Below are 57,256 nucleotides of genomic sequence, written 5' to 3'. Positions count from 1 at the left end.
GCATTCTGCTGCTCTGGCTCTCGAGCCTCCAGCTCGACTCGATCGAGCGGCGCACCCTCAACATCGACTACATCATCAACCGCACGCGTGAGCACCTCGGACTCACGATCGTGGCCTCCGCGCTGGTCGCCGTGCTCGCCATCCCGCTCGGGATCGCTCTCAGCCGCACCCGGTCGAAGGTCGTGCGGGGCATCGTTCTGGGCGTCGCGAACGTCGGGCAGGCGACTCCGGCGGTCGGGGTGATCATCCTTCTCGCCATCGTCTGGCAGACCGGCTACACGACCGCGCTCATGGCGCTCGTGATCTACTCCTTCCTGCCGGTTCTGCGCAACACCCTGATCGGGTTGCAGCAGGTGGACGAGAGCGTGCGCGAGTCCGCGCGGGGAATGGGGATGACGCCCAACCAGGTGCTACTGCACGTCGAGCTTCCCCTCGCCGTGCCGGTGATTCTTGCCGGGCTGCGCACCTCGCTCGTCTTCTGCGTCGGCGTCGCGACCATTGCCACCTTCATCAATGCGGGCGGCCTCGGCGACATGATCGTGAATGGCCTCAAGCTGCAGCGCTACCCCGTGCTCATCACCGGAGCGGTCCTCGTCGCCTGCATCGCCCTGCTGATCGACTGGGTCGCCGGCATCGCCGAAGACCTGCTCCGCCCGCGCGGAACCTGATTTCCCGATCTTCACCCGCACAGCACCCACCCATCACCGCACAAGGAGAAACAATGAACAAACGCACCACCACGTCGCTGCTGGCCCTCGCGGCCGTCGGCGTGCTCGCGCTCAGCGCGTGCTCGGGCGCCGGAAGCACGACGAAGTCGTCTGGCAAGGGCACCGAGGTCGCCGGCCTCACCGGCACGATCGGGGCGAAGGACTTCTCCGAGCAGTTCATCCTCGCCTATCTCACGAGCGACCTGCTCAACGCCCACGGCGCCAAGACCACGGCGAACATCAAGGTCGTCGGCTCGGCGAACGTTCGGGCGGCGCTCGAGAGTGACAACTTCATGGGCTACTGGGAGTACACGGGCACATCCTGGATCACGTACAACAAGAACACCGCTCCCGTGAAGGGCGAAGCCGCCCAGTTCGCGGCGACGAAGACCGCCGACGCGAAGAATGGCATCGCCTGGATCGATCCGGCTCCTCTCAACAACACGTACGCGTTCGCGATCCGCTCCGACAAGGCGAAGAAGCTTGGGGTGAAGTCCCTGAGCGACATCGCCAAGCTCCCGGTCAAGGAGCAGACGTTCTGCATCGAGAGCGAGTTCTCGACCCGCGATGACGGATGGCCGGGCCTCAAGAAGGCATACGGCATCGACGTTCCGGATTCCAACGTGGCGCTGCTCGACACCGGGGTGATCTACACCGCCACCCAGAAGGGCACGGACTGCAACTTCGGCGAGGTCTTCCAGACCGACGGCCGCATCAAGGCCCTCGACCTGACGGTGATGAAGGACGACAAGGAGTTCTTCCCTGTATACCAGGGAGCGTTCACGGTCAAGAAGGCCACGCTGGACAAATACCCGGGAATCGCCAAGGTCATCGCGCTGATGGCCCCGAAGCTCACGACCACCGAGATGCAGACGCTCAACGCGCAGGCGGATGTCGACGGCGACGACCCGAAGACGATCGCCCACGACTGGCTCGTGAAGCAGGGACTGATCTAGATGACCCAGGCCCTTCAGATTGGTGAGAGTTTTGACGGGGACGGCGTCAACGCCGCCCATGTCAACACCGTTTTCGGTCACCGCGAGGGGCCGGCGGGGGTGGCGTGGGCCTCGGCCCTCGCCACCCCGAGCCAGGGGCACGTGCCCTTCGTGGCCGTGCTGCGGCCGTCCTTGCCCGTCAAGCCGCTCACCCTCTTCGTGACCAAGGCGGCCCCGGCCGGCGACGGCCACGGGCTCCTGATCTGGGGGCCGGCGCAGGCCGGAATCGCCGCCGGTGTCGCGGACGCGCTCGCGGATGGCGTGATCTCCGTCGACGAGGCGGACAGCCATGTGATCATCGCCGCCGTATGGGTGAACCCTGCAGCGGATGACGCCGAGGCCGTGTTCGCCAACAACCGCCTCTCAGTGCGCACGGCGCTCGAAAACGGCGCCAGGTCACTCCCGAGCACCGAGGAGGTGATCGCGGCGCGTAACTCGCCGTCGAACCCCTTCTTCACACCGCGGGCCTAGTCCACACCGATCAGGAAGTCACGAATGAAGATCACCGCCATCCGGCTCACGCGGCTGAGCCTGCCGCTCGACCCGCCGTTCCACGCGGCGTGGGACCCTGAACCGCGACGCGACTTTCCGGCCACGCTCGTGGAGGTGGAGACCGACAGTGGTCTCGTGGGCGTCGGTTCCGGCGACACGATGGACGGATTCGAGGCGTACGAGCACCTGTTCCTCGGCACCGACCCGATGCAGATCCTCAACCAGGTTCGACGCATCGAGACGATCAACTTCCATGGAGGCCGATACTGGCCGCTCGAGTCGGCTCTCTGGGACATCATCGGCCAGGTGGCCGGTCTGCCCGTGAGCGTTCTGTTCGGCGGGGCGCGGGACAGACTCGTCAGCTACGCGTCGAGCGGTGAGCTCAAGTCGCCGGAGGCTCGGGCGGAGTCCGCCCTCGCGGCCCGGGAGCGTGGCTTCAAGGCGATGAAGATTCGAATCGCGCGGCACAACATCGACGAGGGGATCGCCGCCGTGAGGGCCGCACGAGAGGCTGTCGGGCCGGACTTCGACCTCATGGTCGACCTCAATCAGATGTGGCGGATGAGTGGGGACATCGAGGCCGCGCTGCCGCTCGCGCGGGTTCAGGCGATCGCCGCCCAGCTGATGGAATTGGGCGTGTTGTGGCTCGAGGAACCGCTGCCCCAGGCCGATGTCGTTGGCGCGCGCCGGGTACGTGCCCAGACCGGCATCCAGATCTCCGGAGGCGAGATGGTGCGTAGCATGCCGGAGCTGGCCGCCCTGATCGAGGCGGACGCCTACGACATCTACCAGCCGGATGTCGTGCTCGCCGTCGGCATGTATCGCGCCCGCCAGGTCGCCGAATCGGCCAACCTCAGGCACCGACTGTTCACCCCGCACACCTGGAGCAACGGACTCGGTCTGCTGGCGAACCTGCACGTGGCGGCTGGTGTCGATGCCGGCCCGTATCTCGAGTTTCCGTATGATCCGCCGGGATGGACACCCGAGCGCCGTGACTTCTTCATGGAGCCGCTGGACATCGACGGCGAGGGTAATCTCGTGGTTCCGACGGCACCGGGACTCGGCGCCACCATCGATTGGGATGCAGTGAAGAGGTTCACGATATGACGAACTGGGCTGGCCGCGCGGCGGCGCTCACCCCCGAGAACCGGCTGTTCATCGACGGCGAGTTCCGCCCGTCCATCGACGGCGCGACCTTCGACACGATCTCACCGCGCGACGGTTCGCTCATCACGAGCGTGAGCGCCGCGGGCGAGGCCGACGTGGATGCGGCGGTGCGCGCGGCCGCCAGGGCCTTCGACTCCGGGGTGTGGTCGCGAGCCGACCGTCGGGAGCGTCAGCGCGTGCTCTTGCGGCTCAGCGAACTCATGCTCGAGAACCTCGATGAGCTCGCCCTTCTCGAGGCGATGGACTCGGGGCATCCCATCGGCGACTCGCGACGGGTCGACGTGCCGAACGCCGCCCGCACCGTGCGCTGGTATGCCGAGGCGATCGACAAGATCTACGACGAGGTCGCTCCGGCCCCCCAGAGTGCCCTCGCTCTCGTGACACGGGAGCCGCTCGGCGTGATCGGGGCGGTCGTCCCCTGGAACTACCCATTGATCATCACGGCGTGGAAGGTCGCGCCCGCGCTCGCCGCCGGCAATTCCGTCGTGCTCAAGCCGGCGGAGCTCACGAGCCTCTCGGCCCTCAAACTCGCGGAGCTCGCCGCCGAGGCGGGGATCCCGCCCGGGGTGTTCAACGTGGTTTCCGGCCTCGGCGCGGTCGCCGGCCAGGCACTCGGCCGCCACCACCTGGTGGACAAGATCACATTCACCGGCTCACCGGCTGTCGGCCGCCGTTTCCTCAGCTACGCCGGGGAGTCCAACGGCAAGCAGGTGGCGCTCGAGCTCGGCGGCAAGTCGCCCCAGGTGGTGCTCTCCGATGTGGAGGACATCGCGGCCTGCGCCTCGGCCGTCGCGTGGGGCATCTTTTACAACGCGGGGCAGACCTGCCACGGCGGCAGCCGCCTCATCGTGGACGAGCGGGTACACGATGAGCTGGTGGAGGAGGTGCGCCGGGTGGGTGACTCGCTCGTCCTCGGCGACCCTCTCGACGACGCGACCCAGATCGGCACGATCGCGAGCGCGACCCAGCTCGACCGCGTTCTCGAATACACCGAGGTCGCGCGCTCGGAAGGGGTCACGGTGCACGGCGGGCAGCGCGTGCGACCGGAGGGCCTGACCGAGGGCTTCTACGTGGAGCCAACGGTGTTCGTGGGGGTCGACAACGCGGGCCGCATCGGCCAGGAGGAGATCTTCGGTCCCGCGCTCGCTGTGAGCACGGTGCGCGGCGCGGCCGAGGCGGTGCGCGTGGCCAACCACAGCGCGTATGGCCTCGCGGCGAGTGTCTGGACGGCCAGCCTCACGACGGCCCACGCCGTGGCGCGCGACCTGCGCGCCGGAACCGTGTGGATCAACACCTACGACGTCGCCGACGTCATCACGCCGTTCGGCGGGTTCAAGAGTTCGGGCAGCGGCCGCGATCGGTCGCTGCACGCCTTCGACTCCTACACGGCGCTCAAGACCACCTGGATCAACCTGGGCGATTCGCCCCTGAACAACGATTGAGAACGCACGAACACATGAGTACCAACACTCCGACGCGCGTCGGCTTCATCGGCCTGGGAAACATGGGCTCCGGCATGACCCGAAACCTGCAGAAGGCGGGCTTCGACCTCGTGGTCAACGACATCCGGCGGGAATCGGCCGACGAGCTCGTCGCAGCCGGAGCCCTCTGGGCCGACACCCCGGCGGAGGTGGCGGCCCAGAGCGAGGTCGTCATCACCATGCTGCCGACACCGCGCCACGTGGAGACCGTGGTGTGCGACCCGACGATGGGCATCCTTGCCGGGATCGCCGACAACGGCACCTGGGTGGACATGTCCACCTCGGTGCCGGAACTCGCCCAGCGAGTCCGCTCTGACTACGCGGATCGCAACCTTCACATCCTCGACGCGCCGGTCAGCGGAATGTCGGTCGGGGCGGCGAATGGAATGCTGCAGATCTTCATCGGGGGAGAGTCGGATGACGTGGCCCGCCTGCGCCCGATCTTCGAGGCGATGGGCGACCCGGAGCGCATCCTGCACGTGGGTTCCGCCGGCACCGGCTACGCCGTGAAGCTCATGATCAATCAGCTCTGGTTCTCGCACCTGGTGGCGACGGCGGAGGTGCTCGCCATCGGAGTGCGTGCCGGCGTCGACCTCGGCGTGTTGCGCAATTCGCTCATCGCGAGCCCGGCCAACAGCAACTTCGTGCAGAACGACCTGCTGTCGATCCTCGACAACGGCGACTACGACGAGGGCTTCGCGATCGCTCTCGCGTGCAAGGACCTCGGCCTGTCGATCGATCTCGCCCGGGCCGTGGGGGCGCCGTCCGAACTCAGCGCCCTCGTTGAGCAGATCTACCGCCGGGCGAGAGCCCAGTACGGCGACCGCGCCGGTGAAATGACCCCGGTGAAACTCTACGAGGACCTTCTCGGCATCGAGTTTCGCGTTCAGAAGGAGTTCGCATGAAGACCATCGTCCCCACCGGTCTGGCCCCCCTGCCACGACCCCTCGCCGATATCGAACTTACGATAGACCAGAAGCCGATCGCCCACTTCGGTCGCGGCGCGGTGACGAGGGTGGGCCAGACCACTGCGGCAACCGGCGCGACGAGTGCCTTGGTCGTCACGGATCCGTTCCTCGCCTCATCCCCGATTGTGGCGAGCGTGCGCGAGTCGCTCGAATCGGCCGGACTCGTCGTGACGGTGTACGGGGGCGTGACGCCCAATCCGACCACGACCTGCGTCGACGAGGGAAGCGATCTCGCCGCCGCCGTCGGAGCGCAGGCCATCGTCGCCGTCGGAGGCGGGTCCTCAATGGATGCCGCCAAGGGAATATCCCTCGGCGCGGTCAACCCGGAGCGCGGCGTCGGCCTGGATTACACCACGACCTTCGTCCACCCCGCGCTCCCGATCGTCGCGATCCCCACCACCGCCGGCACCGGGGCGGAGGTGAATGCCTTCGGGGTGATCACCGACGTCGTGAGTCACCGTAAGTTCTACGTCGGACACAATAGCGCCCTTGCCAGGGCCGCCATCCTCGACCCGGACCTCACGGTGGGCCTGCCCGCCGGGGCCACCGCAGCCACCGGCATGGACGCCCTCACCCACTCCCTCGAGTCCTACCTTTCGGTGCGCGCGAACCCGTACAGCGACGGACTCGCCCTCCAGGTGATCTCCACGGTGGCCGAGTACCTCCCGCGGGCCGTCGATGACGGTTCGGACATCGAGGCCCGTGCCGAACTGCTGCTTGCGAGCCACATCGCCGGCGTCGGGTTCTCGCACACGGGTCTCGGGCTCGTGCACGGCATCGCGCATCCCCTGGGCGGCCAGTTCAACATCCCGCACGGGCTCGCCCTGTGCATCGTGATCGAGAGCGTGCTGCGGTTCAACCTGCCGGCGCGGGTGGAGCGCATCGCCCGGGTCGCCTTCGCCCTCGGGGTGGGGGACACCGCTGCTTCCCAGGAGGAGAACGCCGAGTCGGCGATCAGGGCGATCGCCGCGCTCGCGGCTCGTGTGGGCATGACCGGCCCGCTCTCCTCGTTCGGGGTGACTCCCGAGGCTCTTCCGTCTCTCGCCGCCGACACGATCGCCGACTCCGTGACGGTCAACAACCCCATCCAGCCCACCGCCGACGACGTCGTGCGCATCCTCAAGGAGTCATTGTGATCATCACGACGACGATCGAGAAGTCCCTGCTCGCGCGCATTCCGACGGGCCTGTTCATCGGTGGGGCATGGCGCCCGGCCGCCGACGGCGGCACCTTCGAGGTGCACGACCCGTCCACCGGCGAGGTTCTCCTGGCCATTGCCGATGCGACCCCGGCCGACGGTGCCGCGGCTCTCGACGCGGCGGCAGCCGCTCAGCGCGGCTGGGCGAAGACGGCGCCTCGGGTGCGAGCGGAGATCCTGCGCAGGGCCTTCGAACTCCTCACGACGCGCGCCGACGACTTCGCCCTGCTCATGACGCTCGAGATGGGCAAACCGATCGCCGAGGCCCGCGGCGAGGTGGCGTACGGTGCGGAGTTCCTGCGCTGGTTCTCCGAGGAGACCGCGCGCGTCTCCGGTCGGTTCTCGACCTCCCCGGACGGCAACAGCCGCCTGCTCGTCACCAAGCGTCCGGTCGGACCATGCCTGTTCATCACCCCGTGGAACTTTCCCCTGGCCATGGCCACACGCAAGATCGCGCCGGCGATCGCGGCGGGCTGCACCATGGTGTTGAAGCCCGCCGCCCTCACGCCGCTCACCGCCCTCTTCTTCGCTCAGCTTTTGCAAGAGGCCGGCCTCCCGGAGGGCGTGCTCAACGTCGTCCAGACCACACGGGCCGGCGCGGTGACGGCGCCTCTCATCAAGGATCCGCGCCTGCGCAAGCTCTCGTTCACCGGGTCGACCGAGGTGGGGCGGCGCCTCATCGCGGATGCCGCCGACCAGGTTCTTCGAGTCTCGATGGAGCTCGGCGGCAACGCCCCGTTCCTCGTCTTCGACGACGCGGACGTGGACAAGGCCGTCGACGGCGCGATGATCGCCAAGATGCGCAACGGCGGAGAGGCCTGCACCGCGGCCAACCGCATCCTCGTTCACGAGTCGGTGGCCGACGAGTTCACAGCCAGGCTCGTCGAACGGATGCGGGCCCACACCGTCGCCCGCGGCACCGAGCCGGAGTCCAAGATCGGGCCGCTCGTTGACGAGGCAACCCGGGCGAAGGTGCACGAACTCGTCACCGCCTCGGTGGAGGCGGGCGCGACGCTCGCCCTCGGCGGCAGGGCCGTCGACGGGGCCGGGTACTTCTACGAACCGACAGTGCTCACCAACGTTCCGGCGCACGCCAGGATCATGCACGAGGAGGTCTTCGGACCCGTTGCACCGATCACGACTTTCACGACGGAGTCCGACGCCATTCGGCTCGCCAACGACACCGAGTTCGGCCTCGTTGCGTACGCCTACACACGGGATCTCAACCGAACCCTTCGCCTCGCAGAGGAACTCGAGGTGGGCATGCTCGGCATCAACACGGGCATCGTCTCGAATCCGGCCGCGCCGTTCGGCGGCGTCAAGCAGTCCGGGCTCGGCCGCGAGGGAGGCCTTGAGGGAATCGAAGAGTACCTGGAGACGCGATACGTAGGAATCGCGGACCCGTTCGCCGACGCCTGAGCGGTGCCGGTCAGATCGCGGCGTGCCGCCGGCTGAGCTCCACATAGTGTGTGGCGTTGGCGGTGACCCCGATCCGCTCCTCCGCGGTCAGCTCGCGGCGCACCTTCGCCGGTACCCCGGCCACGAGGGACCCCGGCGGCACGATGGTGCCCTCGAGCACGACGGCGCCCGCCGCCACGAGGGAACCGGCGCCGATGACGGCGCCGTTGAGCACCGTCGCGCTCATGCCGATGAGGCAGTCGTCCTCCACGGTGCAGCCGTGCAGCACCGCCGAGTGACCGACGCTCACTCGGGCGCCGACAGTGGTGGGGATGCCCGTGTCGCAGTGCACGGAGACGTTGTCCTGGATGTTGCTGCCCGCGCCGATCGAGATGGTGTCGGTGTCGCCGCGCAGCACCGATCCATAGAAGACGCTCGCGTCGTCGGCGATGGTGACGCGACCGATGAGCGTGGCATTCGGGGCGACCCAGGCGGTGTCGGAAACTGCGGGAGTGTGTCCGTCGAAGTCGAGAATGAGTGACATCCGTTCAGGCTATCGCGGCGAGCATCCGCGCTCACGATCCCTGACTGCCCGACTCCTAATCTCCTGCGTTTTCGGGTGTGGCCGAGGGCCGCTCAGGCGAACAGCGCGCCCACCTGCTCCGCGAGGGCGTCGTCGAAGTCCAGCGCCGCCGCCTCCGTCACGGCGTCCCACTGCGCGGTGCGCCTGGGCGAGACGATCGTCGCCGTGACGAGCGGATGCCGGCGCAGCCAGCCGAGGGCGAGGCCGGCGATGCTCACCTCGCGTTCGCGGGCGAGAGGCTCGAGGGCGGCGACCGCGGCCAGGTTCGGCAGGGTGAACGCGTCGCCGTACATCGCGGGGGCGAGCGCGAGCCGGCTTCCGGCGGCGGGCTCCGGGAGCGTCTCCAGGTCGGCTCCGAGGAACCGGTTCGACAGGATGCCGCCGGCGAGCGGCGAGTACGCCACGAAGCCGAGTCCCTCCTCCGCGAGCAGCGGCAGCAGGTCCCGCTCGACCCCGCGCGACAGCAGGCTGAGGCCGTTCTGCATCCAGCCAGGGCGGGGGAGCCCCGCACGGTCGGCGGCGAGCAGCCAGGCCTCCACCTGGCGCACCGAGAGGTTCGAGCATCCGTAGGCCCGGATCTGCTCGGTGTCGATGGCCGCGGCGAACGCGGTGATGGTCTCCTCGAGCGGCGTTGACGGGTCGACGCCGTGCGTGACGTACAGGTCGACGGTGCCGAGCCTCGAGCGGCTGAGCGCGAGCTGGCGGGCGATGTGGTCGGCGGAGAGCGAGATGGTCTCCTGGCCGCGCTCCACGACGTTTCCGACCTTGGTCGAGACGAGCACGTCGTCCCGCTCGCGTTCCTCCCGCCAGCGGCCGATCACCCGTTCGCTCTCGCCGCCCGCGAAACTGTTGGCCGTGTCGAGCACCCGGATGCCCACCTCGTACGCCTCGTCGAGCCGCTCGAGCGCCTCGTCGGTGGCCATCCCGAGCCCGATCCGCGACGGGGCCGAGCCGATCCCGCCGATCGCGGCGCCGCCGAAGAAGAACTCGGTTACGGCAATCCCGGTCGAGCCGAGGGTAACTGAACGAATCGCGGTGTCGGCCATCCCTGCAGCCTAGGCGCCGAGCCGGGTCGCTGCCGGTTCAGAGGGCCTTGACGGCGCCGAGGATCCTGGTCAGCGATTCCTTGGCGTCGCCGAACAGCAGGGTCGTCTGCGACTCGTAGAGCAACTCGTTCTCGATTCCCGCAAATCCGGGGCGCATCGACCGCTTGAGGAAGACCACCTGCCTGGCCTCGGAGACGTTGAGGATCGGCATCCCGTAGATCGGCGAGCCCGGGCTGGTCTTCGCGGCGGGGTTGACGACGTCGTTGGCGCCGACGACGAGCACGACGTCGGTGGTCTTGAACTGCGGATTCACCTCGTCCATCTCCCGAAGCACTTCGTACGACACGTTCGCCTCGGCGAGAAGAACGTTCATGTGCCCCGGCATGCGACCGGCCACCGGGTGGATGCCGAAGACGACCTCGATGCCCTTTTCCCCGAGCACGGTCGCGAGCTCGGCCATGGTGTGCTGCGCCTGGGCGACCGCGAGCCCGTAGCCGGGCACCACGACCACCCGTTGCGCGTATCCCAGCAGGATCGCGACATCCTCGGCGGACACCGAGCGCACCGGACGCTCGGAGATCATCGTCGACCCGGCGGTCGAGCCGCCCTTGAACGCGCCGAAGATGATCCCGCTGACGCTGCGTCCCATCGCCGCCGCCATGGCCCTGGTCAGGATGGTGCCGCTCGCCCCCACCAGGGTGCCGGCCACGAGCAGCAGCACGTTGCCGAGCACGAGGCCGGATGCCGCGACCGCGAGTCCGGTGAACGCGTTGAGGAGCGAGATCACGATCGGCACATCCGCACCGCCCACGGGAAGCACCAGCAGCAAGCCGCTGAGCAGTCCAAGGCCGAGGAGGAGCAGCGCGGGAAGGAGAGACCCGGTCGCCACCACGAAGCCGCCCGACGTGACGGCGCCGGCGAGCACGAGGATCATGACCCAGCGTTGCCCGGGGAAGATGAGGGGCCTGGTCGAGATGAGTTCCTGGAGCTTGGCGAAGGTGACCGCCGAACCGGCAAAGGAGACCGCGCCGATCAGAATCGTGAAGGCGATCGCCAGGCCCGACCAGGGGGATTCGGCGTGGGCGAGTTCGAGAATCGCCACGATCGCCGCGGCGCCGCCGCCCACGCCGTTGAAGAGGGCCACCAGCTGGGGCATCTGCGTCATCTTCACCCGGCGCGAGACCGGGGCCGCGATCGCGGAGCCGACGAGGATCGCCGCGATGATCCACGGAAGATTGTCGAGACGAACCGAGAGGAACACCGTGGCCACGGCGATCACGGCGCCGGCGGCACCGATCAGGTTGCCGCGCCTGGCCGTTCTGGGCGAACTGAGCCCCTTGAGGGCGAGGATGAAGCAGACCGCGGCGAGCAGGTAGAGTCCGGCGGTCCATTCGGCCGTGAGCGCAGTCACAGGGCGTCCCTCTCGGTGCGGGACGACGGCCGTTTCGGGCCGGACGGCCGTCTCCGAGGGGGGGCCGCGCGTCCGCCGAACATGCTGAGCATCCGGTCCGTCACGACGAATCCGCCGACGAGGTTGATGGTGGCGAGAAGCACGGCGACGAGAGCCGTGACGAGCAGCCAGGGCTCGGAGGCGGAGCCCGCCACGATGATCGCGCCGACGAGGATGATGCCGTGGATGGCGTTCGCCCCGGACATGAGCGGGGTGTGCAGGGTGCTCGACACCTTCGAGACGACCTCGAAGCCGATGAACACCGCCAGCACGAACACGGTCAGGAGGGTGATGGCATTCATCGCAGGAGTCCCGTCTCGAGTGTCCCCGCGCTCGGCGACATCGCCTCGAGCGTCGGCTGGTGGGTCACGATCCCGTCGTGGGTGAGGCAGGCGCCACCCACGACCTCGTCGGTGAAGTCGGGCACGACCTCGCCGTCGACGGTCATCAGGGCGAGGAGGTTCGAGACGTTCTTCGCGTAGAGCCTCGAGGCGTCGTACGGCATCGCGGAGGCGACGTCCTTCATGCCGACGAGCGTGATCGTGCCTCGGTCGCCGTCGAGGGGGATCGGGATGTCGGATCCCGGCACGCTTCCCTCGACGTTTCCGCCGGACTCCGCGGCGAGGTCGATCACGACCGATCCGGAGCGCATGCCCCGCAGCATGTCGGAGCCGACGAGCCGCGGCGCCGGCTTGCCGGGGATCGCCGCCGTGGTGATCACGACATCCGCGGCCTCGATGTGGGGCCGGAGGAGCTCGCGCTGGCGGGCGGCCCGGTCCTCGGCGAGCTCGGTCGCGTAGCCGCCTGCGCCGTCGGCGGTGTCCACGTCGAGACTGATGAAGGTCGCGCCCATCGACGCGACCTCGTCGGCGGATGCCGCGCGCACGTCGTACGCGGACACGCGGGCACCGAGGCGTTTCGCCGTGGCGATCGCCTGGAGGCCGGCGACTCCGGCGCCGAGCACGAGCACCCTGGCCGGCGGGATCGTCCCGGCCGCCGTCATGTAGAGGGGGAAGAAGCGGGGCAGCCGCATCGCCGCCTCGAGCACGCAGCGGTAGCCGGCCACGAGGGCCTGCGAGGTGAGGGCGTCCATGGACTGGGCCCGGGAGAGCCGCGGCACCAGCTCCAGCGCGAACGACGTGATCCCGGCATCCCTCAGGGCCGCGACGACGGGGAGGTTCGCCGCGGGGGCGGCGAGGCCGACCGTGATCGTGCCCGGGGCGAGCCGGGCGACGGTGCCCGCATCGAGCGGTCGAACGTGGGTGAGAACGTCGCAGCGCTCAATATCGAGGGTGTCGACGAGCCGGGCGCCGGCCTTCGCGTACTCGCCGTCCGGGTAGCCCGCCGCGGCACCAGCTCCCCGCTCGACCGATACGTCGAGGCCCGTGGCGACGAGTTGGACCACGGATTCGGGAGTGGCCGCGACCCGGCGTTCCCCTGGCTCGATCTCGCGCCGAACACCGATGTTCATCTGACTCCCTGTGGGCCCTCGCGAGCGACCTCTGTCAACGTATCGCCAACGTATCGCTTCCAAGCGGAAAATCCCGGTTACACCGCCGCGGATCGTCAGCGGAGGGAGTCGAGCCGGCCGGCCACCTCTTCGAGCACCGAGACCGATCCGGCATAGATGCCGTCGCGCCGCGGCCAGTGCGAGATGACGTCGGTGAAGCCCAGCCCGGCCGCCCGCCCGACGAGATCCTCGAACGCGCCCACGCTCTCCAGAGAGAACCGCCCGCCGGAGTCGAGCGAGAGGTGCCTGTCGATGGTTGCCGGGTCGCGTCCGGCGGTCGCCGCCGCGTCGTCGAGGCGGGTGACGAGCGACTGGACGGAGGCCCACCACTCCTCGCCGGTGGCGCCCTCCTTGCCGGTGCTCACCCAGCCCTGCCCGTAGCGGGCGACGACCCCGAGGCCGCGGGGCCCGTTCGCGGCGATCACGAACGGCACGCGGGGCTGCTGGGCGGGCACCCCCACCATGCGCGCCTCGTGGGCGGTGAACCACTCGCCGGCGAAGGAGATCGGCCCATGCTGCTCGAAGCGCAGCAGCCCGTCGAGCTGCTGCACGAATTCGGCGAACCGCTCGTGTCGCTCCCGGGCCGAGAGCTCCGGCTGGCCGAGCACGAAGGCGTCGAAGCCCGTGCCTCCCGAGCCGATCCCGAGAAGGAACCGGCCGCCGGAGACGTCGTCGACCGTCGCGACATCCTTGGCGAACGTGACCGGATGCCGGAAGTTGGGGGACGAGACGAAGGTGCCCAGGCGGATCCGGGTCGTCACCGTCGCCGCCGCGGTGAGGGTGGGGATGGTCGCGCCCCACGGCTGGTCGGCGAGGGTGCGCCAGGACAGGTGGTCGTAGGTCCAGGCGTGGTCGAATCCCAGGTTCTCCGCCGCCGCCCAGGTGTAGCGGGCCTTCGCCCACGGTTCCTGGGGCAGGATCACGATTCCGAAGCGCATGGGCCCAGCCTAGGAGCGCGAACTGCGCGGGGCGAGGCGCACCGGATGACACGCACGGCGAGAGCGGTCGCGGTCGGGTTAAACTGGGGGCACCATGGCCACCTTTGGAAATCTCACCGATCGACTCGTCGACACCTTCAAGAACCTTCGCGGCAAGGGCAAGCTCAGCGCGGCGGATGTGGACGGCACCGTCCGCGAGATCCGCCGGGCGCTGCTCGACGCCGACGTCGCCCTCGAGGTGGTGAAGGACTTCACTGCCCGAGTGCGCGAACGGGCGATGGGCGACGAGGTCTCCAAGGCGCTCAATCCCGCCCAGCAGGTGGTGCAGATCGTCAACGACGAGCTCGTGACGATCCTCGGCGGCGAGGCCCGCCGCATCCAGTTCGCCAAGAATCCGCCGACCGTGATCATGCTCGCCGGCCTCCAGGGCGCGGGAAAGACAACCCTCGCCGGCAAGCTCGCGAAGTGGCTCGCCGCTCAGAACCACACCCCGCTGCTGGTCGCCGCCGACCTCCAGCGCCCCAACGCGGTCACCCAGCTGAAGGTCGTCGGCGAGCAGGCCGGCGTCGCCGTGTTCGCGCCGGAACCCGGAAACGTCGGCGCGGAGGATGCCGCCCCCAAGTCGTTCTTCGGCGGAGGCGGCGGCAACCCGGTGAAGGTGGCCAAGGACGGGATCAAGTTCGCCAGGGACAAGCAGTACGACATCGTGATCGTGGACACCGCCGGCCGACTCGGCGTCGACGCCGAGCTGATGAAGCAGGCGTCGGACATCCGCAAGGCGATCGACCCGGACGAGGTGCTCTTCGTCATCGACGCCATGATCGGCCAGGACGCCGTCGCCACGGCGAAGGCGTTCCAGGAGGGTGTGGACTTCACCGGCGTCGTGCTCACCAAGCTCGACGGCGACGCCCGCGGTGGAGCGGCGCTGTCCGTGGCGTCCGTCACCGGCCGACCCATCATCTTCGCGTCCACCGGCGAGGGCCTCGACGACTTCGAGCCGTTCTATCCCGACCGCATGGCGAGCCGCATCCTCGACCTCGGCGACATCCTCACCCTCATCGAGCAGGCGCAGAAGAACTTCGACGAGGAGGAGTCGCGCAAGGTCGCGGAGAAGTTCCTCACCGACACTTTCACGCTCGAGGACTTCCTCGGCCAGATGCAGCAGCTCAAGAACATGGGCTCGATCAAGAGCATGCTCGGCATGCTGCCCGGGGCGAAGGGCATGCGCGAGCAGCTCGACAACTTCGACGAGTCGGAGATCACGCGCACCGAGGCGATCATCCAGTCCATGACGATCGCCGAGCGTCGCCAGCCGAAGGTGCTCAACGGTTCGAGGCGGGTGCGCATCGCGCGCGGCTCCGGCACGACCGTCACCGAGGTCAACGCGCTCGTCAACCGATTCGAGCAGGCCGCGAAGATGATGAAGACGGTGGCGAAGGGTGGGGTGCCCCAGGTGCCAGGCATGGGGCCGATCCCGGGCGCCAAGTTCGGCGGCGCGAAGAAGGTGCAGCAGAAGAAGGGCTCAAAGTCGGGCAACCCGGCCAAGCGCGCGGCGGAGAACGCCGCCCTCGCGGCCGGTGCCAAGCCGGCGACGGCCGCCGCGGGCTCCGGATTCGGCCTCGGCGGTGCCGGCAAGGCTGGCCCATCTGAGGAAGAGCTCGCGAGCCTGCAGAAGCTGCTCGGCCGCGGCTAGAGCTTCAGCTTCGCGCTGCGCACGGCACCGGCGATCGCCTTCGCGAGCTCCCGCTGGCCCTTCGCGGTGGGGTGCACGTCGTCGCTCTGCAGCCACGCGCGGTGGCCGGCGAGCGGCTGCCCGATGTCGAGGTACACGCCGCCCACTCCCTTCAGGGCCTGGCGCACCTGCTCATTGATGTCGTCCATCTGGTCGGGTGCTGCTGTGTCGTTCCAGACGGTGCTGATTCCGACGATCGTCGTCGTGGGGAGGGCGGCACGCAGCGCCGTCACGACCTGAATCGTCTGCTCCTGCAATTGGCTGTTGCTGATGCCCAGGTCGTTGCTGCTGCCCGAGATCAGGATGAGGGACGGTTTGGCAGCCACCGCCTCGGCGACCAGGCCGGAGAAATCGCCTCCGCAATCATCCGCGTCTCCCGCCTTCACGAAACCGGCGCCGTCGCAGGCGAGGTTGTCGAGTGACCACGCGTTGGTCTTGGCGAGCAGCGCCGGCCACGACTGGGCCGGAGTAAGTCCGTGGCCCTTCATGATCGAGTCCCCGATCGCCACGACGACGGGACTCGAATGGGCGGAGGTCGCTGCGCTGGTCGTGTTCGTGTCGAGGTCATCCGACGCGCATCCGCCCAGGGCGAGGGCAGCGACGAGTATCGCGGCAAGCGCGACGAATCGTGGCTGGCGCAGGGGCATGGTCGATAGGTTACGTCCCAGACCCTATGAGAACACCCCGAATGAGAACACTCGGAGTCGATCCGAGTCGGAGAAAGGCACCGGGCTCCCGGTCGTTCTAGGCTCGAGTCATGACCTCAGCACACAACCGTCCGGTGCGCCTCGGCGTGCAGATCGCCCCCCAACACGCCACGTACGAGAAGATCCGCGAGACCGCGGCCGAGCTTGAAGACCTCGGCGTCGACATCCTCTTCAATTGGGACCACTTCTACCCGCTGTCCGGCGACCCGGACGGCCTGCACTTCGAGTCCTGGACGATGCTCGCCGCCCTGGCCGAGCAGACCTCGCGGGTGCCCACATCAGCGCAAAGGGCACCGGAACCGGCCGGTTCATCTTCGGCACCGGGTCCGGCTGGTTCGAGAAGGACTACCTGGAATACGGCTACGAGTTCGGCACGGTCGGCAAGCGGCTCGATGCACTCGCGGAGGCCCTGCCGGTGATCGAGGCGCGGTGGGCGAAGCTCAACCCGGCGCCGACCCGGCACATCCCCGTGCTGATCGGCGGAGGCGGCGAGAAGAAGACCCTGCGGATCGTGGCGAAGCACGCGGACATCTGGCACTCGTTCAGCGACCCGGAGACTCTGGAGCGCAAGCTCGGCATCCTCGCGGAGCACGGATCGGAGGTGGGTCGCGACGTCTCGCAGATCGAGATCTCGACCGAGCTGCGCGGCCGCAACCACGATCAGGCCGACGAGCTTCACGCGCTCGGCACCAGCCTCTTCACCATCGGACTCTCCGGCCCCGCCTACGATCTCGCCCCGGTTCGCGACTGGCTGGCCTGGCGCGACGCGAAGAACGCCGGCTGACGGGAGCAGCGCCGCCGGCGCCCACGCGAGCAGCGCCCGCCGGCGCCCACGCGTTTCTCCGGAGGTTTGCGCCAGAATCGGGCTCTGAGTCCCGGTGCTGGGTTCCAGAAGGCGGTTTGTAGACAAACCTCCGGAGAAGCGCCGGCCTGCCGGAGGCTAAGCCCCGCAGCGACGAGGCGGCACCAGCCATCGGCGGCACGCGTTTCTCCGGAGGTTTCTCCGGAATCGCGCCCTGAGCACCAGTTTTTGGGTTCCAGATGGCGGATTGCGGACAAACCTCCGGAGAAGCGCTGGCCGACGGGAGACTCGGTTGGACGGGTGGTGCGCCGGGAGATGCGGATGCCGCGGCGGCGCTTAAGGGACAACCTTCGGGCAGAAACAGTCAGGTCCGTATTCCGCGAGAAGAATGGCGGTGGCGACGGTTAGCGTGGGCACATGACCACAACATCGGACCGTGTCAGCACTGCCGGCAGGCTCTCGACCCCGGTGTTCGCCGCGATCGTCGTGACCGTTCTCGCCTGGGCGAGCGCTTTCGTGGTGATCCGGGGCGTGGCGCCGCACTTCGGCGGGGGAGCGCTCGCGCTTCTGCGGCTGACCGTGGGCTCCATCCTGCTCTCTTCCCTGGTGATCGGGCGCCGCTGGGTCGCGCCGACACGACGCGAGTGGGTGCTCGTGATCGTCTTCGGCGTCGCGTGGTTCGGCGCCTACAACGTGGCGCTCAACATCGCCGAGCACAGCCTCGACGCGGGCACGACCGCGATGATCGTGAACATCGGCCCCATCCTCATCGCGCTCGGGGCGGGGATCTTCCTCGGCGAGGGCATCCCCAAGTGGCTCGCCATCGGAGCGGGGGTGGCGTTCTTCGGCGTCGTGCTGATCGGCCTCGGCACGGGAATCTCCGGCTTCGGCGACGGCACCGGAGTGCTCTGGTCCCTGCTCGCCGCCCTGACCTATGCCACCGGCGTGCTCTGTCAGAAGCCGCTGCTGCGCCGCATCCCCGCCCGCCAGACGACCTTCATGGGCTGCGTCATCGGCATGGTCGCCTGCACACCGTTCCTCGGCGAGCTCGTTCACGACCTCGGGCGCGCGCCGGTGGCGAGCATCCTCGGCGCCGTCTATCTCGGAGCGGTGCCCACGGCGCTCGCCTTCAGCACCTGGGCGTTCGCCCTGTCGAAGATGCCGGCCGGGCAGCTCGGCGTCACGACCTATGTCGTGCCGGCCATCGCTGTTTTGCTCGGCCTCGCGTTCTTCGGGGAGATCCCGGCGCCTCTCGCCATCGTCGGCGGCGTCATCTGCCTGGTCGGCGTGGCGCTCTCTCGCCGGAGGCCCCGCAGGGCGGCCCGCACGGGTTCTCGGGCGGCGGTTTCGCAGACTGGTTCCTGAACCGCTCGAAATCTGCAAGAATGATTAGTCGAGTCTTTGGCCGTCCGACCCTCTAATCAGTCGGCACCGACTCCCATCAGAGCTTTTCTGCCGAGTGTGCACCCCACGCTCACGGCAAGCAGTTCGCCCCAACACATTAACTACGGAGAATTGTGGCTGTAAAGATTCGTTTGAAGCGCATGGGCAAGATCCGCGCTCCTTTCTACCGAATCGTCGTTGTCGACGCACGCACGAAGCGTGATGGTCGTTCCATCGAGGAGATCGGCAAGTACCACCCCACCGAGGAGCCTTCGTTCATCGAGGTCGACTCGGAGCGTGCCCAGTACTGGCTCAGCGTCGGCGCCCAGCCGACCGAGCAGGTTGAAGCCCTCCTGAAGCTCACGGGCGACTGGGGAATCTTCAAGGGTGACAAGAACGCAGTCAGCACCGTGAAGACCAAGGAATCCAAGGTCGAGTACGTCGCCGACGAGAAGAAGAAGCCCGTGCTGAAGCCCAAGGCCGAGGCGCCTGCCGCCAAGGTCGAGGCCCCGGCCAAGGCCGAAGCCGCCGAGGCCCCAGAGGCCGACGCCGAGATCGCACCCGCGGTCGAGGACATCGCCCCGGCCGACGCCGCGGTGGTCGAAGCCACGTCTGACGAGGCGGAGGCCAAGGCCGACGTCACCGAAGAGGCCGAGGCAGAAGACGCCAAAGCCGACAAGGCGTAGGGAATGCTCGCAGCCGCGCTCGAACATCTCGTCAAGGGGATCGTCGACAACCCGGACGACGTCCAGGTTGTGGCGAAGACCTCGCCGCGAGGCGACGTGCTCGAGGTGCGCGTGCACCCCGAGGACCTCGGTCGCGTGATCGGTCGCGCGGGTCGCACCGCCAAGGCGCTTCGCACCCTCGTGTCGGCGCTTGCCGACGGCCGCAAGGTGCGCGTTGACGTGGTTGATACCGATTTCTAGAGAGACACAGCCCCACGACCAGCTCAGGGTCGGTCGACTCACCAAGGCTCACGGCCTCAAGGGAGCGATCAAAGTTGAGATGTACACGGATGCCCCGGAACGTCGTTTCGTTCCGGGCGCCGTGTTCACCCTTCAGGTGCCGACCAGTTCCGACTGGCACGGCAAGACCCTCGAGCTGACCGAGCTCAAGTGGTACAACGCGCAGCCTGTCGCGTTCTTCAAGGATGTGCCGGACCGCAGCGTCGCCGAGACCCTGGTCAAGGCCATTCTCTGGGTGGACCAGGACCTGAGCGAGCCCTCCGACGAGGAAGACGCCTGGTACGACCACCAGCTCGTCGGACTCGCCGTGATGCGCGACGGCGTGCGGGTGGGCACCGTCAGCCTGGTGGATCACCTGCCGGCCCAAGACCTCATCCACGTCACGACCGAGACCGGCGAGGTGCTCGTTCCGTTCGTGAAGGCGATCGTTCCGACGGTCGACATCGCCGCCGGCACCCTCACCGTGACTCCGCCCGCCGGACTGTTCGAGGAACTCCCAGACGAGCCAGACGAGCCGGGCGAACCGATCGAGCCAGGCAAGCCAGACGAGCCGACCGACGCTGCCGTCGGGCCAGAAACCGTCACCGACTAAGGAGTCCGTCGATGCGCATCGACATCGTGACGATCTTTCCGGAGTTCTTCTCCGTGCTGGATGTGTCACTGCTCGGCAAGGCGCGGCAGAACGGACTCATCGATCTCGCCGTGCACGACCTGCGGGACTACACCTACGACAGGCACCGCACGGTGGACGACACCCCGTACGGCGGGGGAGCCGGCATGGTCATGCGCCCGGAGCCCTGGGGCGACGCGCTGGACAGCATCCTGTACGCCAGCGAGGCGCAGCATGCCGCGCCGCCCGTGATCATCTTCCCTTCTCCGGCCGGCGAGCTGTTCAGCCAGTCCATGGCGCGCGAGCTCGCGGTGGAGCGGCAGCTCGTGTTCGGCTGCGGCCGGTACGAGGGGATCGACCAGAGAGTCGTCGACTACGCCTCGACGCGCGCGACGGTTCGGCTCGTGAGCCTCGGCGACTACGTGCTCAACGGCGGCGAGGTGGCCACGATGGCGATGATCGAGGCGATCGGCCGGCTCATCCCCGGCGTCGTGGGCAACCCCGAGAGTCTCGTGGAGGAGTCCCATTCGGATGGCCTGCTCGAGTATCCGAGCTACACCAAGCCGGCCGAGTGGCGGGGCTTCGAGGTGCCGCCGGTGTTGCTGAGCGGAAACCACGGTGCGATCGCCGCGTGGCGGCACGAGCAGCAGCTCGAGCGCACCCGGCGGGTGCGGCCCGACCTGCTCGCCGAGTAGCGCGCGACGATCCCGCGGTGTATTCGCGGCCCGACCTGAAAAGCCAGGACTTTCGGTACGGGAACGTTTCCTGGAGCGCTGTTCCTGCGATTCGGCGGCGAATCTCCTGCATTTTCGGCCTGCCCATGGAATGGATGCGGGGCGCCGCCCTCAGCGGGCGGTGAGAACGAGCGGGCCCTCCTCGGTGATCGCGATCGTGTGCTCGGAATGGGCGGCCCGAGACCCGTCGAGGCTTCGCAGGGTCCACCCGTCGGGGTCGGTGAAGATCCGGTCAGTCGACTGCATGAGCCAGGGTTCGATCGCGAAGACGAGTCCGGCGCGTAGCGGAATCCCGCGCCCCGGCCGCCCGTCGTTGGGCACGTGGGGGTCACCGTGCATCGTGTGCCCGACCCCGTGCCCGCCGAAGTCCGTGTTCACCCCGAAGCCGGCCGCCCGGCAGACCGCACCGATCGCGGCCGAGACGTCGCCCATCCGGCCGCCCGGCTGCGCGGCGGCGATCCCGGCGGCGAGGGCGCGCTCGGTGGTCTCGATGAGGCGAAGATCCTCGTCGCGGGCGGAGCCGACGACGATCGTGACGGCGGAGTCTGCCACCCAGCCGCCGAGGGATGCCGCGAAGTCGAGGCTCACCACATCGCCGTCGGCGAGGCGGTAGTCGAACGGAAGGCCGTGCAGGGCCGCGTCGTTGACCGACGTGCAGAGCACCTTGCCGAACGGCATCGCGCCGAACGACGGGTGGTAGTCGACGTAGCAGCTCTCCGCTCCGGCCTTCTGGATCAGGGACTGGGCGATCGAATCGAGCTTCAGCAGATTGACGCCCACCGCCGAGGCGGCGACGAGTTCCTCCAGCACGCTCGCGACAAAACGGCCGGCGGGCCTCATTTCGTCGATTTCCGCGGGTGTTCTCAACTCGATCATGCGTCTCCTCGTCTCGTACGACTTATTCTCCCGCGCGGCGAGCGTAAGCTTTTACCCATGTGGTATCGCCGGGCTGTGTTCAATACGCAGTTCGCCGCAACCATCGTGCTGCCCCTGTGGCTGCTGATCGGGCGGGTCTTCTTCGGCGTGATCCTTGGCTGGCACTACGCCATCGGCCTCTTCCTGGCTCCGTTGCTCTTCGTGTTCCTCGCGGTGGTGACCACCATCACCTGGGCGCGCAAACGTGTCAGGCAATCCGGCGCCGTGTCGAGAACCGACGCGTGGCTGCTCTCTGCCTGGTACGTCGCCGTGCTGTCCTACGGCTTCTTCGTCGTCGATTCGGTGCACAGCTACGAGCAGGGCACCTCGATCGCCACGCACCTCTTCGGGCAGTCGTTCCGGGATGCGTCGTTCACGATCGCGGACATCTCGGGCGGGGTGATCATCATCCTCGCCTTCACCACACTCTGGGTCGTGCTCATCGAGTACCTCGTGGAGTCTCGCCAAGGGGTGGTGACCCGCCTCACCGGCCTCGACTACGACGAGCTGCGGGCGGCGGTCAACCAGGCCGAGCGACCCCGCGCGGGGGACTCGCCGGATGCCGCCGCCGCCGGGACGCGCTGACCCGTCGCCCGGCGAGTGGCACAGACCCGGCCGATGTGGCAGAATTACCCCTTGTGCCTTCAGCACGGCTCTGCCACAGGGGAGCCGTCACAGACCGGGCACCACTTCCTTCTGAGATTCACCTATATCGTGATCGACCTGTGGCGGTTGCAGAGAGCGAACCACCATGCACATTCTTGACGCCGTAGATGCGGCCTCACTCCGCTCGGACATCCCGGACTTCCGTGCCGGCGACAACGTGAAGGTCCACGTAAACATCGTCGAGGGCACCCGCTCCCGCATCCAGGTCTTCCAGGGCGTCGTCATCGGCCGCTCCGGCGAGGGCGTGCGCGAGACGTTCTGCGTTCGCAAGGTCAGCTTCCAGGTCGGCGTCGAGCGCACCTTCCCCGTGCACTCCCCGGTCATCGACCACATCGAGGTCGTCACCCGCGGCGACGTGCGCCGCGCGAAGCTCTACTACCTCCGCAACCTCCGCGGCAAGAAGGCCAAGATCAAGGAAAAGCGCGACGCGCACTAGAGAATAATCTTCACAAAGCCGGGACGCGCGACACGCGCGTCCCGGCTTTTGTGATTTTCTGGCGCCGAGTTCCCCTCCGAGGGCCGCCTCACCCCGGGAGGGTGCGGCCGCCCTTCACGGTCGAAACGTCGTTATTCTTTGCAATTAGCAAATTAAACCCGAAGAAATTGGCGCCATTTTCCCAATTTTGTGGTCCGAATGTCACAGCGCGTCACGAAAATGCCGACTCCCTTGACTTCTTTACTTCCGTACTGCAATTATGTCTTCTGACAAGGACGTTAGGAGGCCCACCATGGCGGTGACCGCCCGCAAGGGATCGCAGTTCAGGGCAGCGGTGCTGTTCCTCATCCCGGCCAGCATCGGATTCGTGGTCTTCTTCGCCTGGCCGGCGGTCAGGGGCCTCTTCCTCAGCTTCACCGACTACAACCTGCTCCGACCGCCGGTCTTCGTCGGCTTCGAGAACTACATCAAGATCTGGTCAGACCCGGTGTTCTGGAATTCGCTGCGGGTGACGCTCGAATACGTGGTGATCAACGTCGGGGTGCAGACGGCCGCCGCCCTGGTGCTCGCCGTGCTCATGCAGCGCTTCACCCGAACGATGGTCGTTCGCGGGGTCATCATGCTTCCGTACCTCATCGCCAACGTGATCGTGGCGCTGGTCTGGTACTGGCTGGCCGACTACAACCTCGGAATCATCAACGCGGCGCTCGACTTCTTCGGGATCCACAAGATCGGATTCTTCGGCAACCAGAACATCGCCATGGTGACCATCGCCATGGTCAACGTCTGGCGCCACCTCGGCTACACCTCGCTCCTGCTCTTCGCCGGCCTCCAGGCCATACCGAGGGACGTCTACGAGGCCGCCGAGGTCGACGGCGCCGGCGAGTGGCGAGTGTTCCGCAGCGTGACGCTTCCCCTGCTGCGCCCCGTGTTGGCCTTCGTGCTCGTCGTGACGGTCGTCGGCTCCTTCCAGGTCTTCGACACCATCGCCGTGACGACCAAGGGCGGGCCGGTCGACGCCACCCGGGCCATCAACTACTACATCTACCAACGCGCGTTCGAGCGGCTGGACTTCGGATACGCGTCGGCGCTCGCGGTGATCCTCATGATCATCCTCGCTGGAGTCGCGCTCCTGCAGAACAAGCTCCTTCGCGCCAACGAATCAGACCTGGAGAGGTAGCACCATGGCAATCCTCGCTCTCAAGACAACCCGCCGGGCGCGCAGCACCTCGCTCGAAAGCGACCCGGCGCTTGCGAAGTCGAAGGTCTCGATCTTCTTCGGCCGTCTCGCGCTCCTCATCGTGATCCTCATCACGCTCTTTCCGATCTACTGGATGTTCCGCACGGCCTTCAGCAACAACCGCGCGATGTTCGGGGAGCCGCTCAACCTGCTCCCGGTCGACTTCACGTTCGGCCCGCTGCGCCGGGTGCTCGGGCTGTCCACCACCGCGGAGGCACTCGCGGAGGGCGGGTCGGGGGCGTCCATCAATTTCGCCCAGTACATGCTCAACTCGATAATGACCTGCACGCTCATCACCGTGCTGCAGGTGACGTTCAGCGCCATGGCGGCCTACGCATTCGCCCTCCTCAACTGGAGGGGGCGCGACAAGGTCTTCAGCGTCTTCCTCATCGCGCTCATGGTGCCGGGAATCTTCACCCTGCTGCCCAATTTCATCCTCGTGAAGGATGCCGGGCTGCTCAACACGATCGTGGGCATCGCCCTCCCCTCGATGTTCATGACGCCGTTCGCCATCTTCTTCCTCCGCCAGTTCTTCCTGGGGGTGAACCGCAGCATCATCGAGGCGGCGGTCATCGACGGGGCGAACCTGTGGCGCATCTTCCGAACCATCGTCGTGCCGCTCGCCTGGCCGCAGATCATCACGCTGGCCATCCTGCAGTTCATCCAGTACTGGAACGACTACCTCTGGCCCTTCCTCATCGGCCAGACCGAACAGTCCAAACTGCTCACGGTCGGTCTCGGGATCTTCAAGTCGCAGACACCGCAGGGCAACCCGGACTGGGCGGGCCTCATGGCCGGAGCGCTCGTGTCCGCAGTGCCGATCTTCATCCTGCTGCTCGTGTTCGGCCGCCGAATCGTCGGATCCATCCAATCGTCCGGGGTCAAGTAGCCCGGCACTCCCAGAGTTTCGCTCACCGTAGAGCGAATGACGACGCCGGACGGCGTCGTCTGCACCCAAGAGATAGTCACGGAAGAAAGAGAACCCATGAAGAAGAATCGAGTGGCGATCGCCCTCATCGCCGCTGTGCCCCTACTGCTGGCCGGGTGTGCGGCAACCGCACCGGCCGCCTCGACCAGCACGGCGACCACGCTGAGCTACGGACTCTGGGACGCCAACCAGGCGCCCGCCTACACGCAATGCGCCGCCGACTTCCACAAGGCGAACCCCAAGATCACCGTGAAGGTCGAGCAGCTCGGCTGGGACGACTACTGGAGCAAGATCACCACCGGGTTCGTCTCGGGCTCCAACTACGACGTGTTCACGAGCCACCTCTCGCAGTTCCCGCAGTTCATGCTCAACAAGCAGATCCTCCCGCTCGACAGCTACATCAAGGCCGATGGAGTCGATCTCAAGGCCTACCAGCCCGGCCTCGCCGAACTCTGGAAGGGCAGTGACGGCAAGCAGTACGGCCTGCCGAAGGACTTCGACACGATCGCACTGTTCTACAACAAGCAGCTCACCGACGCCGCCGGGCTCTCCGCCGACCAGCTCGCCAACCTCAAGTGGAACCCCGACAACGGCGGAACTTACGAGGCGGCCATCGCGCACCTCACGGTGGACAAGAACGGTCACCGCGGCGACGAGGCCGGCTTCGACAAGAACAACGTGGCGACTTATGGAATCTGGATGGAGAACTCGGGCGGCGGCGACGGCCAGACCCAGTGGAGCTTCCTCGCCGCAACGACGGGCTGGAAGTCCACCAACGGGGTGTGGGGCAACAAGTACAACTACAACGACCCGAAGTTCCAGAAGACCATCGACTGGTGGCAGTCTCTGGTCGGAAAGGGCTACATGCCGTCGTTCGAGGCGCAGACGGGCATCGGCTGGTCCGACCAGCTCGCCGCCGGAAAGGTGGCCATCGCCAGCAACGGCTCGTGGATGACCGGAGCCGTGTTCGGGGCGAAGAGCGCCACCTTCACCCCGGCCCTCGCCCCGACTCCCACCGGACCGAACGGCAAGCGCGCGTCGATGTTCAATGGGCTCGCGGACAACATCTGGGCGGGAACGAAGCACCCCGCCGAGGCCTGGAAGTGGGTCAAGTACCTCGGCTCGCTCGCCTGCCAGTCGGTGGTGGCCAAGGCCGGCGTCGTCTTCCCCGCCATCCCGGCCGCGACCGACGCCGCCGTGGCGTCCTTCAAGGCGAAGGGCATCGACGTGAGCCCCTTCACCATCCAGGTCAAGGACAAGACGACGTTCCTGTATCCGATCACCGACCACCGCTCGGACGTCAACGCCCTCATCACCCCGGCGATGGAGGCCGTGATGTCCGGCAAGGCCAAGGCGAGCTCGCTCTCCGCGGTGAACACGCAGATCAACGCCCTCTTCAAATAGCCGCCATCAAGTAATCGCCGGTCGGTCTGGCCCGGAGCGTGAAGGCGCACCGGGCCAGACCCATGGGCAGCACAGCCGACAATCGAGGAAAACCACCGTGACGCAGCTCGACACCGCCACCCAGAAGAACACCCTGATCACCCTCGTCGCCGACGGGGTCTCTTTTCAGGTGGACGTGTCGTCGGGAACCCCGGCCGTCGTGCACTGGGGGAGGGACCTCGGCGCCTCGCGCGGGGAGGATCTGGCCTCGATGACGGCCGAGGGAGTGCCGCAGAGCAATATCGACGCCCCGCTGGTCCCCGGAATCTGGCGCGAGAATGCCCGCGGGTTCCTCGGTCGCCCGGCCATACTGGGCCATCGTCGCGGACAAGACTGGTCGCAGCTCTTCACCGTGACGAGCCTCGAGTCGTCACCCACCTCCCTCGTCGTCGAGTCCGTCGACGAGGCGGCCGGGCTCAGGGTCTCTGTCTCTTTCCGGATGCAGCCGGCCGGTGTCGTCCTCATCTCCCAGACCGTGACCAACGTCGGCGCCGACGCCTTCGATCTGGCCGAACTGACCACCTGGCTGCCCCTGCCAGACCACGCCGTCGAGACCCTGGACTTCACGGGCCGGTGGGTGAAGGAACGCCAGCCGCAGAGTCGGCCGATCCAGTCCGGCACCTGGGCCCGCGAGGTGCGCGAGGGTCGCACGAGCCACGACTACACCGTGGTGCAGCTCGCGCTGACGGCGGGCGCCGGCTACCAGGACGGATCGGTGTGGAGCACCGGCCTGCTCTGGAGCGGCAACACCAGGCACCTTGTCGAACGGCTGCCGTCCGGGCACACGTCGATGGGCGCCGGGGAGCTCCTGCTGCCGGGCGAGGGCATCCTGCAGGCCGGGGAGACCTACGAGGCGCCCACCGTCGCTGCCACGTTCTCCTCGACCGGCATCGACGGCATGACCGACCGGCTCTATCGCTGGCTCCGGGCCAGGCCCGAGCATCCGACCACCGCCAGGCCACTCACCCTCAACGTGTGGGAGGCCGTGTACTTCGACCACGACCTTGCCAAGCTCACGGAGCTGGTGGATGCCGCGAGCGAGATCGGCGTCGAGCGGTTCGTCCTCGACGACGGCTGGTTCCTCGGCCGTCGCCACGACTTCGCGGGCCTCGGCGACTGGGTCGTGGACCCTGCCGTCTGGCCGGACGGCCTCGATCCGCTCATCGACCGCGTGACCTCGGCGGGAATGCAGTTCGGGCTCTGGTTCGAGGGCGAGATGGTGAACGCGGACTCCGACCTCTACCGCGCGCATCCCGAGTGGATCTTCCAGGCCGGCGGACGCATTCCCCCGGAGGGCCGGCACCAGCAGGTGCTCGACCTCGGGCATCGGGGGGCATACGAGCACGTTCTGGGCCAGGTGGACGCGCTCCTCACCGTCTATGACATCTCCTACATCAAGTGGGATCACAATCGGGTGCTCACCGAGGCGGCGCACCTCGGTGCCGCCGGTGTCCGGCGTCAGACCCAGGCGATCTACCGGCTGTTCGACGAGTTGAAGCTGCGCCACCCTGGACTGGAAATCGAGTCCTGTGCGTCGGGCGGGGGCCGCGTCGACCTGGGCATGGCGGGCCACGTCGACAGATTCTGGACCTCGGACTGCAACGACGCGCTCGAACGCCAGTACATCCAGCGCTACACGCAGTTCGCGATCCCGCCGGAGCTTCTCGGGAGCCACGTCGGGCCGACCCACTCGCACACCACCGGCCGGGTGCACAGTCTCGCATTCCGGGCGACGACGGCCCTCTTCGGGCACGCCGGAATCGAATGGGACATCACCGAGGCCACCCTCGAGGAGCGACTGGCCCTCGCCTCCTGGTCCGGGTACTACAAACGCAAGCGCGGCCTGCTCCATTCGGGGCAGGTGGTTCGCGTGCAGCAGCCGGACGACACCTCGTTCGTGCACGGCGTGGTCGCGCACGACCGCTCGGAGGCGATCTTCGCCTACGTGCAACTCTCGGCCGCCCGGGGCAGTTCTCCTGCGCGGTTCCTGATCCCCGGTCTCGACCCGGAATCCCGGTACCGGGTTCGCCTGGTCGAGCCGGCGGGAGCGGCGCTCTCCGTGCAGGCGCAGACCCCGCCGTGGCTGGCCGGAATCGAGGCGAGCGGACTGGCGTTGGCCGAAATCGGGCTCCGTCCGCCGATCCTGCTGCCGGAGAACGCTATCCTGATCGAACTAGACCGCCTCTAGACAGGAGCACGACCACGATGCCTCCCGCTGAGGCCTACGAGCCCCGATTTCGCGCTCCATCGAGCGAGCTGGCGAGGGAGGTGCTCATCCACGGGCCGATTCTGCGCAGTGACCTGGCCCAGCGACTCGGCCTGTCACTCGCCACGGTCACGCGGCTGAGCCGCCCGCTGCTCGATCGCGGCCTGCTCGTCGAGATGGCCGAGCAGTCGGATGGCGCGATGGGGCGGCCGGCGCGACCGCTTGACGTGCGCGCGGGTGCTCGACAGTTCATGGGGGTCAAGCTCACGGGCGACGAGGCGGTCGCCGTCACGACCGACCTCCGCGCCACCGAGGGGCGACGCGCCGAACGGCCGCTTGCCAACCACGAACTCGCCACGGTCGTCGACGTGATCGCCGAGCTGGCCGCGGATCTCGCGAACGGCCAGGAGATCTCGGCCGTCGGGATCAGCCTCGGCGGCAACGTGTCGAACCACCGGGTCGTCGACCGTGCCCCCTTCCTGGGCTGGCGCTCGACCCATCTCGCGGAGGCCGTCGAGGCGAGGCTCGGGGTGTCCGTGACCGTGGAGAACGACGTGGTGTCGCTCACGGCCGCCGAGCACTGGTTCGGGCTCGGCCGGGGGCTCTCCAATTTCGCCGTGATCACCATCGGGGCCGGGGTCGGCTACGGGCTGGTGATGCACGACCAGGTGGTGAGCACCGCAGACACCGGACTGGGGCTGGCCGGCCACTTCCCTCTCGACGCGACCGGGCCGTTGTGTTTTCTCGGCCACCGCGGGTGTTCCACCGCCATGCTCACCATCCCGAGCATCCGGGCCCAGGTCGAGGTGGGCATCGGCGCACCGGTCACCTATGCCGAGGTGCTGCAGATGGCTCGGGAGAACCACCCGGTCGCGCGCCAGGTCGTGGAGTCGGCGGGCAGGTCCCTCGGTCGCCTGATCGCCGCGGTCGCCAACCTGGCGATGGTCGAGCACGTGGTGTTGGCCGGCGAGGGCCTGGGCATCCTCTCCGTCGCCGACGAGGCGATGAGGGTGGCGATCAGTGCGGACCGTGACCCTGAGGCCTCCCCGATCGACCTTCGAGTCGACGAGGACGGCTTCGTGTCGTGGGCCCGCGGCGCGGCGGCCATCGCCATCCAGCGGACGCTGGACACGCTGGCGACGGCTCCGTAGTCCGCTCGATGTCGCCCGGCTGAACGGCACCGACCAGCTGTACTGCCCAAGGGACGTTGGTTAACCAGCTGATGGGTGGGCGGGCTCCGATTGCGGTGTGGGGCCTGTGTCCCCGCCACGGTGCGGCACTCCCTTGCCTCTGGCGCGCGTTGTGCAGGACGGCGCCGCCGTCCACGGGTGCCCGCTCCGCAGGCTCCAGTTGTGCAGGACGCGTTGTGCAGGACGCCTCGGGCGGATGGCGAGGACGATAGGTGCAGAATCGACGGGAGCGTCCTGCGGACCGGGACTGTTCGGATCGCCACACCCCTACCGTGTCCTGCACAAGCTGTCCTGCATAACCAGAGTCTGCGGGGCAGACACCCTCCACCGGTGCCCGTCCCACACCACCGGGGCCCGTCCTGCAGAACACGGCCCGACCGACGCGGGCGGCACCGCCAGAGGGCCGAGGTCCACGATCGCGACATCCGTAACGTCGCCGACGGCCACACGCGAACGTCCGTAACGGTGTTTGGAGTCACAACCAACCTGCCTGGGCAGTCCAACTAGACGCGCCGTTCCACCGCAGTTTTCGCCGAGCTCCCCAGCACCTAAAATGAGGGGGAGCTCAGGGGTTTAATGACACACATCGATCCAGCCACGTCGACCGACGACGTGCGGGACCAGAGGCGCGGCCGGTCGAAGGGCGTCAGGCTCTTCATCCGGGACATCGTGCTGATCTTCCTTGCCGCCATCATCATCTCCGTGGGCATCAAGGCGTTCCTCATCCGCTCGTTCTACATCCCCTCGGAGTCCATGCAGGACACCCTCGAGGTCAACGACCGCATCATCGTGAACGAGTTGGTGCCGAAGCTCGTGCCCGTGCAGCGCGGCGACGTCGTCGTCTTCAAGGATCCGGGCGGATGGCTGCCGGCTGCCCCGCCCGTGCACCAGAACGGCTTCGTTGCCGGTGTCGACTGGGTGCTCTCCATCGTGGGCCTGAGCGCCCCGGACAGCAACGACCACCTCATCAAGCGGGTGATCGGACTCCCCGGCGACAAGGTCGCATGCTGCAACGCGTTCGGTCAGATGACGGTCAACGGCGTGCCGCTCGACGAGAAGCAGTACCTCAAGCTTCCCGCCGGAGTCACCAAGGTGGCCGGCAACGACTTTTCGGTCACCGTGCCGAAGAACTCGCTCTGGGTGATGGGCGACAACCGATACAACTCCGCGGATTCGCGGTTGAACACCGACACCCCGAGCAAGGGGTTTGTGCCGATGGACGACGTGGTAGGCCGGGCGTTCGTGATCACCTGGCCGGCGAGCCACTGGACCTGGCTCGACAACTATCCGAACGTGTTCGGCGGCGTGGGCGCCGCCCACTAGATGGCTGTCGCCGAGCCGACTCTCGAGATCGAGGCCCTCCTGCACGACGGGGGAGCCCGATTCGTCATCGGCTGCGACGAGGTGGGGCGCGGGGCGATCGCCGGACCCGTGGCGGTCGGGCTGTGCGTCGTGGATGCGCGGATCGGCGTCATGCCAACTGGCCTGCGCGACTCGAAGCTCCTCTCCGAGAAGCGGCGCGAGGAACTCGCGCCGCTCGCCGTCGAGTGGGCGCTGTATTCCGCCGTGGGCCTCGCGACGGCGACCGAGATCGACAGCGTGGGCATCATCGCCGCTCTCGGTCTCGCGGGCAAGCGCGCTCTCGCGAAACTGCACGTCGACGGGGCGGCCGTGCGGCAGTCGGTGATCCTGCTCGATGGAAGCCACGACTGGCTCTCGCCGGCCCTCACGACGAAGCTCGCGGTGAAGACCAGGGCGAAGGCCGATCGCGACTGCGCATCGGTGGCCGCGGCCTCCGTGGTGGCGAAGGTGCACCGCGACCGGCTCATGATCTCGGCGCACGATCGCACCCCCGGCTACGGCTGGGCTTCGAACAAGGGGTACGGCAGCGCCGACCATTTCGCCGCGATCGCCGAGCTCGGAGCCACGGACTTTCACCGTCGCACCTGGCTGCACGGCGACGTCGAGCTCTCCGACGACTGACCGATCCTGCGGCCGGGGCGGGCAGCACAAGGGTCCGCAAAAGCGAACTAGGATTGTCGGAGCATGGAAGAAGACGAGTTCGAAGACTACGACCGAGAGGTCGAGCTGGCGTTGTACCGGGAGTACCGGGATGTCGTGTCCCAGTTCCGCTACGTCGTCGAGACCGAGCGACGGTTCTACCTCGCGAACGAGGTCGAACTCGTTCGCCAGGACACGGAGCACGACTTCTATTTCGAGCTCACCATGAACGACGTCTGGGTGTGGGACGTCTACCGCTCTGACCGTTTCGTCAAATCGGTGCGGGTGCTCACCTTCAAGGACGTGAACGTGGAGGAGCTCTCCGCGAAGGAACTCGAACTGCCCAAGGAACTCGCGCTCGACGAGTAGCCCGTCTGCTCCGCCTAGGCTCGGAGCATGAGCGCCGACCAGCACGACGAGAACCTCTGGCTCGAAGATATCCACGGCGAGGCGCCGCTGGCCTGGGCCGCCGAGCAGAGCGCGCAGACGCTCGCCAGGTTCGCCTCGCCGCAGTTCGACGCCCTCACCGCGAGGCTGCTCGAGGTGATCGATTCGGACGACCGCATCCCGGTCGTCAGCCACCGTGGCGGCCACTACTACAACTTCTGGCGGGACCGCGAACACCCGCGCGGCCTCTGGCGGCGCACGACGCTCGAGAGCTACCGGTCGGCGGACACCGAGTGGGACGTGTTGCTCGACGTGGACGAGCTCGGCCGCGCCGAGGGGCGCGAATGGGTCTTTTCGGGTGCCCGCCTGCTGCCCAACGACTACGGCCGCGCCCTCGTTGCACTCTCTCCCGACGGCGGCGACGCGGCGGCGGTGCGCGAGTTCGACCTCGAGACGCGGGCGTTCGTCGCCGACGGCTTCACCATCCCGACGGCGAAGAGTTCGTACTCCTGGATCGACCGCGACACCATCTTCCTCGGCACCGACTTCGGGCCGGGGAGCATGACCGACTCGAGCTATCCCCGCACGGTGCGGCGGCTGCGCCGCGGCCAGCCCGTCGCCGCGGCGGAACTCGTGCACGAGGTGACGACCGACGACCTGTCGGTCAGCGGCATCCACCAGCACACGCCGGGCTTCGAGCGCGACCTCGTGATCGAACACCTCGACTTCTACCGCTCGCGCACGTTGCTGCTCGTGGACGGCGTCCTCGTGCACATCGACGTTCCGGATGACGCGGACGTCACGTTGCGCCGCGAGTGGCTGCTCGTGCATGTCCGATCGGACTGGGCCGTCGGCGGGGTGGTCCATCCCACCGGAGCGCTGCTCGCCATCCGCCTCGAGGCCTTCCTCACGGGCGACCGCGCGTTCGACGTTCTCTTCGTGCCGGACGAGCACACCGCGCTCGAGAGCTGGGACTTTACCGAGAGCCGGCTGATCCTCACGCTGCTCGTCGATGTCGCCTCCAGCCTCGTGGTGCTGGATCCGGGGGCCGGCTGGTCGCGGTCGCCCCTGGCCGGGGTTCCCTCCCTCAGCACCGTTCGGGTGATCGACACCGACCCGGACGAGTCCGACGAGTTCTGGCTGCACTCGACCGGTTTCACCACTCCGTCGCGCGTTCTCCGCGGGGTGATCGGCTCCGTCGCGCCCGAGCTGATCCGGTCGTCCCCCGCCTTCTTCGACGCCGAGGGACTCGAGGTTCGGCAGCACTGGGCGGTGTCGGATGACGGCACCAGGGTGCCGTACTTCCAGGTCGCGGCCGCGGGGCTCGCGCTCGACGGTTCGCATCCCACCCTGCTGTCCGGCTACGGCGGCTTCCAGGTCTCGCGGCTCCCGGAGTACGGCGGCATCGTGGGCCGCGCGTGGCTCGAGCGCGGCGGGGTGTTCGTGCTCGCGAACATCCGCGGCGGCGGCGAGTTCGGGCCGGGCTGGCACACCGCGGCCCTCAAGGCGAACCGGCCTCGCGCCTTCGAGGACTTCGCCGCGATCGCCCGCGACCTCGTCTCCCGCGGCGTCACCACGCCGTCGCGCCTCGGTTGCGAAGGGCGTTCGAACGGCGGCCTGCTCGTGGGCAACATGCTCACCGGCTACCCGGAGCTCTTCGGGGCGGTGGTCTGCGGTGTGCCGCTCCTCGACATGAAGCGGTACACCCACCTCTCGGCCGGCGCGTCCTGGATCGCCGAATACGGCGACCCGGACGACGCGGCCGAGTGGGACTACATCCGCACCTTCTCGCCGTACCAACTTGTGCGCGAGGACGGCCACTACCCGCCGGTGCTGTTCTACGCGGCGACCAGCGACGACCGCGTGGGCCCGGTGCAGGCGCGCAAGATGGCCGCGCGCATGCAGGGGATGGGAATCCCCGAGGTGTTCTACTTCGAGAATTCGGACGGCGGTCACGGCGGCGCCGTCGACAACGCGCACACCGCACGGCTGAATGCGCTCATCTACGAGTTCCTGTGGAGTCGGCTGGCCGGCTGAGGCGACTCGTCCACTCCCTCCTGGTGTCACGTCGCGAGCGTTATTCGACCGCTCTCCGCGCGGGGCACCGCCGACCCGCCGCCGGCGCCATCCTCGATGTCGGAGGTGGCCATGGCCGCGAAGGATGTGCTCGGAGCGCTCGGTGAGGAGATTGCGGCGACGGCGCTTGCCGAGTCCGGGTACCGCATAGTCGACCGCAACTGGCGGTGTGCGCAGGGCGAGATCGATATCGTGGCGATCGACGGCGACGAAACCGTGTTCGTCGAGGTCAAGACCCGTTCGAGCGTCGCGTTCGGGCATCCGCTCGAGGCGATCACCGCGCAGAAGCTTGCGAGGCTCCGCCGCCTCGCCGCGGCCTGGTGCGAGGACCACCCGGGCAACCACAGCCGCATCCGCATCGATGCCATCGCGATCCTCGCGCCGGCGGGGGCGAGCCCGCAGGTCGAGCACCTCCGGCGGGTGTTCTGATGCCCCTGGGTCGCACCAGCTCGGTGGCGCTGCTCGGGCTCACCGGCGCCCTCGTCGACGTCGAGGCCGACATCTCGAGCAACCTCCCCGCGTTCGTGCTCATCGGGCTTCCGGATGCCGCGCTCAACGAGGCGAAGGACAGGGTGCGGGCGGCGGCGACGAACTCGGGGTGTGGTCTGCCCAACCGCAAGATCACCGTCAACCTCTCCCCGGCGGCGCTGCCCAAGCACGGATCGGGTTTCGACCTCGCCATTGCGCTGGCGACTCTCGCGGCGGCGGGAATCGTCGGAGTGGAGTCGGTGGGCAACGTCGTGCATCTCGGCGAGCTCGGGCTGGACGGTCGCCTTCGACCCATCCCCGGCATCCTCCCGGCCGTGCTCGCGGCGGCGCGCGGGGGTGCGGCGACCGTCATGGTCCCGACCGGAAACGCCGAGGAGGCGAGCCTCGTCCCCGGCGTGCGGGTCGTTGGAGTCGCCTCTCTTCGAGACGCCGCGATCTGGCACGGCGGTGAGTTCGAGCCCGTCGTGGTGGAGCCCATCCTGGCCTCTGCCGCCACTCTCGACCCGGTCGAACAGCTCGATGTCTCGGACATCGTCGGCAACGAGGACGCCATTGAGGCGATGGTCATCGCGGCCGCCGGCGGTCACCACATGTTCCTGCTCGGGCCGCCGGGGGCCGGCAAGACGATGCTCGCCGCTCGCCTTCCCGGGCTGCTTCCCGACCTCGATGCGGCGGCGGCCCTCGAGGTCAGCTGCATCCGCTCGCTCTCCGGACTGCCGGTCGGGGCGACGCTCGTGACTCGTCCGCCGCTGGAGGCTCCCCACCACACGGCGACCGCGGCCTCCCTCGTTGGTGGTGGGTCCGGGGTCATCAGGCCGGGCGCCGCGGCTCGTGCGTCGCACGGCGTGCTCTTTCTCGACGAGTTGGGTGATGGAAAGCACACCTCCTGATCAAAGGAGGCGCAGATGGTTGTCGAGCAAGGAGCGATTGGGGCTAATGCTCGCCCCGGTCGCACGGGCCGGACAGTGATATATCCGGCGTTCGCAAGAACAGGTCCTCAGGAGCCGGCAAGAGGAACGAAGCCCGTTTACCTGTATTTGAGGCTGTCAAAGTATCATCGCGACGGGGCCGACGCGATCGAGCGGCAGCGAATCGATCTTCACCGTAAGCTTCTCGCAGATGGTGGGTGGACCGTCATGGGGGAGTACATCGATAACGACTCTGCGAGTTCATCGGCAGTTCGGAGTCGCAAGGCGTGGCGTCAACTGAACAATGACATTCGGTCAGGATTAGTCAAAGCCGTAGCGTTCTGGAAACTTGATCGCACTAACCGTGTCGCTTCTCGGTGCATCGAGTGGATCGGAGAGTGTCAGCGGTCGGGTGTCTATCTGGTGTCGCATCAGGATTCAGCAGAGGAATTGAATACGGCAACCGCGGGCGCGAAGCTCGTTATGGGGATCAAGGCGCTTCTGGCTGAGGTCGAAACTGATTCGATGAGCGAGAGACAGCTCGCTGCAAAACGACATTTGGCCGAGGCTGGTTTCCATCACGGCGGGACCTCGCCGTTCGGATGGAAGCCGGGCCCCCGCGTAACTGATCACTTGGGACGTTCAGGCGTACGGCTGGTGCCGCACCCGATTGAGTTTCCCGCATTGCGGGATGCTGTGACGATGGTGCTGGCGGGGAAGAGCCTGTCTGCAATCGGGAAATATTGGAAAGACCGCTACGAGATAACGACAGCCTCAGGGGGCTTCGTGTACGAAGCCTCGATCTATCGCTCGTTGGTTTCGCCACGAATGGTCGGATATCGAATGCGGCAGGTTCCGGAGCATCAGCGCGGCATCAAGATCGACCTGCTGAACCACATCGCTCTTGACGCGACCGGCAACCCCGTCGTGTCACAGGAGCCGGTATGTGATCTGGTGACCTGGATGCGAGTTCGGCACTTGCTCGAGCAAGCGAGAACCTCGAACGTGCGCAAGCCTTGGGGATCACATGAATGGCTGCTCACGGGTCTCGCGTTTTGTCAGTGCGGGAATCGACTTTATGGACACAACAAGTCTAGGAGAAACAATCATGGCGAGAGAATTCAGGCATACGCCTACCGATGCATGGCGAATCGGAACCGAGGGCCAGGAAACTGCCCCGGCTCGTGCACGGTGGACGCGGAGAAGGCCGAAGCATTCGTCCTGGGTTGGTTCTTCGCACAGGTAACCGATGAGTCGCTGGCAAATGCCCGCGCACGGCGGCGCGTAGGACGCACGGGATCTGAGGCGGCGACCATACTCGCCGAGTTGGAACAGACAAAGCAGGAACGACAAGCCCTCATCCGTAAGCAGGGATCGGCCGACTATCGCGGGTCGATGGTCACGGTCTTACTCCAGCTGATCGAGGACACGCAGCTCCGAATCGAGGACCTCCAAAGACGACTGGACGTTCTCGCGTTGGAGGAATTTCCAATCAGAGATGGCTCTGGCTTGGTAGCGGCATGGCCCGGCCTGACCATCGGGGAGAAGCGGGGGTATCTGCGTCGACTCATTCACCGCATCGATGCGCTCCCCGGTAATGCGCCGTCGCAAGATCGGCTGACGATCACTCCGGTTGGGTGAGCATCGTGGATTGGTTGGTTGCTTCGATCACGAGCACAATTTCATCGAGAACGTCTTCCGCAACGGGACTGACCGTCTGGCGTGTGAAGCCTGCTGTCCATCCGGAGTTGAATGCGCCACGAGCGCGTGTGCCAATGAACGAAGGCAACGGCTCCGCAGATTCGGGCCCGGCCGACATTATCGACTCCCCGAGTCGTCGGCAATGCCGCGATAGAACTCTTCCTCGGCCTTTCGACGGCGTTCCGCGTCCGCAGCGACGAACTGGACGAAGTCCTCATCTCGGTCGGAAATGTTGCTCTCACCGGTGTCTGGCGGCGTTTCTTCGCCGGGCCAGATGGTTTGCCGGGTCGGGCGGTCGCGGTCGAGTTTGGAGCCGGACGCCGCGACCCAATCGCGGAGGCGTTCGCGGGCTGCGGCGAAGTCGGCATGCCAGCCGATCGGCGCGGATCCGTTCTGTTCGGGGTCGTATGCGCCGAGCCAATGCAGGTGCAGGGCGCTCAGTTCCCAGAGGAGCTCGGGGTGTCGGTGCCAGTACGGCGGGATGATTGCTGCCGGTAGTCCGTAGGTTCGGCGGAGCCAGTTGACCCATCCGTTCAGTTCCAACCATTCGGCTTCCGCGTCTTCTGAGCTCAGAACTCTCCAGTTGATGGGATGGGGCGGCTCGGGCAGGAGGAGCGAGTCTGTCGGGTCGCCGACTTCATTGTCGAGGGATTCTGGTTCGTCCGAGTCGGGGGATTCAAAGAGCGGAACCGAGTCTTCGTCCATGGGGTGCTCCTTCGCGATGGTGTGCGGCGCTGGTGGCGGTCGTCATCGGGTCGAGGGACGATGCGACCGCCACCAGCCGTCGGAATTGCGGTTAGAAGGGAACGTCGACCGAGGCTGCGGGGGTCGGGCTGCTGCTGGTTGAGCCTGTCCCGATGTTGGCGAGTTGGCTTCGTCGAGGCTTCGCCTGGTTGCTGCGATGTGGGGACGGTGCCGGATCCGCTGAGCCCGTGCCGGCGGCCTGCGGCGACGCGCTCACGGCATCGGCTCCGTGCCCCGCTGATCCCTCCACGGTCGGGGTCTTGCGGTTGACGGTGTAGGTGTGGCGGGCGGTGTCGTGGCCGATCTTCTTGGCGACGAATTCTTCGCCGCGCCGGGACTGTCCGTCGACGTCGTAGTCGTATTCGCGGACGTAGCCTTCGGCGACGAAGTTGTCGCCCTTCTGGAATCGTTCGAAGGTGCGTTCGGCGGCTTTCCTGTATTGGACGAGGTCGTGGAAGGTCGACTCCAGCTGGGTGAATGAGCCGTCCTCGTTGCGTTGAAAGTGCTCCTGCCCGATTCGGGCGTGGAATCGGGAGTCACCGTTGCTGGTGGTGGTCAGTTCCGGATCGCCGACGATGAACCCGGAAAGGGACTGTTGTGTGCGGATAGCCATGGGACTTCTCCTTCATGTGAGTGGGCGGCATCGGATCGATGACGTCACTGAGAAGGAGCGACCGCCGCACCGCGGTCAGCCGGCTCGAAGTTGTCCCTCAACCTCGGATCTGTCCGTCTGCAACTGGTGCGCGTCGGGTCGGGCGGTCCAGGGGCGCAGATCGACGACGATGGGCCTGGAGGTGCGGAGCATGACAACGCTGGTGCCGAACGGGAGGGTGCGAAGGATGTCCGGTGGCATCACGGGGACTCGGCGCAGTGAGCGTTGGGACGAGTAGCCACCGTATTGGTCGGTGGACACGGAGTCGGTTTGCTCGTCACGTTCACCGATGAGGGTCGAGAGGTCTTGGAGGTCACGGCTGTTGGAGGCGCCGCCGAGGATGATTTTGACGATGCTGGCGTCCCAGAGGGCGTTGGCGTTGTTGTCGCCCCATTTCTCCCGCGCCTGGGCGAGGGATTGAAGGACCGGCATGGTCGTGATCCCGGTGCCGCCGCCCTCTGCCATCAGAGTCGGCAACGATGGCAGCGGTGCAAGGTTGCCAATTTCGTCAAGCGCCATCAGGACCGGCGGGTCGAGTCGTGCGCCGGGGGAGCGGGCGGCGAGTTTCCGGGCGACTTCGACGAGGTCCTCGATGAACGCGGCGACGAGTGCCGCGGATGCGCCGGCCCCGGCGCCGGTGGCGAGGAGGTAGAGGGTGCCGTGGTGTTGGAGGAAGTCGGTGGGGTCGAATTCCTCGCCGGGGCGTGGGGTGACGGCATCGAGGACACGGGGGTCGGCGAGAGCTTGGAAAGCCAGGCCGACGCCCTGCCAGATGGAGTCGCGGGTCCTCGGGTCGGATTGAATCATCGAGTCGAGGGAGTCCGCCCACCCGTCCGCCGCACTGGGGTGGGTTTGCAGGATGCGGACGGCATCGGATGCTGCTGTGGGGTTCAGCGCCCACTGGTAAAGGGTGCGGGCGTCTCTCCCGTCGAGAGCTGCGGCGTGCAGGAGGGATTGAATCGCTGCCCTCGTTTTGCCTTCCCAAAACGATCCGTTGTCGACCCCGCCGCCACCGAGTCCTGTAGATGCGGCGAGGCCGGTCGCGCGGATCATCGCAGTGAGCGGGTCTTCGCAGCCGCGCACCGGTGACCACCGCAACCCCACCGGGAGTCCTGGGGCGAGCTGTTGCGGGTCGAACACCGCGACCGGTCCCGACCGTGCCCGGGCGTGGAGGGTGGCGGCGAGGTTGTCGGGTCTGGTGCTGGTGGTGATGACGGCGCCGGCGGCGTCGAGGATGGCATTGATGACGATGTGGAGTCCCTTGCCGCTGCGTGGTGGCCCGATGAGGAGGATGGAGTCCTCGACCGTTGCCCATACCTGCCTGCCCCGGGCTGTCCCGAGAAGGTATCCGACTTCTGCCGCCGTGGGGTGCTCGAGGGACGGGCGGAGCGTTCGCGCTCGTTTCACCAGCAGCTTCGGCGATGCGACCTGCGCAACCTCGGCGCTGCTGGCGGTGCCGTCGAGTTTTCGCGGGTCGACTTGCCGCCGGTGGGCGCGGATCTTCGTCACCGCCCAGATCGTCGGCACCAGGATGACGGCCAGGGTCACCGCAACGACACCCCAGTACAGGACCCAGTTCAGGCCCTGCGCGCCGAGCGGAGTCCCGGGGCTCAACGGGTGGGTGAACACTCCGAGGCCGGAACCGATCCCGCCCGTCGGCGCCGGAAGCCCGGTCAGCCAGGCGGTGACAGTGCCCGCCCCGCGGAGAACGAGGGCGAACGCGAAGCCGGCGGCCATTACCCCGATCCCCAGGTTCAACAGATGGTCGTTTGTTGGTCTGACCTGCTGTCCGCTCACGAGTCGTGGTCGCCTCGGACGACGGTGCCGGAGATCATCCCGAACAAGATCATGTCCGTGATCCCCCCTGGAGCTTCGGTGCGGTCGACGACACCGCGCGCTCGACCGTCCACCCGGGCGGAATTCTGACGGAGGATCACTGCAACGCCGACATCCTCGCCGGGGATGAATCCTTCGCCGACCACCTCGAGCAGTTCTGGTGCCGGCGCGACGTCGGGCAGGCTGAGCGGCCGCCCGGGCTGGGGGCGAGCGGGTGAGGCTGGGCGTGGTGGGGAGACGATGTCGGTGTGGCTGGTGCCGTCGACTTCGCGGATGTCGACGTGGATGGGTCCGCCGTGTTGTTCGGCGATGGAGCCGATGACGTGTCCGATCAGGTCGCGGTCGATGGGGCCGGAGAGGAACATCTCGCCGTCCATGGTGGCCGTGATGGTGTTGTCGTCCCCGATGCTGATGATCACCTGCGGGAGCTGGTCAGGGTGCGGGGCCTCGAGCATCGGTCAGCCCACCATTCGTGCGGTGGTATCGAAGGCGGCGAGTTCGTCGGGGTGCAGTTGGTGTTGCACGACGAAGGATCTCTCTTTGATCCGCCACAGCCCTTGCCCGACCCCGAGCCCGGGGAGGAGGTTTCGTTCCGTGCGGGTGAGGTTCAAGGTTTTCGCGGTACTGCCGAGTTGGTCGGCTTCTTGCCGGTAGATGATCCGTGTCTCCGCGTTCGCCAGCAGACTGTTCGCAAGTCCTCGCATGGCAGTACCCGAATCGCCGACGTTGTCGAGGTCGGTGAGTTTGTGGAAGATCAGCATGTTCGCGATCCCCAGATGCCGGGCCAACCGCCACTGGGCGTCCATCCGGCGCAGCAGGGCCGGGAATTGCATCAGCCGCCAGGCCTCGTCGTAGATCACCCACCGCTGCCCACCGGCCGGGTCCAACAGCGCGGATTCCATCCACGCCGAGGAACAGGTCATCAGGACTGAGATCAGGGCTGAGTTCTCGGCGACCCGGGAGAGGTCGAGGGAGATCATCGGCAACGAGGGGTCGAAGGTGACGGTGGAGGGGCCGTCGAACAGTCCGGCGAGATCTCCGGAGACGAGTCGACGCAGTCCGTGTCCGAGCAGGCGCCCGTCTTCGGCGAGCCGGCCATCCTGGTCCTTGTCGGGGCTAAGGATCCGGTCGACGACAATGGGCAGCGCGGGGACTGTGGTGGAGGCGACGGTGGCCAGGAGGGCGATGTCGATTGCGGTGTGCTCCAGCGGTGTCAGTGCCCGTCCGAGGATCGTTTCGGCGAGGGCGCCGATCAGGTCCCGGCGGCGGGAGGCGACTTGGCTGGCCCATTCCTGATCGGAGACGTTGGAGGGACGGTGGCCTTCGTCGAGCGGGTTGAGGCGGTTCATCATTCCGTGGCCGAGGACGATGGCTTTGCCGCCAACGGCTTCGGCGATGGCGGTGTGTTCGCCCTTCGGGTCGCCGGGAACATAGACACGGCGTCCGAACGGGATTGATCGGGTGTAGAGGCTTTTGGCGAGGGACGACTTCCCGGCCCCGACAATCCCTGCCAACACAATGTTCGGGGCGGTGATGACCCCTTGCCGGTATAGCTCCCACGGGTCGTAGACGAACGATCCGGACGAGTAGAGGTCTTGGCCGACGAACACCCCGGCGGAGCCCATGCCGCCTTCGGCCAGGAACGGGTATGCCCCGGCCAGCGCGGCTGAGGTGTCCTGGTGGGTCGGCACCCGGAGCCGGCGGTAAGACCTCAATGCTGCGGGGCCGCTCTCGCCTCCAGCCGGGAGGTAGGTGGTTGCTTGTGCTTCGGCCCGTTCAGCGTCGTATCGTTCCCGCGCCTCAGCCTTGTGGAGGGTGTGGGCGTCGGTGCGGATCTTCTCTGTCGCGCGGGTGCGCGCATTCCTGTCTCGTCGTGTCTCCTTGGCTGGGGTTACCAAGGAGCTGGCGTGCAAGACGGTGGGCTGTTTTGCCACGAATCGTTCCTTCCTCGTCCAGGGCGCGCGGAACCGCGCGCCCTATACGGAAGGTGCGTCAGATGCCCCGCCCGAGCGGCAGGGCTGCCGCGGTGAAGGCTTGCGCCTGTTGTCCGACGAGCCGCCGGGTCTCGCAGGAGGCCTGAATCGCGGCCTGTTCAATCGCTGACACCGCTGCCTCGAGCTCGTTCTCGGACGCAGCCGAGATAGCGATGAGACCGGTGTATCGGAGGAGTCCGTGGCCGGCGGTCAGGTCTGCTTCCTGCTGGAGGACGTCGTCGTATTCGGCGCTTTGGCCGAGGTCTTCGATCTGGCCGATCTTCGCTCGTTGGTGCGCGTCGGAGACGTATCCGGTGCGCTTCTTTCGGATGTCGCGGGCGGCGATGTCGGCACGGATCGGGTCGCAGATCAACGAGAACGACCTCCTGATCCCGCTCGACAACAGAACGGGGGCAAGGAACCCGGGGTAGACGAGGCTGCGAGGCCATTCGCTGATCCACAGCACCGTATGGAACGCTGAGTCTGACCGCAACTGATCCCACGACTCCTCGACCGCGACGGGTCCGGCATCGGCGAGGGCCCGGCCGACATTCTCGGTACGGTCCAGGGTGCTGGCGATGGCGGGGTCGTATGCGCAGCGCAGGACCGACGCGAGCTGATCGGGTGTGTACCAGTCGGTGGGTTTCAAATCCGCTGTGCGAAGGGCGGTGCTGAGCGTGGTCATGTCTTGTCGGAGCACCTGCGCGGCACCTTTCACCCCACCACCGGCTGAGCGGATCGCGCGGGCGGCGGCCCGCATGTCCAGGGACAGGCTGATGGTCGAGACATGTCGTTCTCCTGCGGGTCCAGCCCGTTCGATGAGTTCCCGGTACGTGGTCGCCACCCAGGATCCGTCGTCGTGACCGTGTTCCGCCCACCATTGGGCAAGGCCGGTCCCGGAGTCGGGGAGGGTGCGCTCGAGGATCTGGAGGCGGGCGATGCGTCCGGAACGGCATGTGGTGGACAGCACTCGTCCCCAGGCGCTCACGCGGCGTTCCTGCTCGGTCGGGTCCAACAGAATGAACGACGGATGCCCGACCTCAAGCAGTGCGGTGAGGGTTTGCGTGTGCGGGTCATGGACCATCACCGCCCCGGTCTCCGGGTCCTCGAACTGGCGCAGGGACGCCGCATCCCCGGGCAGTGCGAGGGTCCCGGCAGGGCGAGGTTTCACGATCCGTCTCCGGTACGAGGTCTGCTTCGCTGCGGTTCGGATGCGCCAGTGACCGGCGATGGGAACCCATTCGATCGCCTTCCGCCCGGCCACCGGCAACCAGGTCGCGGCGACCGCGATCACCCAGATCGGAGACACCCAGAGCAGACCCACGCTACCGGCGAAGTACAGGGCGCCGATGATGGTCACCGCCGCGATCGCCGCGGTGATGAGCTGGGGGAGGGACAAGCCGAGGAGAGTCCCGCGGTGGGCGAGACGGGAGAACTTCACCGGACGCAACTCGAACTCAGGGCTCATGTCGGCCATCAGTTCGCGCCCCCGGTCGGCTTTGCCGACGGTGGCGGTGCCGTCGGCCGGGCAGCGCTAGAGCTGGACGCTGTTCCGGTTGTGGCCGGTGGAGAGCTGGGCTGTTGACTGGCAGTGAGGTGCTGGTCGGCGGCGCCGCCGAGTGCGGCGCCGGCTTTCGGGCCTGCGGTCGCGGCGGCCTTGACCACCTGCGCGCCGATCACGACGGCGGCCGCGGGACCGGCCGCGGCAGCCCCAGCTCCCGCTGCGGCAGCCCCCGAACCGCTCGCACCAGCGGCGCCCGCCCCAGCGCCGCTCGCTCCAGCGCCGGTGGCCGCGCCAGCTTCTCCTGCTCCCGCCCCGGTCGCCGTGCCGCCAGACGCAGCCGTGGGCGGGGGAGCGTTCCCGGCTCCTGCGCTGCTGGTGTTTCCGCCTCCGCTGTCGAGCACCGATTTCGCGGCGCCCCCTGCCTGCTTGCCGGGCACGGGGACGGGCCGGTTGAGGGCTTGTTTGGCTTCCTGCTCTGTGGACATCGCATGGTAGATGTCGAAGCCCATGAAGGACACGAACTTGTAGGCCATGTAGGGGGCGAACGCGGCAACGAACATCAGGACGATGCCAGCGATGGGGTCAGAAATCGAGGCGAGGTCGAAGTTGATCGGCGCGTTCAGCTGGTTGATGGCGACGAGGAACACGACCACGATGACCAGTTTGGAGACGATCAGCGCGACGACGAACGCCGCCCATTTTCCTACCCACCCTTTCGTGGCATCCCACACGGACCCGGATAGGGCGATCGGGGCGAGGACAATGCCGACGAGGAGGAGTGCCTTGCGGACGAGGAGGGAGAACCAGACGATCGCGGCGGCGGCGATGGCGAGGAACGACAGGAAGATGGTGATGATCGCCCCGACCCCGGGGCTGGCGATGTTGATTGTGGTCAGTCCGATGGCGAGAGCTCCGATCTTCGCCCCCATCTCATCCAGTGTTGTCCCGGTTGCCTGGACGATGCCGACGCAGAGCTGGTCGACGACCTGCAGCAGCGTCGCGGTGAGGGTGATGACCAGGAAAGAGCCGAGCACCGATTTCGCCAGCCCGAGGGCAGCGCGGGTCAGGGCGCTGGGGTCTCGGCGGATGAGGCCGGTGATCAGTTGCAGGCAGAAGAAGATCAGCATGATGAAGATCGCGATGCCGAAGAGGACGTTGTAGACCTTCAGGTAGTTGTCGCTGGTGACGTCCACCAGCGTGGTGGTGTCGAACACTGACCACACGCCTTGGAACATCCATTGGGCTGCGTTCCCGGCGGCTTGGGCGAGCCAGTCGAAGGGTGCCTCGACCAGGGTGCCGGCGGCCTGCCCGGCGGTCTGGCAGACGGTCGCGATGACGGGGATGTCACAGACTCCACTCACAACATGCTCCTATTCCGATGGGGGCTAGACGCCCTGGCCGACGTTCCAGAAGAAGTTGATGAAGGTTACCGCCCCGCCGCACAGCGCCGCGGCGCCGCAGGCGACGAGGACGCCGGTCTTGCCGCGGCCGGCAAGGTGCGGGTTGGAGGAGTGTGCGCCGAACCCCCACACGATCGCCGCGACAAGGAGCGCGAGGACGGAGAGGATGAGGCCGACGGTCATGATCGCGCCGACGATTGTGCGCAGCGCCTCGATTCCGGGAAGGCCGGTGTCGTTCGGGGGAACGCTGATGTCCGCAGGGAGGACACCGATGATCGTGGCCGTGGTGTGGATGAGGTCGATGACAGGCATGGTCGCTGGCTCCCAGATGTGCGTGCCCGCGCGGAAAGGGGTGGCGGGGTTCACTGCGAGGTGCGCGAGCGCGCCCGCGGGGCCGAAGGAGCGGGTTAGAGGGTGCTGCCGATGTGGAGGAGGAAGTTCATCCACGCCACCCCGGCCCCGGCCAGGGCTGCTGCGCCGACGGCGACCAGAACACCGGTGCGGGCTTTGGCGACAGTGTTGTAGTTGCCGTGTGCTGCTGCGATCGCCCAGGCGACCGCCGAGATGATGAGCATCAGGCATGCCACGATCAGGGTGATTGTCAGCAGCGCGCCGATGATCGTAATGAGGGTCGACTGACCGCCCACGGCTCCAATGTTTGGATACACGCCGGCTGTCGCCATTGATGGGTTTCCTTCACGGGTGGCATGAGGCATGTTCGTGAGGTGCGAGTGCCAGACCTCTCAGGGGGAAAGGGGGGCGGTGCCGGCGCTGCGGATGTCGATGTGCTGGTGGTTGCAGGTGTCGGGGAACTGGCCGATGTGGTCGAGCTGCACGGCGTCGCCGGCAGAGGTGCGGCACTCCGACTGTCCGGCCCAGGACCCGTCCGGCAGAATCGTGTCCAGATAGTGCAGCAGCGCAACGTCCGCCGAGTTCGATCCGTTCAGGGCCTGCCCGCCGACGCTGGTGAAGTCCACCGCGAGATCCGGTGTGCTGCAGTGCGGGGACGAGGGACAGTCGAGGGTGCTGCCGACGCAGGGTCTTCCCAGGTCGCTGATTCCGACGGAGCCGAACTTGTTCAACGTCAGCACGATCATCTGAAGCACCCGGGTGTCGATCCGACATTTGGTGGTCACCGTGCCGTTGGCGGTCGGCTCGATCTCCTGGGTGAACATCTCCGGTGCGAGGGTTTTGAAGGTGCCGTTCGCGTGAGCGTCCACCAGGGTCTGCGCCAGTTGCTGGGCGTCGCCCGACACCGAACACCCGCCGCCCGATGCCGCGTCCGTCGCGTCCGTCGCGGCTGTCGCGGTTGTCCCGGTGAGGGCCGCGAGGATGGTTCTGGCGACCGGTTCGTAGGATGCGTACCGGTCGGGGAACGCCGAAACTTCGACCGCCTGAGCCGCCGCACCCAACGAGAGGGACTTCCAGTTCGGGACGTCGAGCAGCCCGCGTGGGGAACCGTGGTTGGGACCGGTGGGGCCGCCGTAGAACGCGGCCGCCTGATAGGTAGCGTCCATCAGTTGCGCGACTGACCCCCACCCCGCGGCGGGACGCATCTGGAACAAACCCAACGAATCGTGATCGGATCCGTCACCGTCATGTGGATAGTCGGCGGATTCGGGGTAGGCGGTGGTGTTGGCAAGCATCCGCAGGTTCGACTCGGTGAGAGCGGCCATCAAGGCGATCAACAGGCCGGTGGTCCCCACGCCCGAGGTGTGGCTGCCGACGGTGATGATCGTCGCGGCCCGGTCGAGCTGAGTCTGATCGAGCGTCATAGCAGCCCCGCCAGTCGTGGTCGCAGTCAGGCTCGCGGGGATGCTGCCGCTGAGCGTGATAGTCGATGTGGCACAGAGCTCCGTGTTGACAAGTGCCGGGTTCACCAGAACCCCGACCCCGATCATCGTCAACGCCGGTCCGAAGAGAACGGCCGTCGCCGTGATGATCCCGAGGACCACCTTCATCATCGCAAGTACCCCTACTTCAGCGGGGTGTTCAGCCCGGAAAGCCGCAAGATGTGGCAGCGCGGGAACGTCGGCTGGCAGGCGACAAACACGGTGAACGACACGGCGTCCGCCGTGGTTGCGGGTGACCCGTACCAGCTCCCGCTGCGGTGACGGACAGCCTCGATGGTTACTGCGGTGGTTCCCGGCCGGATCGTAGAGGGTTCCGCGGAGGCCACCTCGTTCGCCCAGGCGGCGGGAATGTAGGAGCGGGTGATCGTCAGCCTCTCGGCGGTCTTGTACAGGCGAAGCTGTTGCCACTGCGTGGTGGTCGGCAGATACACCGCCAGATCGTTGACCAGCCCTGAGGTCTCGATGCCTGCGGGGTCGGCGTCTTCGCTGACGATCGACTGATAGTCGTCCGGGGTGAACCCCGACAGGGTGTCCCACACGAACAAGGCGCGCGCGACCGCGTCAGAGTACGCGAGGGGATCGTCGGTGTGCGGCAGCGGCGGCAGAGTCGGCGCGGACGTCGATGGGTCGGCGGATGCGGCCCCGGTTGCCGGCGATTGACTCGATTTCGAGATGGCGGGTCCGCGGGAGAATCCGTACAGGCCGACCGTCGCCACAGCGGCAACGATCAGACCCGTGGCGATGAGAGCGACGAGTAGGCGGCGACGGATCGGTTTCACTGGAACTCCCGGCAGTTGGCGGACGACGTTGACCACAGGTGTGTCGTCTCAACCGAACCGGGAGGACTCCACGGTTAGGCGCTGTCTTTCGCCGTGGAGGCGGCCGTATCACGGAACGCTTGTGCTTGGTCGACCCAGTCGTTGAACTGTTCCCATTGCGCTGGCGTGAGCGCGGCACCGATCTCTGCCGGGTCGTAGTGCAACCACCAATAGTCCGTCTCGGAGATGGTCATCACGAACGCCCGTACCCCGTACGGGCGAACATCCACCGGTACCTGACGCCCCTCAGGGGTCGTCGGCGAGGATGGCGGCTTCTTCGACCGTGCCGCTTTGGCCCGGGCGAGTGCTTCCCTCGCCGCCGATGCCAGCTCGGCGGGTTTCTCGACCGCGTGCAAATGACGTAGCGCCCTGCCCGCCTCCTGACGCACGTCGCGGGACTCTGTCGCATCGGCGGCCAGATGGCCAAGTTCTGTCGTGGCTACCGCTGCTTCCACCGTGAGGAAATGGCCGTGGACCTTCCCTTCGGTGTCCATCGCCGCCAGCTCACGAACCGCCACCCCTCGGAGTTCCAACGGTGTGGCAGGGTCGTCCGCGAGTCTTTGCACTCCGGCAACATGTTCAAGAGTGCGATACGAACCCGCACCAATCGCTCGGGCCGCCTGGACGCGTGATTCGCCGTGCGGTCCCGGAAAATTTCCGGAACCAGCAAACTCGCCATCTTTCCCTCCAGAAGCGAACTGGGTGATCTGTTTCCGTCGTGCCGCATCCTCTTGGTAGAGATGCTTGAGTTCCGTGTAAAGCCGGGCGGCTTCTGTGGGCGTGAAGGGCTTCCGCATGGTGTTCTCGTGCTGTTCGGCCAGGGCACGTTCCAGGTCGGTGGAGATCCCGGACCGCACCCACACGTTGATCGTCTTCCACCCGAGCTTGCGAACAGCGGCGTAGCGGCGTGCGCCGCAGATCAGTGTCCCGTCCGGACTGATCGTGATCGGCTGCAGCAGTCCGAGCCGCCCAATGGATTCGCATAGTTCATCTAGGTCGCCGAAATCACGACGGAACCGCAGCCCGACCCGGATGGAATCGACGGCGCGGGCAAGTTCTATATGTCCGTCGCTCATTCCAACCACCCGCTTCCGGTGGCTTCCACAACGTCCAACACGAGCGCATCGTCGGTGAGGAGAACCTCTGCCGTTTCACCCGAGACGACGCGCAGAAGGATGCCGCGTTGGGACGGAACCCCGGGACGGGTCTTCCCGCCAAGGAGGAGCCGCACCAGCTTCGTCCACGAGGACCGCGGAATGTCCAGTTGCGCCGGGATCGAGGCATCCCTCCGCAGCGACTCGAACGCGGTATCCCGGTTCCCGGCGCTGGCGAGCCGGTCAGTGACATATTCGACCCCGGCTTGCGCCACATCCGCAGGCCACCCCAGGGCGCTGAGGAACCGCACCGCTTCTGCGATTCCCGATTCGTCCGGATGTTCGCCAGCTTCTTCGGATACGGGCGCGGCGCGGAGGATGTCGAAGACGAACTCTTCGTGTTCTCCCGCGCGCACTGGCGGCTCCTTGGCAAGTTTCTGCGGGTGCCGGGCCCGTTCGGTGGAGATCATGTGGCGGTCGGCGCGGGTTTCCGCCTTCAACGTTCGACTGACGGCGGTCGTGACGATCGCCCACGGATCATCCGCGCGGCGGGTGTTAGAGGCGATCATTGCCAAGAACGCAGCATGGGCCGCGTCGGCTTCGTCCCGATGCCATTTCAACGCCAGCCGTCGATACTTTTGCACGGCGAAGAGCAGCAGTTCTCTGGCTTCCGGATCGTTCCGCCATGCGCCCGGTCCTGCTTCGTGCAGCCGGTTCAGGACAGCACGAAGTCCCTCCGCACTAGCGAAGCTCGGCACGGACGGATGTTCTGCGTTGGATGTGGATCCCATAACAGTTCGACCTCCTTCGATAACGAGGGAGGAGCGCACCCCGCACCACGGGTCAAGCAGGGTACGTAAGAACGGTTGAAGCTAGCGACCCACCGCGTCAGGTGACGCCGCAGAGTGAGCACCACGACCGAACGCGGACACCGGCGCCAGCCTGCCGACGCGATCTGAGACCGTCGGGTTCGAGTCGCAGAACTGCGCACGGGTCCATGCATGGGCGCGCCCATGCAGATCAAGGCCTTGCGCGACCACCGATGTGCTGACTCGGTGGGCGAGCTCCGTTGGACGCACCCACTCGATACCCCGCCGCCCACCGTTCAAGATGCCAGCCTCGGCAAGCGAGGGGTCGCGATGGTGCGCCAACTCCCACCGCGGCTTCGTGTGCGCGGTAGAGTCCGATCCGGTTTGTTGACCCAGATACTTCGCCGGGTCGTATCGAACGTCATAAGCGGCCATGACAAGTCCTCCTTTGATTCGTGTTAGTCCTGCCCGATCGGACTCCCGCCTTCTCGGGCAACCTTTTCCCCAAGGGCGGGGACAAGCTCATTGACGGTCGTGCTTCCGAGCGGAGCGGAAGGGCTGTTTACCCACCGTCCGACCGTGGACGGATGCACTCCCAGATGTTTTGCGATGCGCCGGTTCGACCAACCCTCGCCCTGCAACCGTGCTGCTTCCGCAGGTCCGGGCGCGGGACCGGACATCTTCGATAACGTCGCGTGGCCGCGACGCATGGCGGTTGCCTTACGCGGTTCACCCGACACATCGGGGGGACTGGCCTCGACCCGGACCGGCGGGTCGTCCTTAACCGGGTTGCGGGACCAGCGAATCAACTCGACCGTCAGATGCGTCGTTGCCAACAACACCAACGGAGGTACCGCGGCAACGCACGCGGCGACGATCGGAGGGACGGAGGAGTCTGCCGTGACCAGCGCATGGGTCGCGTTTGCTGTCACCGACACTCCTGTCGCAGCAAGCAATAGCAGCCATGGATACCGGGTTGCTACAAGTCCGTGCTGATGTAACGCGACCACGGCGACCGTCGCGACGACGATCACGCCGTCGACGATCAACGGCCAAACCCATGCCTCGCTTGCGTCAAGGCCGGCACGATGCGCAAGGTCCGCGAGAGCTGCAAAACTCAGCCGGAATGCACCAGCTGCGATGAACACGTTGCCGACCACCCCAACCCCGACAACCTTCCGACTCGACCGCGAATCCGGGTTGGCCGTCGCTACGGGGACGGGAGTCGAATTCTCTGCGGGCATGGTTACATCCCCACAGAGATTTCGACCGCCGCCCCAGCACGCGGACTTCGGAAGTCACGGACCTCTGCACCCACGGCTGGACGAGGATCCACTCGCATGACGGTCTCGACTCTGGTCGCAATCGTTCGTTCGAGGCCCGGTGGTGTCCCATCGCCCAACAATGGTTCGGGAAGCTGGTCGAGAATCACCAGCGCCGTCCTCCGTACCCTTTCTCCGGTCGCGCGGACCACGGCCGACGGCTCCATTCCCGCGACCGACGAAGACCACGACGCCACGTACGGGACCGAGTACCCGTCCGTGTCCATCCCGAACGACGCGGCGACCATCAGAGCGACGGACTCGGGCTCAACGTCCCCGATACCCCGGTGCGAGGGCCGGCCGGTATCGTCGGGAGTGTGCATCAGCACGTGGCCCAACTCGTGTGCCAGAGTCTTCACCATCTCGGCATCGTCCATATCGGCTCGAACCGCGACAATGCGGGTGCAAAAATTGGTGACGCCGTTCGCGCCGCCGACCATCCCAGCATCCGACACAGTGGACACCGCGAAGCCCGCCGCCTCAACAAGCACTGCCAGCCGATACCAGAGCCCGGCTGGCGCCTGCCCTGTCAATAGCTGCGGACGGGGGCGTTCAGGAATCGGCTCACCCTTAGTCTGGGAGACGTCCCACACATACGCTGGCTTGACACCAATCAGCCTTGACCGCACAACTTCACCAGCGCGTGGCTTCTCAGAGCGTGCCAGCGTCTGCCACGAACCGGCCTCTGACGGGGTTGCGGACGCGAACCGCGCCGTCACCGGAGCCGGGATCATGTATCCGGCTTGGCCTTTCGTCACCGCATGATCGAGTTGCTTCCACCGGTGGAATCCCGCGACGTACGTTGGGAATGGCTCGGGCACCCGACCGTTCTCGAACGCCTTTAGATGCTGAGCCTGGATCAGGAGCGTGTTTCCAAAGGATCTCGACCGAAAACGTGCAGCGAAGGTCATCGTGTGTATCCAATCCGACCCTGTAACAAGGCCATCAACCGCATCAGCAAGATTTGCCTGCATCGCGACCAGGCTGCCTGCCCTAGTGGTGTAGACGCCACCTGCCCTGCTTCCTGACATCGCGCAACGTTCTCCCCGGCCCGACCCTTTTGGCGACCAGTTCCCGATCACAAGGTGAATCCGCCGTTCCCAGAAATGTGCGAGCACAACAACACTCGCCCTTTCGGGAATCTACGAAAATCTCCGGGCCGATATCCGGTCTCCAGCGAATCCGCCTGCGGCCGCGCCTCGTCGTGCCGACCTCCCCAGGGGCTTGAGGTGCGGACCAACTGACGTTTCATTTTTCCCCTTGCTGTTGTCGTAGAAAGATCCCGCGACGGTTCCTCCCGTGGGCGCTGAGCGACGCGCCCGCGGGAGGCGTCGTCGGTCATGGTGGCGGTGGACTTGAGGTCAGCCTCCTTTTTCAAGGGTGCATTTGTACCGGCGCGCTCCAATACGAAGACCACAGCGCTCAGGCCGAACAGATCATGCCGGCCCCTATCCCCGCACGCTCATTCGTTTTGAACCGCCGATTGTTCGGTGTGGATCCCGTTGTGATGGACGAGGTCAAGCTCGTACGACGAGCGGCCGCTGTTTAGAATCCAGACCCGAACCCCAGTCTGACGGACGTCAACGGCAATTAGTCGGCGCATCAAATGTTGCGCGGGGCGGGGCCGACACTCGCGCGAAGTATGAGCTTTGCTTCAAACGGAGGCGAACCTGATGAGTGATGGGTCGGTGCTATCTGGCCCATAGCGAGCTGCGCAGCTCGGCGACCCATGTCATAGTCAGGCTGCGCTACGACCGTAAGCGGGGGCACGGTGAATCTTGCCCAAGATAGATTGTCGAACATCGCCAGAGACACATCACCCGGCACTCTTAGCCCTCGCTCTCGAACAACCTCGAGCATCGTCTCCGCGACTTGACTATCTGACGCCACGAGAGCGGTCGGCGGATCCGTGTGGTCCAGCACCTCTGCGAATGCCTTCGCGATGTGTTCGGATGTTCGATTTGGGAAGCGGACAAGGTCAACAGGCGCCGCGACATTGGCCTCGTCGAAGGCGTCGAAAAGACCTTCAATCTTGTCGGAGATGATCGAGGCGGGCAGGGCCAAGTTGCGTTCATAATGCGTCGTTGGCTGAGCAAGCGTCGACACAAAAGCGACTCGACGATGGCCGCGCTTTAGGAGTTCTCGTGCGAGTTCCGCGCTAGCGCTACGCATGTCGGCTTCCACAACGGGAGCGTCGAGACCGGGTACTCGCCGCTCCCAGAGAACCAAAGGCACTCCATGTTCGCGGGCTCGGCGCAGATGTCTTGCGTCTTGGTTATCCGCCGCAGACACGATGAGACCGTCAACCTGTTTGCCAAGGAAGAGGTCGATTGCTGAGCGTTCTTCCGCTACGTCGAATCCCGACCCGGCGAACAGCACAGTCTTGCCGCTCTCGCGGGCGGCATCAACGATGCCTTGGAACGCCACCGACCAGACGGGGTTGGTGATACCGCGGGCCACAATCCCAAGAGATCCCGATTTGCCTGTATTCATTGTTTGGGCTGCGGCGTTTGGGCGATAGCCCAACTCATCGGCCGCGGCGAGTACTCGCTGCTTTGTTTTCTGGCTGATGCGGCCGTAGTCGCCCAGCGCTCGGGTCGCCGTCGCCTTCGACACTCCCGCATGGAGCGCAACATCGGCTGCCGTAGGCGGCCTTCCGGGCACGGTATCGGTCACGTCAGCTCCAAGAATCCGAGGCATTAACTTGCGCTGGGCGCACTCGAACTATACAGTCGAACCCAGTTGCGAGTCCGGACTCACACTCTATTGCGAGTCCGGACCCATACTGTCCCACATGCACCGCCAAACCACACCCATCTCATCGCCGAGTTTGAAAGAAGACGACACATGCGGTCACGTTTCATCACAATCCCCCTTGCTCTAGTCGTAACTGGAGCATTCGCTCTGACTGGCTGTAGCGCACAGCCCTCCAAGTCTTCCTCGAGCGGTTCGCAGACCGGTGCGCCAACGCCAGCAGCACTCACTGACATTCCCACGAAGGTCATCTCGACGAAGATCGACCCTAAGCTGGCCGCGAAGCTTCCCTCGGGCTTCGGAGACACACTCACCGTCGCCATCGACCTGAGCAGCCCACCGGCTCGACTCGTCGACAAGGACGGGAAGCCGGCCGGATTCGACGCTGACTTCACAAACCTGCTGGCCGAGAAGCTCGGCCTGAAGGCCAAGATCGTTAACGTGCCGCTGGCGCAGATCGTCCCGGGGCTTGCGGCTAAGCGATACGACTTGTCGATCAACAATCTGTCGCGCAATCCAGAGCGAGAGGCGCAGCTCGACATGGTCGAGTACATGCAAGGTAGCGCCGGCATCGCAATACCCGCCGCCAACCCGAAGAAGGTGAACGGGAAGCCAGAGAGCCTGTGCGGATTGAAACTGGCAGTGCTCTCGGGCTCCTATCAGGAGACAACTCAAATCCCGCAGATCAACACCGCGTGTGCGGCAGCAGGCAAGCCCGCTGCAACCCCGACGGCGTATGGAACCAACAACGAAGCGATCTTGGCGCTCGGATCCAAACGGCAAGATGCCTGGATCGGCAACGGGACTGTTTCCGCCTACGCCGCGGCTCAGAACCCTCAGGTGTTCAAGTCGCTCACTCTCACCGACTCGTGGAGCCATGACAACATCGGACTGCCCAAGGGATCCGCGCTGACCGACGTGGTCGCTGAGGCATTTCAGTCACTAATGGACGACGGTTCCTACGAGCAGGTGCTGGAGAAGTGGGGCATCCCGAAGTACGCGCTCGACAAGACCAGCCTCACCCAGACGACCGTCGTGCAGCAGGACTAGCTCATGCCGTCCTCCACAAAGGAACGCCCCGTGAGTACCCTCTTTTCGCACGGGTCGACCAAGTCGTTCGTGCCGCGACAGCAGTACGTCTTCTATGTACTCGTCACCATTGTTGCGATCCTGCTGATTCTCAGCCTGGTCACGAATGCGAACTACCAGTGGGCCACTGTCGCCCAGTACCTGTTGGCTCCGTCGATTTTGCAGGGCCTGCTCGTTACCCTCTGGATCACGTTGGTCTGTATGGTCATCGCGGTCGTACTCGGTCTGATCTTGGCCTTCATGGGCCTCGCTCAGAGCGCGTACGTCCGCGGTGCGGCTGAGGTGTACATCGTGTTCTTCCGAGGCACGCCCCTCCTGGTGCAGCTGATCTTCTGGTACAACATTTCCGCCCTCTACCCGAACTTCGGCATCGGCATCCCGTTCGGACCGCAATTCCTTGATATCGACCTGAACCAGGTCATCACCCCGATTGGCGCGGCGATCATGGGTCTCGCGTTGAACGAAGCCGCCTACATGGCTGAGATCTTCCGAGGGGGCCTGAACGGGCTGCCGAAAGGTCAAATCGAAGCGGCCGATGCACTCGGACTCAGCGGGTGGACGAAGGTGCGGCGGGTTGTTCTCCCGCAACTTCTTCCGGTGGTCGTCCCACCGACGTGGAACCAGATGATCGGCATGCTCAAGAACACCTCGCTGATCAGCGTCATTGGTGCAAGCGAACTGCTCTACAGCGCCCAGGCGATCTACGCCCGCACTTATCAAACCATCCCTCTGCTGATCGTTGTGAGCCTGTGGTATCTAGCAATCTCGATCATATTGACGATCGTGCAGAGGAGAATCGAGAAGGCGGTCAAGCGATGACGCAGCCGAATGACGGAACCGTATCCCTTGACAAGGTCGTGAAACGCTTCGGCACTAACACGGTCCTGGATGGTGTCAGCCTGGACATCACGAAGGGCGAAGTCGTCGCGATCATCGGCCCCAGCGGCTCGGGGAAATCGACTCTCCTGCGCTGCATAAACGGTCTCGAAAAGATCGACGGCGGATCAATCCTCGTCAATGGCGAGGAGATCGGACGCCGACCCACCCCAAACGGCCGGCACCCCTACGCGGAACTGAAACCCCAGGAGCTCGCCCGCCAGCGTGCACACATCGGCATGGTGTTCCAATCATTCAACCTGTTCCCCTCCATGACCGTCCTGGAGAACGTCACTCTCGCGCCGCGCACCGTTCTAGGTCTCTCGGCTGAGAAGGCCCGAGCAAGCGCGCTGGAACACCTAGGCGCAGTCGCTATGGCGGACTTCGCTGACCGATACCCGAGGACGCTATCTGGTGGGCAGCAACAACGTGTCGCGATCGCTCGGGCTCTCGCGATGGAGCCGAGCGTCATGCTCTTCGACGAACCGACCAGCGCACTAGATCCTGAGCTCGTGGGTGAAGTGATTCGGGTGCTGAAAGACCTCGCGACCCGAGGGTTCACGATGATCGTCGTCACTCACGAGATGGGCTTCGCTCGAGATGTCTGCGACCGCGTCATCTTCATGGAAGGTGGCGAGATCGTCGAGTCCGGCGCCGCTCGGGGCGTTTTCACCTCACCAATCAACGTCCGCACCCAGCAGTTCCTGCAGAGAGTTCTTGAGCGATGAAGTCCGTTGATTGGGTCGTCATCGGCCTCGGCAGTGTCGGCTCCCAGATCATCCGGCACCTAGCGGAAAAGAACGCCGGAACTGTTCTTGGCATCGAGCAGTTCAGCCCGGCCTACACCCGCACTGCAGTGGGGGGTGACACCCGCCTGTTCCGCTACGCCCTACCTGAGGGGCCGCAGTACCACCGGATCATCTCTGAGTCGCTCGATCAGTGGAACGCACTGAACGAGCGAACGGGACGCGCAATCTACGAGCAAACCGGATGCCTTTACATCGGCAGCGAAGAGAACTCCTACATACAAGGCCTCCTCAGCAGCACCACAAAGACCGGTGCAGCCGCCGAACGCCTCAG

General features: G+C 66.4%; 54 protein-coding genes and 3 pseudogenes (2 of these 57 cut by a window edge). 33 read left to right on the top strand and 24 right to left on the bottom strand.

What is annotated here, in order from left to right; genetic code table 11:
• The 8 genes in view from FVP33_RS11955 to FVP33_RS11920 are tightly spaced (at most 53 nt apart) and all read left to right on the top strand, a layout consistent with a single transcriptional unit that may run on beyond the window.
• Positions 1–668 carry the 3' portion of an ABC transporter permease gene (locus FVP33_RS11955; RefSeq protein WP_147783893.1) on the top strand. It extends 118 nt beyond the left edge of the window, so 668 of the gene's 786 nt are visible here — the last part of the coding sequence; its start codon lies beyond the left edge, outside the window; it ends in the stop codon at positions 666–668.
• A 53-nt stretch (positions 669–721) separates the two neighbouring features.
• Positions 722–1,663 carry a glycine betaine ABC transporter substrate-binding protein gene (locus FVP33_RS11950; protein WP_147783892.1) on the top strand — a complete coding sequence of 314 codons (942 nt, stop codon included), beginning with the start codon at positions 722–724 and terminating at the stop codon, positions 1,661–1,663.
• Complete coding sequence (gene fae / locus FVP33_RS11945; protein ID WP_147783891.1) at positions 1,664–2,173, top strand: formaldehyde-activating enzyme; 510 nt, start codon at positions 1,664–1,666, stop codon at positions 2,171–2,173.
• Between the two features lie 24 nt (positions 2,174–2,197).
• The gene (locus tag FVP33_RS11940) at positions 2,198–3,301 is read left to right on the top strand and encodes a mandelate racemase/muconate lactonizing enzyme family protein (protein WP_147783890.1); all 1,104 of its coding nucleotides are present in this window, start codon (positions 2,198–2,200) and stop codon (positions 3,299–3,301) included.
• Entirely contained in the window at positions 3,298–4,803 is a 1,506-nt protein-coding gene (locus FVP33_RS11935) for an aldehyde dehydrogenase (protein WP_147783889.1), read from the top strand. The genes FVP33_RS11940 and FVP33_RS11935 overlap by 4 nt, the downstream gene beginning before the upstream one ends.
• Positions 4,800–5,747, top strand: a complete 948-nt coding sequence (locus tag FVP33_RS11930) for an NAD(P)-dependent oxidoreductase (protein WP_342779867.1) — start codon at positions 4,800–4,802, stop codon at positions 5,745–5,747. The genes FVP33_RS11935 and FVP33_RS11930 overlap by 4 nt, the downstream gene beginning before the upstream one ends.
• Positions 5,744–6,946: an iron-containing alcohol dehydrogenase family protein gene (locus tag FVP33_RS11925; protein WP_147783887.1), complete on the top strand. Its 1,203-nt coding sequence runs from the start codon at positions 5,744–5,746 to the stop codon at positions 6,944–6,946. The genes FVP33_RS11930 and FVP33_RS11925 overlap by 4 nt, the downstream gene beginning before the upstream one ends.
• Positions 6,943–8,427 (top strand): NAD-dependent succinate-semialdehyde dehydrogenase, encoded by a 1,485-nt coding sequence (locus tag FVP33_RS11920; protein WP_147783886.1) that lies wholly within the window; start codon positions 6,943–6,945, stop codon positions 8,425–8,427. Before FVP33_RS11925 ends, FVP33_RS11920 begins: the two co-directional genes overlap by 4 nt.
• Before the next feature lie 10 nt (positions 8,428–8,437).
• On the opposite strand, the gene FVP33_RS11915 is transcribed toward FVP33_RS11920, so the two are convergent.
• From FVP33_RS11915 to FVP33_RS11890, 6 genes are all read right to left on the bottom strand, one after another.
• Positions 8,438–8,950, bottom strand: coding sequence for a gamma carbonic anhydrase family protein (locus FVP33_RS11915; protein WP_147783885.1), 513 nt, complete (start codon positions 8,948–8,950; stop codon positions 8,438–8,440).
• A 92-nt stretch (positions 8,951–9,042) separates the two neighbouring features.
• Positions 9,043–10,035 carry an aldo/keto reductase gene (locus FVP33_RS11910; protein WP_147783884.1) on the bottom strand — a complete coding sequence of 331 codons (993 nt, stop codon included), beginning with the start codon at positions 10,033–10,035 and terminating at the stop codon, positions 9,043–9,045.
• A gap of 37 nt (positions 10,036–10,072) precedes the next feature.
• Positions 10,073–11,446, bottom strand: a complete 1,374-nt coding sequence (locus tag FVP33_RS11905; protein WP_147783883.1) for an NAD(P)(+) transhydrogenase (Re/Si-specific) subunit beta — start codon at positions 11,444–11,446, stop codon at positions 10,073–10,075.
• Complete coding sequence (locus tag FVP33_RS11900; RefSeq protein ID WP_147783882.1) at positions 11,443–11,787, bottom strand: NAD(P) transhydrogenase subunit alpha part 2; 345 nt, start codon at positions 11,785–11,787, stop codon at positions 11,443–11,445. Before FVP33_RS11900 ends, FVP33_RS11905 begins: the two co-directional genes overlap by 4 nt.
• Entirely contained in the window at positions 11,784–12,956 is a 1,173-nt protein-coding gene (locus tag FVP33_RS11895) for a Re/Si-specific NAD(P)(+) transhydrogenase subunit alpha (protein ID WP_147783881.1), read from the bottom strand. The genes FVP33_RS11900 and FVP33_RS11895 overlap by 4 nt, the downstream gene beginning before the upstream one ends.
• A 95-nt stretch (positions 12,957–13,051) precedes the next feature.
• Positions 13,052–13,933: an LLM class flavin-dependent oxidoreductase gene (locus tag FVP33_RS11890; RefSeq protein WP_147783880.1), complete on the bottom strand. Its 882-nt coding sequence runs from the start codon at positions 13,931–13,933 to the stop codon at positions 13,052–13,054.
• A gap of 94 nt (positions 13,934–14,027) precedes the next feature.
• Between FVP33_RS11890 and ffh the strand changes: the two genes are divergently transcribed.
• Positions 14,028–15,626: a signal recognition particle protein gene (gene ffh, locus FVP33_RS11885; RefSeq protein WP_147783879.1), complete on the top strand. Its 1,599-nt coding sequence runs from the start codon at positions 14,028–14,030 to the stop codon at positions 15,624–15,626.
• Here the strand turns inward: ffh and FVP33_RS11880 are convergent.
• The gene (locus tag FVP33_RS11880; protein ID WP_147783878.1) at positions 15,623–16,312 is read right to left on the bottom strand and encodes an SGNH/GDSL hydrolase family protein; all 690 of its coding nucleotides are present in this window, start codon (positions 16,310–16,312) and stop codon (positions 15,623–15,625) included. The two genes, ffh and FVP33_RS11880, sit on opposite strands and share 4 nt — an antisense overlap.
• Before the next feature lie 110 nt (positions 16,313–16,422).
• Here FVP33_RS11880 and FVP33_RS11875 point away from each other — a divergent pair.
• From FVP33_RS11875 to trmD, 6 genes and pseudogenes are all read left to right on the top strand, one after another.
• A pseudogene (locus tag FVP33_RS11875) lies at positions 16,423–17,156 on the top strand (LLM class flavin-dependent oxidoreductase).
• Between the two features lie 435 nt (positions 17,157–17,591).
• Positions 17,592–18,539: a DMT family transporter gene (locus tag FVP33_RS11870; protein WP_147783877.1), complete on the top strand. Its 948-nt coding sequence runs from the start codon at positions 17,592–17,594 to the stop codon at positions 18,537–18,539.
• A gap of 152 nt (positions 18,540–18,691) precedes the next feature.
• Positions 18,692–19,090 (top strand): annotated as a pseudogene (gene rpsP / locus FVP33_RS11865) (30S ribosomal protein S16); the annotation flags it as partial.
• A 156-nt stretch (positions 19,091–19,246) separates the two neighbouring features.
• A complete protein-coding gene (locus tag FVP33_RS11860; RefSeq protein WP_147783875.1) occupies positions 19,247–19,483 on the top strand; it encodes an RNA-binding protein in 237 nt (78 codons plus the stop codon).
• Positions 19,458–20,114, top strand: coding sequence for a ribosome maturation factor RimM (rimM, locus tag FVP33_RS11855; protein ID WP_425460947.1), 657 nt, complete (start codon positions 19,458–19,460; stop codon positions 20,112–20,114). Before FVP33_RS11860 ends, rimM begins: the two co-directional genes overlap by 26 nt.
• A gap of 11 nt (positions 20,115–20,125) precedes the next feature.
• The gene (gene trmD / locus FVP33_RS11850) at positions 20,126–20,827 is read left to right on the top strand and encodes a tRNA (guanosine(37)-N1)-methyltransferase TrmD (protein ID WP_147783874.1); all 702 of its coding nucleotides are present in this window, start codon (positions 20,126–20,128) and stop codon (positions 20,825–20,827) included.
• Positions 20,828–20,977: 150 nt separating this feature from the next.
• Here the strand turns inward: trmD and map are convergent, their stop codons facing one another.
• Positions 20,978–21,742: a type I methionyl aminopeptidase gene (gene map / locus FVP33_RS11845; RefSeq protein WP_147783873.1), complete on the bottom strand. Its 765-nt coding sequence runs from the start codon at positions 21,740–21,742 to the stop codon at positions 20,978–20,980.
• 75 nt (positions 21,743–21,817) lie between these two features.
• Between map and FVP33_RS11840 the strand changes: the two genes are divergently transcribed.
• The 14 genes and pseudogenes from FVP33_RS11840 (at position 21,818) to FVP33_RS11775 (ending at position 37,392) form a co-directional block, all read left to right on the top strand.
• On the top strand, positions 21,818–22,366 hold the full coding sequence (locus tag FVP33_RS11840) for a hypothetical protein (protein ID WP_147783872.1): 549 nt from the start codon (positions 21,818–21,820) through the stop codon (positions 22,364–22,366).
• A 166-nt stretch (positions 22,367–22,532) separates the two neighbouring features.
• A complete protein-coding gene (rplS, locus tag FVP33_RS11835; RefSeq protein WP_147783871.1) occupies positions 22,533–22,883 on the top strand; it encodes a 50S ribosomal protein L19 in 351 nt (116 codons plus the stop codon).
• Between the two features lie 292 nt (positions 22,884–23,175).
• Positions 23,176–24,063: a carbohydrate ABC transporter permease gene (locus FVP33_RS11830; protein ID WP_147783870.1), complete on the top strand. Its 888-nt coding sequence runs from the start codon at positions 23,176–23,178 to the stop codon at positions 24,061–24,063.
• Positions 24,064–24,067: 4 nt separating this feature from the next.
• Complete coding sequence (locus tag FVP33_RS11825; RefSeq protein ID WP_147783869.1) at positions 24,068–25,012, top strand: carbohydrate ABC transporter permease; 945 nt, start codon at positions 24,068–24,070, stop codon at positions 25,010–25,012.
• 96 nt (positions 25,013–25,108) lie between these two features.
• Complete coding sequence (locus tag FVP33_RS11820) at positions 25,109–26,455, top strand: ABC transporter substrate-binding protein (RefSeq protein WP_147783868.1); 1,347 nt, start codon at positions 25,109–25,111, stop codon at positions 26,453–26,455.
• A 97-nt stretch (positions 26,456–26,552) separates the two neighbouring features.
• Entirely contained in the window at positions 26,553–28,682 is a 2,130-nt protein-coding gene (locus FVP33_RS11815; RefSeq protein ID WP_147783867.1) for an alpha-galactosidase, read from the top strand.
• 17 nt (positions 28,683–28,699) lie between these two features.
• The gene (locus FVP33_RS11810) at positions 28,700–29,851 is read left to right on the top strand and encodes an ROK family transcriptional regulator (protein ID WP_147783866.1); all 1,152 of its coding nucleotides are present in this window, start codon (positions 28,700–28,702) and stop codon (positions 29,849–29,851) included.
• 615 nt (positions 29,852–30,466) lie between these two features.
• Positions 30,467–31,213, top strand: a complete 747-nt coding sequence (gene lepB, locus FVP33_RS11805) for a signal peptidase I (RefSeq protein ID WP_147783865.1) — start codon at positions 30,467–30,469, stop codon at positions 31,211–31,213.
• Positions 31,214–31,873, top strand: a complete 660-nt coding sequence (locus tag FVP33_RS11800) for a ribonuclease HII (protein ID WP_147783864.1) — start codon at positions 31,214–31,216, stop codon at positions 31,871–31,873.
• Positions 31,874–31,936: 63 nt separating this feature from the next.
• Positions 31,937–32,260 carry a DUF2469 family protein gene (locus FVP33_RS11795; RefSeq protein WP_147783863.1) on the top strand — a complete coding sequence of 108 codons (324 nt, stop codon included), beginning with the start codon at positions 31,937–31,939 and terminating at the stop codon, positions 32,258–32,260.
• Between the two features lie 27 nt (positions 32,261–32,287).
• Positions 32,288–34,315, top strand: coding sequence for a prolyl oligopeptidase family serine peptidase (locus FVP33_RS11790; protein WP_147783862.1), 2,028 nt, complete (start codon positions 32,288–32,290; stop codon positions 34,313–34,315).
• A 111-nt stretch (positions 34,316–34,426) separates the two neighbouring features.
• Positions 34,427–34,783, top strand: a complete 357-nt coding sequence (locus tag FVP33_RS11785; RefSeq protein ID WP_147783861.1) for a YraN family protein — start codon at positions 34,427–34,429, stop codon at positions 34,781–34,783.
• Positions 34,783–35,706, top strand: a pseudogene (locus FVP33_RS11780) (YifB family Mg chelatase-like AAA ATPase); the annotation flags it as partial. The gene FVP33_RS11785 and the pseudogene FVP33_RS11780, both read left to right, overlap by 1 nt.
• A 42-nt stretch (positions 35,707–35,748) precedes the next feature.
• Positions 35,749–37,392 carry a recombinase family protein gene (locus FVP33_RS11775; RefSeq protein WP_147783859.1) on the top strand — a complete coding sequence of 548 codons (1,644 nt, stop codon included), beginning with the start codon at positions 35,749–35,751 and terminating at the stop codon, positions 37,390–37,392.
• 177 nt (positions 37,393–37,569) lie between these two features.
• On the opposite strand, the gene FVP33_RS11770 is transcribed toward FVP33_RS11775, so the two are convergent.
• From FVP33_RS11770 to FVP33_RS11695, 16 genes are all read right to left on the bottom strand, one after another.
• On the bottom strand, positions 37,570–38,157 hold the full coding sequence (locus tag FVP33_RS11770) for a hypothetical protein (protein WP_147783858.1): 588 nt from the start codon (positions 38,155–38,157) through the stop codon (positions 37,570–37,572).
• 91 nt (positions 38,158–38,248) lie between these two features.
• The gene (locus tag FVP33_RS20165) at positions 38,249–38,809 is read right to left on the bottom strand and encodes a single-stranded DNA-binding protein (RefSeq protein ID WP_147783857.1); all 561 of its coding nucleotides are present in this window, start codon (positions 38,807–38,809) and stop codon (positions 38,249–38,251) included.
• Positions 38,810–38,884: 75 nt separating this feature from the next.
• On the bottom strand, positions 38,885–40,585 hold the full coding sequence (locus tag FVP33_RS11760; protein ID WP_147783856.1) for a type IV secretory system conjugative DNA transfer family protein: 1,701 nt from the start codon (positions 40,583–40,585) through the stop codon (positions 38,885–38,887).
• Positions 40,586–40,641: 56 nt separating this feature from the next.
• The gene (locus FVP33_RS11755) at positions 40,642–41,139 is read right to left on the bottom strand and encodes a hypothetical protein (protein ID WP_147783855.1); all 498 of its coding nucleotides are present in this window, start codon (positions 41,137–41,139) and stop codon (positions 40,642–40,644) included.
• Positions 41,140–41,142: 3 nt separating this feature from the next.
• Positions 41,143–42,618 (bottom strand): ATP-binding protein, encoded by a 1,476-nt coding sequence (locus FVP33_RS11750; RefSeq protein ID WP_147783854.1) that lies wholly within the window; start codon positions 42,616–42,618, stop codon positions 41,143–41,145.
• Between the two features lie 58 nt (positions 42,619–42,676).
• On the bottom strand, positions 42,677–44,125 hold the full coding sequence (locus tag FVP33_RS11745; protein ID WP_246142312.1) for an SCO6880 family protein: 1,449 nt from the start codon (positions 44,123–44,125) through the stop codon (positions 42,677–42,679).
• Between the two features lie 8 nt (positions 44,126–44,133).
• Positions 44,134–45,522: a TrbL/VirB6 family protein gene (locus FVP33_RS11740; RefSeq protein WP_147783852.1), complete on the bottom strand. Its 1,389-nt coding sequence runs from the start codon at positions 45,520–45,522 to the stop codon at positions 44,134–44,136.
• Positions 45,523–45,546: 24 nt separating this feature from the next.
• Entirely contained in the window at positions 45,547–45,873 is a 327-nt protein-coding gene (locus FVP33_RS11735; RefSeq protein WP_147783851.1) for a DUF6112 family protein, read from the bottom strand.
• 95 nt (positions 45,874–45,968) lie between these two features.
• The gene (locus tag FVP33_RS11730) at positions 45,969–46,244 is read right to left on the bottom strand and encodes a DUF6112 family protein (protein WP_147783850.1); all 276 of its coding nucleotides are present in this window, start codon (positions 46,242–46,244) and stop codon (positions 45,969–45,971) included.
• A 60-nt stretch (positions 46,245–46,304) separates the two neighbouring features.
• Entirely contained in the window at positions 46,305–47,525 is a 1,221-nt protein-coding gene (locus FVP33_RS20160; RefSeq protein ID WP_147783849.1) for a hypothetical protein, read from the bottom strand.
• An 11-nt stretch (positions 47,526–47,536) separates the two neighbouring features.
• Positions 47,537–48,130: a hypothetical protein gene (locus tag FVP33_RS11720; protein WP_222706707.1), complete on the bottom strand. Its 594-nt coding sequence runs from the start codon at positions 48,128–48,130 to the stop codon at positions 47,537–47,539.
• A gap of 137 nt (positions 48,131–48,267) precedes the next feature.
• Entirely contained in the window at positions 48,268–49,308 is a 1,041-nt protein-coding gene (locus FVP33_RS11715; protein ID WP_147783847.1) for a ParB N-terminal domain-containing protein, read from the bottom strand.
• Positions 49,305–50,117 (bottom strand): hypothetical protein, encoded by an 813-nt coding sequence (locus FVP33_RS11710; RefSeq protein WP_147783846.1) that lies wholly within the window; start codon positions 50,115–50,117, stop codon positions 49,305–49,307. Before FVP33_RS11710 ends, FVP33_RS11715 begins: the two co-directional genes overlap by 4 nt.
• 476 nt (positions 50,118–50,593) lie before the next feature.
• A complete protein-coding gene (locus FVP33_RS11705; protein WP_246142311.1) occupies positions 50,594–51,295 on the bottom strand; it encodes a DUF2637 domain-containing protein in 702 nt (233 codons plus the stop codon).
• Between the two features lie 86 nt (positions 51,296–51,381).
• Positions 51,382–52,368 (bottom strand): ImmA/IrrE family metallo-endopeptidase, encoded by a 987-nt coding sequence (locus FVP33_RS11700; protein WP_147783844.1) that lies wholly within the window; start codon positions 52,366–52,368, stop codon positions 51,382–51,384.
• A 691-nt stretch (positions 52,369–53,059) separates the two neighbouring features.
• Positions 53,060–54,133: a LacI family DNA-binding transcriptional regulator gene (locus tag FVP33_RS11695; protein WP_187270692.1), complete on the bottom strand. Its 1,074-nt coding sequence runs from the start codon at positions 54,131–54,133 to the stop codon at positions 53,060–53,062.
• A 171-nt stretch (positions 54,134–54,304) separates the two neighbouring features.
• Here FVP33_RS11695 and FVP33_RS11690 point away from each other — a divergent pair, with 171 nt between their 5' ends.
• The 4 genes in view from FVP33_RS11690 to FVP33_RS11675 are tightly spaced (at most 30 nt apart) and all read left to right on the top strand, a layout consistent with a single transcriptional unit that may run on beyond the window.
• Positions 54,305–55,261 carry a transporter substrate-binding domain-containing protein gene (locus FVP33_RS11690; protein ID WP_147783842.1) on the top strand — a complete coding sequence of 319 codons (957 nt, stop codon included), beginning with the start codon at positions 54,305–54,307 and terminating at the stop codon, positions 55,259–55,261.
• Positions 55,262–55,291: 30 nt separating this feature from the next.
• Positions 55,292–56,119: an amino acid ABC transporter permease gene (locus FVP33_RS11685; protein ID WP_187270691.1), complete on the top strand. Its 828-nt coding sequence runs from the start codon at positions 55,292–55,294 to the stop codon at positions 56,117–56,119.
• Positions 56,116–56,904: an amino acid ABC transporter ATP-binding protein gene (locus FVP33_RS11680; protein ID WP_147783840.1), complete on the top strand. Its 789-nt coding sequence runs from the start codon at positions 56,116–56,118 to the stop codon at positions 56,902–56,904. Before FVP33_RS11685 ends, FVP33_RS11680 begins: the two co-directional genes overlap by 4 nt.
• Positions 56,901–57,256, top strand: the 5' end (the start) of a protein-coding gene (locus FVP33_RS11675; protein ID WP_147783839.1) for an FAD-dependent oxidoreductase. It continues 775 nt past the right edge of the window; only the first 356 of its 1,131 coding nucleotides appear in the window; the start codon lies at positions 56,901–56,903; its stop codon lies beyond the right edge, outside the window. The genes FVP33_RS11680 and FVP33_RS11675 overlap by 4 nt, the downstream gene beginning before the upstream one ends.

The organism is Lacisediminihabitans profunda (assembly GCF_008040105.1).
In the GTDB taxonomy this organism is placed as follows: domain Bacteria; phylum Actinomycetota; class Actinomycetes; order Actinomycetales; family Microbacteriaceae; genus Lacisediminihabitans; species Lacisediminihabitans profunda.
Note: the sequence above shows the minus strand (reverse complement) of the source record. Positions and strands in the feature narration are given on the sequence as shown.

Bases quoted from the DNA above. Each gene is read 5' to 3' on its own strand.
- FVP33_RS11950 (WP_147783892.1), top strand. From the start codon at position 722: ATGAACAAACGCACCACCACGTCGCTGCTGGCCCTCGCGGCCGTCGGC.
- fae (WP_147783891.1), top strand. From the start codon at position 1,664: ATGACCCAGGCCCTTCAGATTGGTGAGAGTTTTGACGGGGACGGCGTC.
- FVP33_RS11940 (WP_147783890.1), top strand. From the start codon at position 2,198: ATGAAGATCACCGCCATCCGGCTCACGCGGCTGAGCCTGCCGCTCGAC.
- FVP33_RS11935 (WP_147783889.1), top strand. From the start codon at position 3,298: ATGACGAACTGGGCTGGCCGCGCGGCGGCGCTCACCCCCGAGAACCGG.
- FVP33_RS11925 (WP_147783887.1), top strand. From the start codon at position 5,744: ATGAAGACCATCGTCCCCACCGGTCTGGCCCCCCTGCCACGACCCCTC.
- FVP33_RS11915 (WP_147783885.1), bottom strand. From the start codon at position 8,950: ATGTCACTCATTCTCGACTTCGACGGACACACTCCCGCAGTTTCCGAC.
- FVP33_RS11910 (WP_147783884.1), bottom strand. From the start codon at position 10,035: ATGGCCGACACCGCGATTCGTTCAGTTACCCTCGGCTCGACCGGGATT.
- FVP33_RS11900 (WP_147783882.1), bottom strand. From the start codon at position 11,787: ATGAATGCCATCACCCTCCTGACCGTGTTCGTGCTGGCGGTGTTCATC.
- FVP33_RS11895 (WP_147783881.1), bottom strand. From the start codon at position 12,956: ATGAACATCGGTGTTCGGCGCGAGATCGAGCCAGGGGAACGCCGGGTC.
- FVP33_RS11890 (WP_147783880.1), bottom strand. From the start codon at position 13,933: ATGCGCTTCGGAATCGTGATCCTGCCCCAGGAACCGTGGGCGAAGGCC.
- ffh (WP_147783879.1), top strand. From the start codon at position 14,028: ATGGCCACCTTTGGAAATCTCACCGATCGACTCGTCGACACCTTCAAG.
- FVP33_RS11880 (WP_147783878.1), bottom strand. From the start codon at position 16,312: ATGCCCCTGCGCCAGCCACGATTCGTCGCGCTTGCCGCGATACTCGTC.
- FVP33_RS11870 (WP_147783877.1), top strand. From the start codon at position 17,592: ATGACCACAACATCGGACCGTGTCAGCACTGCCGGCAGGCTCTCGACC.
- FVP33_RS11860 (WP_147783875.1), top strand. From the start codon at position 19,247: ATGCTCGCAGCCGCGCTCGAACATCTCGTCAAGGGGATCGTCGACAAC.
- trmD (WP_147783874.1), top strand. From the start codon at position 20,126: ATGCGCATCGACATCGTGACGATCTTTCCGGAGTTCTTCTCCGTGCTG.
- map (WP_147783873.1), bottom strand. From the start codon at position 21,742: ATGATCGAGTTGAGAACACCCGCGGAAATCGACGAAATGAGGCCCGCC.
- rplS (WP_147783871.1), top strand. From the start codon at position 22,533: ATGCACATTCTTGACGCCGTAGATGCGGCCTCACTCCGCTCGGACATC.
- FVP33_RS11830 (WP_147783870.1), top strand. From the start codon at position 23,176: ATGGCGGTGACCGCCCGCAAGGGATCGCAGTTCAGGGCAGCGGTGCTG.
- FVP33_RS11825 (WP_147783869.1), top strand. From the start codon at position 24,068: ATGGCAATCCTCGCTCTCAAGACAACCCGCCGGGCGCGCAGCACCTCG.
- FVP33_RS11820 (WP_147783868.1), top strand. From the start codon at position 25,109: ATGAAGAAGAATCGAGTGGCGATCGCCCTCATCGCCGCTGTGCCCCTA.
- FVP33_RS11810 (WP_147783866.1), top strand. From the start codon at position 28,700: ATGCCTCCCGCTGAGGCCTACGAGCCCCGATTTCGCGCTCCATCGAGC.
- lepB (WP_147783865.1), top strand. From the start codon at position 30,467: ATGACACACATCGATCCAGCCACGTCGACCGACGACGTGCGGGACCAG.
- FVP33_RS11800 (WP_147783864.1), top strand. From the start codon at position 31,214: ATGGCTGTCGCCGAGCCGACTCTCGAGATCGAGGCCCTCCTGCACGAC.
- FVP33_RS11795 (WP_147783863.1), top strand. From the start codon at position 31,937: ATGGAAGAAGACGAGTTCGAAGACTACGACCGAGAGGTCGAGCTGGCG.
- FVP33_RS11790 (WP_147783862.1), top strand. From the start codon at position 32,288: ATGAGCGCCGACCAGCACGACGAGAACCTCTGGCTCGAAGATATCCAC.
- FVP33_RS11785 (WP_147783861.1), top strand. From the start codon at position 34,427: ATGGCCGCGAAGGATGTGCTCGGAGCGCTCGGTGAGGAGATTGCGGCG.
- FVP33_RS11775 (WP_147783859.1), top strand. From the start codon at position 35,749: ATGGTTGTCGAGCAAGGAGCGATTGGGGCTAATGCTCGCCCCGGTCGC.
- FVP33_RS11770 (WP_147783858.1), bottom strand. From the start codon at position 38,157: ATGGACGAAGACTCGGTTCCGCTCTTTGAATCCCCCGACTCGGACGAA.
- FVP33_RS20165 (WP_147783857.1), bottom strand. From the start codon at position 38,809: ATGGCTATCCGCACACAACAGTCCCTTTCCGGGTTCATCGTCGGCGAT.
- FVP33_RS11760 (WP_147783856.1), bottom strand. From the start codon at position 40,585: ATGGCCGCCGGCTTCGCGTTCGCCCTCGTTCTCCGCGGGGCGGGCACT.
- FVP33_RS11755 (WP_147783855.1), bottom strand. From the start codon at position 41,139: ATGCTCGAGGCCCCGCACCCTGACCAGCTCCCGCAGGTGATCATCAGC.
- FVP33_RS11745 (WP_246142312.1), bottom strand. From the start codon at position 44,125: ATGAGCCCTGAGTTCGAGTTGCGTCCGGTGAAGTTCTCCCGTCTCGCC.
- FVP33_RS11735 (WP_147783851.1), bottom strand. From the start codon at position 45,873: ATGCCTGTCATCGACCTCATCCACACCACGGCCACGATCATCGGTGTC.
- FVP33_RS11730 (WP_147783850.1), bottom strand. From the start codon at position 46,244: ATGGCGACAGCCGGCGTGTATCCAAACATTGGAGCCGTGGGCGGTCAG.
- FVP33_RS20160 (WP_147783849.1), bottom strand. From the start codon at position 47,525: ATGATGAAGGTGGTCCTCGGGATCATCACGGCGACGGCCGTTCTCTTC.
- FVP33_RS11715 (WP_147783847.1), bottom strand. From the start codon at position 49,308: ATGAGCGACGGACATATAGAACTTGCCCGCGCCGTCGATTCCATCCGG.
- FVP33_RS11710 (WP_147783846.1), bottom strand. From the start codon at position 50,117: ATGGGATCCACATCCAACGCAGAACATCCGTCCGTGCCGAGCTTCGCT.
- FVP33_RS11700 (WP_147783844.1), bottom strand. From the start codon at position 52,368: ATGACCTTCGCTGCACGTTTTCGGTCGAGATCCTTTGGAAACACGCTC.
- FVP33_RS11690 (WP_147783842.1), top strand. From the start codon at position 54,305: ATGCGGTCACGTTTCATCACAATCCCCCTTGCTCTAGTCGTAACTGGA.
- FVP33_RS11680 (WP_147783840.1), top strand. From the start codon at position 56,116: ATGACGCAGCCGAATGACGGAACCGTATCCCTTGACAAGGTCGTGAAA.